At 72.4% G+C, this 56,156-nt stretch carries 51 protein-coding genes and 3 pseudogenes (2 of these 54 only partly in view); 31 read left to right on the top strand and 23 right to left on the bottom strand.

What is annotated here, in order from left to right; all coding sequences use genetic code 11:
• Positions 1-218 (bottom strand): annotated as a pseudogene (locus Ade02nite_RS36030) (Na+/H+ antiporter NhaA); its annotated part reaches 1,664 nt to the left of the window's first position; the annotation flags it as partial.
• Positions 219-412: 194 nt separating this feature from the next.
• Between Ade02nite_RS36030 and Ade02nite_RS36025 the strand changes: the two are divergent.
• From Ade02nite_RS36025 to Ade02nite_RS36010, 4 genes are all read left to right on the top strand, one after another.
• Positions 413-3,049, top strand: coding sequence for a tetratricopeptide repeat protein (locus Ade02nite_RS36025; protein WP_203773548.1), 2,637 nt, complete (start codon positions 413-415; stop codon positions 3,047-3,049).
• Positions 3,050-3,072: 23 nt separating this feature from the next.
• Complete coding sequence (locus Ade02nite_RS36020) at positions 3,073-4,377, top strand: MFS transporter (protein WP_239169303.1); 1,305 nt, start codon at positions 3,073-3,075, stop codon at positions 4,375-4,377.
• A 96-nt stretch (positions 4,378-4,473) separates the two neighbouring features.
• Positions 4,474-4,896, top strand: coding sequence for a VOC family protein (locus Ade02nite_RS36015; protein ID WP_203773546.1), 423 nt, complete (start codon positions 4,474-4,476; stop codon positions 4,894-4,896).
• A complete protein-coding gene (locus Ade02nite_RS36010) occupies positions 4,893-5,651 on the top strand; it encodes an SDR family NAD(P)-dependent oxidoreductase (RefSeq protein WP_239169302.1) in 759 nt (252 codons plus the stop codon). The genes Ade02nite_RS36015 and Ade02nite_RS36010 overlap by 4 nt, the downstream gene beginning before the upstream one ends.
• Positions 5,652-5,658: 7 nt before the next feature.
• On the opposite strand, the gene Ade02nite_RS36005 is transcribed toward Ade02nite_RS36010, so the two are convergent.
• A complete protein-coding gene (locus tag Ade02nite_RS36005) occupies positions 5,659-6,411 on the bottom strand; it encodes a DUF2927 domain-containing protein (RefSeq protein ID WP_203773544.1) in 753 nt (250 codons plus the stop codon).
• A 52-nt stretch (positions 6,412-6,463) separates the two neighbouring features.
• Entirely contained in the window at positions 6,464-6,865 is a 402-nt protein-coding gene (locus tag Ade02nite_RS36000) for an MmcQ/YjbR family DNA-binding protein (protein ID WP_203773543.1), read from the bottom strand.
• An 83-nt stretch (positions 6,866-6,948) separates the two neighbouring features.
• Here Ade02nite_RS36000 and Ade02nite_RS35995 point away from each other — a divergent pair, with 83 nt between their 5' ends.
• Entirely contained in the window at positions 6,949-8,031 is a 1,083-nt protein-coding gene (locus Ade02nite_RS35995) for a diguanylate cyclase domain-containing protein (RefSeq protein WP_203773540.1), read from the top strand.
• Here Ade02nite_RS35995 and Ade02nite_RS35990 read toward each other — a convergent pair.
• Positions 8,009-9,787 carry a carbohydrate-binding module family 20 domain-containing protein gene (locus Ade02nite_RS35990; RefSeq protein WP_203773538.1) on the bottom strand — a complete coding sequence of 593 codons (1,779 nt, stop codon included), beginning with the start codon at positions 9,785-9,787 and terminating at the stop codon, positions 8,009-8,011. The genes Ade02nite_RS35995 and Ade02nite_RS35990 overlap by 23 nt on opposite strands.
• 172 nt (positions 9,788-9,959) lie before the next feature.
• Here Ade02nite_RS35990 and Ade02nite_RS35985 point away from each other — a divergent pair, with 172 nt between their 5' ends.
• Entirely contained in the window at positions 9,960-10,373 is a 414-nt protein-coding gene (locus tag Ade02nite_RS35985) for a hypothetical protein (RefSeq protein ID WP_203773536.1), read from the top strand.
• Between the two features lie 2 nt (positions 10,374-10,375).
• A complete protein-coding gene (locus Ade02nite_RS35980; RefSeq protein ID WP_203773535.1) occupies positions 10,376-10,843 on the top strand; it encodes a DinB family protein in 468 nt (155 codons plus the stop codon).
• A 36-nt stretch (positions 10,844-10,879) separates the two neighbouring features.
• Here the strand turns inward: Ade02nite_RS35980 and Ade02nite_RS35975 are convergent, their stop codons facing one another.
• On the bottom strand, positions 10,880-11,479 hold the full coding sequence (locus Ade02nite_RS35975) for a TetR/AcrR family transcriptional regulator (RefSeq protein ID WP_203773533.1): 600 nt from the start codon (positions 11,477-11,479) through the stop codon (positions 10,880-10,882).
• Between the two features lie 95 nt (positions 11,480-11,574).
• On the opposite strand from Ade02nite_RS35975, the gene Ade02nite_RS35970 reads away from it, so the two are divergent.
• The gene (locus Ade02nite_RS35970) at positions 11,575-12,729 is read left to right on the top strand and encodes an epoxide hydrolase family protein (RefSeq protein WP_203773531.1); all 1,155 of its coding nucleotides are present in this window, start codon (positions 11,575-11,577) and stop codon (positions 12,727-12,729) included.
• Between the two features lie 38 nt (positions 12,730-12,767).
• On the opposite strand, the gene Ade02nite_RS35965 is transcribed toward Ade02nite_RS35970, so the two are convergent.
• A complete protein-coding gene (locus Ade02nite_RS35965; RefSeq protein ID WP_203773529.1) occupies positions 12,768-14,954 on the bottom strand; it encodes an ATP-binding cassette domain-containing protein in 2,187 nt (728 codons plus the stop codon).
• Positions 14,955-15,090: 136 nt separating this feature from the next.
• Between Ade02nite_RS35965 and Ade02nite_RS35960 the strand changes: the two genes are divergently transcribed.
• Positions 15,091-15,744 carry a TIR domain-containing protein gene (locus Ade02nite_RS35960; RefSeq protein WP_203773527.1) on the top strand — a complete coding sequence of 218 codons (654 nt, stop codon included), beginning with the start codon at positions 15,091-15,093 and terminating at the stop codon, positions 15,742-15,744.
• 18 nt (positions 15,745-15,762) lie between these two features.
• Here the strand turns inward: Ade02nite_RS35960 and Ade02nite_RS35955 are convergent, their stop codons facing one another.
• Both Ade02nite_RS35955 and Ade02nite_RS35950 read right to left on the bottom strand, forming a co-directional pair.
• Positions 15,763-16,563 (bottom strand): hypothetical protein, encoded by an 801-nt coding sequence (locus Ade02nite_RS35955; protein WP_203773525.1) that lies wholly within the window; start codon positions 16,561-16,563, stop codon positions 15,763-15,765.
• A gap of 64 nt (positions 16,564-16,627) precedes the next feature.
• The gene (locus tag Ade02nite_RS35950) at positions 16,628-17,839 is read right to left on the bottom strand and encodes an MFS transporter (protein WP_203773523.1); all 1,212 of its coding nucleotides are present in this window, start codon (positions 17,837-17,839) and stop codon (positions 16,628-16,630) included.
• 59 nt (positions 17,840-17,898) lie between these two features.
• Between Ade02nite_RS35950 and Ade02nite_RS35945 the strand changes: the two genes are divergently transcribed.
• Positions 17,899-18,582: a hypothetical protein gene (locus tag Ade02nite_RS35945; RefSeq protein WP_203773521.1), complete on the top strand. Its 684-nt coding sequence runs from the start codon at positions 17,899-17,901 to the stop codon at positions 18,580-18,582.
• A 13-nt stretch (positions 18,583-18,595) separates the two neighbouring features.
• Here Ade02nite_RS35945 and ligD read toward each other — a convergent pair whose 3' ends face one another.
• Complete coding sequence (gene ligD / locus Ade02nite_RS35940) at positions 18,596-19,579, bottom strand: non-homologous end-joining DNA ligase (RefSeq protein WP_203773519.1); 984 nt, start codon at positions 19,577-19,579, stop codon at positions 18,596-18,598.
• A gap of 67 nt (positions 19,580-19,646) precedes the next feature.
• Here ligD and Ade02nite_RS35935 point away from each other — a divergent pair, with 67 nt between their 5' ends.
• The 3 genes and pseudogenes from Ade02nite_RS35935 to Ade02nite_RS49795 all read left to right on the top strand — a co-directional run.
• Complete coding sequence (locus tag Ade02nite_RS35935; RefSeq protein WP_203773517.1) at positions 19,647-22,310, top strand: helix-turn-helix transcriptional regulator; 2,664 nt, start codon at positions 19,647-19,649, stop codon at positions 22,308-22,310.
• 75 nt (positions 22,311-22,385) lie between these two features.
• The gene (locus Ade02nite_RS35930; protein WP_203773515.1) at positions 22,386-23,225 is read left to right on the top strand and encodes an alpha/beta hydrolase; all 840 of its coding nucleotides are present in this window, start codon (positions 22,386-22,388) and stop codon (positions 23,223-23,225) included.
• 50 nt (positions 23,226-23,275) lie between these two features.
• Positions 23,276-23,338: pseudogene (locus tag Ade02nite_RS49795) on the top strand (hypothetical protein); the annotation flags it as partial.
• On the opposite strand, the gene Ade02nite_RS35925 reads toward Ade02nite_RS49795, so the two are convergent.
• Both Ade02nite_RS35925 and Ade02nite_RS35920 read right to left on the bottom strand, forming a co-directional pair.
• A complete protein-coding gene (locus Ade02nite_RS35925; RefSeq protein WP_239169301.1) occupies positions 23,312-24,724 on the bottom strand; it encodes a sensor histidine kinase in 1,413 nt (470 codons plus the stop codon). The pseudogene Ade02nite_RS49795 and the gene Ade02nite_RS35925 overlap by 27 nt on opposite strands.
• Positions 24,725-24,768: 44 nt before the next feature.
• Positions 24,769-25,077 (bottom strand): hypothetical protein, encoded by a 309-nt coding sequence (locus Ade02nite_RS35920; protein ID WP_203773513.1) that lies wholly within the window; start codon positions 25,075-25,077, stop codon positions 24,769-24,771.
• A gap of 151 nt (positions 25,078-25,228) precedes the next feature.
• On the opposite strand from Ade02nite_RS35920, the gene Ade02nite_RS35915 reads away from it, so the two are divergent.
• Complete coding sequence (locus tag Ade02nite_RS35915; protein ID WP_203773511.1) at positions 25,229-25,831, top strand: response regulator transcription factor; 603 nt, start codon at positions 25,229-25,231, stop codon at positions 25,829-25,831.
• Here Ade02nite_RS35915 and Ade02nite_RS35910 read toward each other — a convergent pair whose 3' ends face one another.
• On the bottom strand, positions 25,832-28,387 hold the full coding sequence (locus Ade02nite_RS35910; protein WP_203773509.1) for an AAA family ATPase: 2,556 nt from the start codon (positions 28,385-28,387) through the stop codon (positions 25,832-25,834). It abuts the gene before it with no gap.
• A gap of 200 nt (positions 28,388-28,587) precedes the next feature.
• Here Ade02nite_RS35910 and Ade02nite_RS35905 point away from each other — a divergent pair.
• Both Ade02nite_RS35905 and Ade02nite_RS35900 read left to right on the top strand, forming a co-directional pair.
• Positions 28,588-29,619 (top strand): annotated as a pseudogene (locus Ade02nite_RS35905) (alpha/beta fold hydrolase); the annotation flags it as partial.
• A gap of 46 nt (positions 29,620-29,665) precedes the next feature.
• Complete coding sequence (locus Ade02nite_RS35900; RefSeq protein WP_203773503.1) at positions 29,666-30,409, top strand: hypothetical protein; 744 nt, start codon at positions 29,666-29,668, stop codon at positions 30,407-30,409.
• A 9-nt stretch (positions 30,410-30,418) separates the two neighbouring features.
• Here the strand turns inward: Ade02nite_RS35900 and Ade02nite_RS35895 are convergent, their stop codons facing one another.
• On the bottom strand, positions 30,419-30,682 hold the full coding sequence (locus tag Ade02nite_RS35895) for a hypothetical protein (protein WP_239169300.1): 264 nt from the start codon (positions 30,680-30,682) through the stop codon (positions 30,419-30,421).
• Between the two features lie 82 nt (positions 30,683-30,764).
• Complete coding sequence (locus Ade02nite_RS35890; protein WP_239169299.1) at positions 30,765-31,070, bottom strand: helix-turn-helix transcriptional regulator; 306 nt, start codon at positions 31,068-31,070, stop codon at positions 30,765-30,767.
• A 206-nt stretch (positions 31,071-31,276) separates the two neighbouring features.
• Here Ade02nite_RS35890 and Ade02nite_RS35885 point away from each other — a divergent pair, with 206 nt between their 5' ends.
• From Ade02nite_RS35885 to Ade02nite_RS35870, 4 genes are all read left to right on the top strand, one after another.
• Positions 31,277-32,218, top strand: a complete 942-nt coding sequence (locus Ade02nite_RS35885; protein WP_203773498.1) for a TerC family protein — start codon at positions 31,277-31,279, stop codon at positions 32,216-32,218.
• A gap of 130 nt (positions 32,219-32,348) precedes the next feature.
• Entirely contained in the window at positions 32,349-33,182 is an 834-nt protein-coding gene (locus tag Ade02nite_RS35880; protein ID WP_203773496.1) for an alpha/beta fold hydrolase, read from the top strand.
• A 28-nt stretch (positions 33,183-33,210) separates the two neighbouring features.
• Positions 33,211-34,113, top strand: coding sequence for an ABC transporter ATP-binding protein (locus tag Ade02nite_RS35875; RefSeq protein ID WP_379038047.1), 903 nt, complete (start codon positions 33,211-33,213; stop codon positions 34,111-34,113).
• Complete coding sequence (locus tag Ade02nite_RS35870) at positions 34,110-35,735, top strand: ABC transporter permease (RefSeq protein WP_203773492.1); 1,626 nt, start codon at positions 34,110-34,112, stop codon at positions 35,733-35,735. Before Ade02nite_RS35875 ends, Ade02nite_RS35870 begins: the two co-directional genes overlap by 4 nt.
• Positions 35,736-35,772: 37 nt before the next feature.
• Here the strand turns inward: Ade02nite_RS35870 and Ade02nite_RS35865 are convergent, their stop codons facing one another.
• Entirely contained in the window at positions 35,773-36,393 is a 621-nt protein-coding gene (locus Ade02nite_RS35865; protein WP_203773490.1) for a hypothetical protein, read from the bottom strand.
• Between the two features lie 183 nt (positions 36,394-36,576).
• Here Ade02nite_RS35865 and Ade02nite_RS35860 point away from each other — a divergent pair, with 183 nt between their 5' ends.
• Together Ade02nite_RS35860 and Ade02nite_RS35855 are read left to right on the top strand one after the other, a co-directional pair.
• Positions 36,577-37,275 (top strand): response regulator transcription factor, encoded by a 699-nt coding sequence (locus Ade02nite_RS35860; RefSeq protein WP_239169297.1) that lies wholly within the window; start codon positions 36,577-36,579, stop codon positions 37,273-37,275.
• Entirely contained in the window at positions 37,265-38,638 is a 1,374-nt protein-coding gene (locus tag Ade02nite_RS35855) for a HAMP domain-containing sensor histidine kinase (protein WP_203773488.1), read from the top strand. The genes Ade02nite_RS35860 and Ade02nite_RS35855 overlap by 11 nt, the downstream gene beginning before the upstream one ends.
• Here the strand turns inward: Ade02nite_RS35855 and Ade02nite_RS35850 are convergent.
• From Ade02nite_RS35850 to Ade02nite_RS35840, 3 genes are all read right to left on the bottom strand, one after another.
• On the bottom strand, positions 38,616-39,344 hold the full coding sequence (locus tag Ade02nite_RS35850) for a ferritin-like domain-containing protein (RefSeq protein ID WP_203773484.1): 729 nt from the start codon (positions 39,342-39,344) through the stop codon (positions 38,616-38,618). The genes Ade02nite_RS35855 and Ade02nite_RS35850 overlap by 23 nt on opposite strands.
• 123 nt (positions 39,345-39,467) lie before the next feature.
• Positions 39,468-40,823 (bottom strand): serine/threonine-protein kinase, encoded by a 1,356-nt coding sequence (locus Ade02nite_RS35845; protein WP_203773482.1) that lies wholly within the window; start codon positions 40,821-40,823, stop codon positions 39,468-39,470.
• A 2-nt stretch (positions 40,824-40,825) separates the two neighbouring features.
• A complete protein-coding gene (locus Ade02nite_RS35840) occupies positions 40,826-43,192 on the bottom strand; it encodes a glycoside hydrolase family 65 protein (protein ID WP_203773480.1) in 2,367 nt (788 codons plus the stop codon).
• Between the two features lie 203 nt (positions 43,193-43,395).
• On the opposite strand from Ade02nite_RS35840, the gene Ade02nite_RS35835 reads away from it, so the two are divergent.
• Positions 43,396-44,088 carry a CBS domain-containing protein gene (locus tag Ade02nite_RS35835; protein WP_239169296.1) on the top strand — a complete coding sequence of 231 codons (693 nt, stop codon included), beginning with the start codon at positions 43,396-43,398 and terminating at the stop codon, positions 44,086-44,088.
• A 50-nt stretch (positions 44,089-44,138) separates the two neighbouring features.
• Here the strand turns inward: Ade02nite_RS35835 and Ade02nite_RS35830 are convergent, their stop codons facing one another.
• Entirely contained in the window at positions 44,139-45,557 is a 1,419-nt protein-coding gene (locus tag Ade02nite_RS35830) for a DUF4389 domain-containing protein (protein ID WP_203773478.1), read from the bottom strand.
• A gap of 126 nt (positions 45,558-45,683) precedes the next feature.
• On the opposite strand from Ade02nite_RS35830, the gene Ade02nite_RS35825 reads away from it, so the two are divergent.
• Positions 45,684-46,637 (top strand): Acg family FMN-binding oxidoreductase, encoded by a 954-nt coding sequence (locus Ade02nite_RS35825; protein WP_203773476.1) that lies wholly within the window; start codon positions 45,684-45,686, stop codon positions 46,635-46,637.
• Here Ade02nite_RS35825 and Ade02nite_RS35820 read toward each other — a convergent pair.
• From Ade02nite_RS35820 to Ade02nite_RS35810, 3 genes are all read right to left on the bottom strand, one after another.
• Positions 46,612-47,994, bottom strand: a complete 1,383-nt coding sequence (locus Ade02nite_RS35820) for an AMP-binding protein (protein WP_203773473.1) — start codon at positions 47,992-47,994, stop codon at positions 46,612-46,614. The two genes, Ade02nite_RS35825 and Ade02nite_RS35820, sit on opposite strands and share 26 nt — an antisense overlap.
• Before the next feature lie 179 nt (positions 47,995-48,173).
• Entirely contained in the window at positions 48,174-48,536 is a 363-nt protein-coding gene (locus tag Ade02nite_RS35815) for a VOC family protein (RefSeq protein WP_203773470.1), read from the bottom strand.
• Between the two features lie 91 nt (positions 48,537-48,627).
• Entirely contained in the window at positions 48,628-49,935 is a 1,308-nt protein-coding gene (locus tag Ade02nite_RS35810; protein ID WP_203773468.1) for a CoA-binding protein, read from the bottom strand.
• A 127-nt stretch (positions 49,936-50,062) separates the two neighbouring features.
• Here Ade02nite_RS35810 and Ade02nite_RS35805 point away from each other — a divergent pair, with 127 nt between their 5' ends.
• The 7 genes from Ade02nite_RS35805 to Ade02nite_RS35775 all read left to right on the top strand — a co-directional run bounded on the left by Ade02nite_RS35805 (position 50,063) and on the right by Ade02nite_RS35775 (position 55,567).
• Entirely contained in the window at positions 50,063-50,455 is a 393-nt protein-coding gene (locus tag Ade02nite_RS35805) for an HPF/RaiA family ribosome-associated protein (protein WP_203773466.1), read from the top strand.
• A 5-nt stretch (positions 50,456-50,460) separates the two neighbouring features.
• The gene (locus Ade02nite_RS35800; RefSeq protein WP_203773464.1) at positions 50,461-50,874 is read left to right on the top strand and encodes a spore germination protein GerW family protein; all 414 of its coding nucleotides are present in this window, start codon (positions 50,461-50,463) and stop codon (positions 50,872-50,874) included.
• A 132-nt stretch (positions 50,875-51,006) separates the two neighbouring features.
• On the top strand, positions 51,007-52,269 hold the full coding sequence (locus Ade02nite_RS35795) for a wax ester/triacylglycerol synthase domain-containing protein (protein WP_203773462.1): 1,263 nt from the start codon (positions 51,007-51,009) through the stop codon (positions 52,267-52,269).
• Positions 52,270-52,389: 120 nt separating this feature from the next.
• Positions 52,390-52,890, top strand: a complete 501-nt coding sequence (locus Ade02nite_RS35790) for a pyridoxamine 5'-phosphate oxidase family protein (protein WP_203773460.1) — start codon at positions 52,390-52,392, stop codon at positions 52,888-52,890.
• Positions 52,891-52,893: 3 nt separating this feature from the next.
• Entirely contained in the window at positions 52,894-54,093 is a 1,200-nt protein-coding gene (locus Ade02nite_RS35785) for an acyltransferase family protein (RefSeq protein WP_203773458.1), read from the top strand.
• Positions 54,047-54,637 (top strand): DoxX family membrane protein, encoded by a 591-nt coding sequence (locus tag Ade02nite_RS35780; protein ID WP_203773456.1) that lies wholly within the window; start codon positions 54,047-54,049, stop codon positions 54,635-54,637. Before Ade02nite_RS35785 ends, Ade02nite_RS35780 begins: the two co-directional genes overlap by 47 nt.
• Before the next feature lie 84 nt (positions 54,638-54,721).
• Positions 54,722-55,567 carry a universal stress protein gene (locus tag Ade02nite_RS35775; RefSeq protein ID WP_203773454.1) on the top strand — a complete coding sequence of 282 codons (846 nt, stop codon included), beginning with the start codon at positions 54,722-54,724 and terminating at the stop codon, positions 55,565-55,567.
• Positions 55,568-55,591: 24 nt separating this feature from the next.
• On the opposite strand, the gene Ade02nite_RS35770 is transcribed toward Ade02nite_RS35775, so the two are convergent.
• Positions 55,592-56,156, bottom strand: partial view of an ABC transporter permease gene (locus Ade02nite_RS35770; protein WP_203773452.1) — the 3' portion only. The gene runs 1,013 nt beyond the window's last position; the window shows 565 of its 1,578 coding nt (coding positions 1,014-1,578); its start codon lies beyond the right edge, outside the window; the stop codon is at positions 55,592-55,594.

Genomic DNA, 56,156 nt, shown 5'->3' with positions numbered 1-56,156 from the left:
TCACGCAGGGTCAGGTGGATCCCGTCCCCGCCGAGATCGATGCTCAGCTCGGTGTGCCAGAACCGCTCATAACTGCCGTCGGCGACATTGGCCCAGATCAGAGCGGCCGCGATGGCGGCGAGCAGCACCCCCGCGCTGCCCGCCTCGGTGCGCAGGAACTCCCGCAACGGGGTCGCGACCCGCCCTCTCCACGGCGTGCTGGCGGTTTCGTCACTCACCCGCCATACCCAACCACGGACGGCGCCCACGAGCCACGATGTGTGATCAGCGCCGTACACCAGCGCCGCGCGGCTTTGAGGGCCGGTCGGCGCCGCGTTCGCCCGACATCGATGGTCACCATCGGTGCGTGGGGGGTGACGCGAGTCACGAGGATGCGGTTGGATCGGTGGTCGGACACGGAGGAGACAAACTCTTGCGGTGGTGGCGGCTGTCGCTCCTGGTGGCCGCGGGTGTCGTCGGAGCGCTGGCAACGACGGTCGGCGCGGTCGCCGTCAATGTGGCCACCGGCGGCACCGCTCGGCCGCTCCCGTGGGTCGAGCGGCACCCCTGGCAGTGGTCGGTCGGCGCGGCCATAGCGGTTGCCGCGGCCGGGATGGTGGGCTACTTCGCCCAGCGCTGGTACGACCGCGGCTCGGCTCGGCACGCGCCGGTCAAGCAGCGGCCGCTGGCAGCGGCGACCGTGTCCGGGCCGCCGGCGCTGCCGTCCGTGACACCACCGTGGGGACTGCGGAGCATGCCACTGCGAGGGCGTGACGAAGCGTTGGCGGCGCTGGACTGCGATCCCTCCGGCGTGGGCGGGACTGTGACGGTGCTGCACGGCATAGGTGGGGTCGGCAAGACTCGGCTTGCCCTGGAGATCGGCCATCGGGCAGCGGAGAAGGGCGTGCTCGTTTGGTGGATCGATGTTCCCGACGCAGCCGCCCTCGAGGCGGGAATCCGTGCCGTCGGTTACGCCGCCGGAGCGACGCAGGACGATTTCGCCAAGTCGCATCCGGCCGACGCGAGCTGGCGTGCCCTCAACCGGCTCGGCGTGCGCTGGTTGCTGGTGATCGACAATGCTGACGATCCCGCGGTGATGGCCCGGGAACGTCCCCTCGCCGAGGGTCGCGGGTGGATCCGGGCTCCGCGGGCACCGGGCACAGTGATCATCACAAGCAGGGACGGACGGCCGGACGGATGGGCCGAGTGGATCGTCTCGTATTCCCTGCGGCCACTCAGCCCAGAGGCGTCCGCGGCGGTTCTCCTCGATCTCGCCGAGAGTGCCGGCAACACCGACCACGCGATGAGACTCGGCGAAAGACTCAGCGGCATCCCGCTCCTGCTGCACCTGGCCGGATCGGCCCTGCGGCGGGCCGGAGACCTCCCCGCTCGCTGGAGTTCCTCGGCGACAGTGCGCACCTTCGACGATTACGAGAGCGCACTGCAGACGAACGTGGGCAGCGCGCTGGGCCTGGACGAGCTCTACCAGCGAACGTGGGAGATCAGCGTGGATCAGCTGACGCGTACCGGTCTGCCGCACGCGCGAACGCTCCTGCTGTTGGCGTGCTGCTTCGCCGATGCTCCGCTGCCCTACGAGGACATGTTCGACCCGGACGTGCTGCGCGCGAGTGAGCTGCTCTCCACGATCACGCCGGGGGAACTGTTGCGAGCCGTCCGCGGGCTGGAGGAGCTCGGCCTGGTCATGACCGCGCCCACGGGGATCGAGGGCCGCGTGGCCGAGACGGCGCTGCTGTACCTTCACCCCGTCGTCCGCACCGCCGGCCGGGCACACCCGGAGCTGGCCAACGAATCCGGGCCCTACTGGCGGCTGGCTGTCGATCTCCTGATCGCCGTCGCGGATCGTGCCGACGCGAGCCGCTCTGGTACGCAGATCTGGGCGCAGATCAGTGATCATGCCGCCGCGACACTGGCCATCGACTCCCTGCAGCGCACGAAAGGGGCACGCCGCGTCGCGGACCGGGACCTTTCCCGCCGGGTTTCCGTTCTCCGGTCGGGCAGCCGACGGCTTGCGCAGAACGGGTGGGACGCCAAGTCCCTGATCGTCTATGACGCATTGCTGAGACTGCAGCGCGAACGATACGGCGACCGACACGCTGCGGTGCTGACCACCCGGAACGAGAGGGCCGGCGTGCTGCGCGCCATGGGCCGGCACGAGGAGGCACTCGACGAGCTCGACGTCGTGCTGGCGGTCCTCACGGACGCGCATGGGAGACACCACCGCGACGTACTGACCGCCCGTGACAACCGCGCGAGACTCCTGCGGGAGATCGGCCGGCACGGGGAGGCGATGGACGAGTTCCATCAGCTCGTGGCGGCCGTCACCAATGAGTATGGAGATCACCACGAATACACGTTGACGGTCCGCCACGAACGGGCGCGCACCTCGTTGGAACTGGAGCGGTACGACGACGCCATCGCCGAGTTCGACGACATCCTCGCCATCTCGCGGTCTTTGGGTGAATCGCACCATTTCTCGGTGCTCATCACCCGTCACGAACGCGCACGGGCTCTCTTGGAGTTGAAGCGGTACGACGACGCCCTCGCGGAGTTCGACGACATCCTCGCGGCTTCGCGCTCGCTGCAAGAGCCGCATCGTTCCTCGGTGCTCATCACCCGTCACGAACGCGCACGGGCTTTGGTGGAGATGAAGCGGTACGACGACGCCATCACCGAATTCGACGACATCCTCCGCATTGCCGGCGATGCCGGAACCAACGACCGTGATCTCCTTCTGACCGTGCGGTCCAGCCGGGCGAGGGCGAAGGCAGCCATGGGACGCCGTAGCGAGGCGCTGGCGGAGCTCGACGCCATTGTGGAGGCCCTCCGGCGGACCCCCGCCGCGTCCGGCGATCAGACACTGGCCATCCGCGTCGAGCGGGCCAAGGTCCTGCACGCGCTCGGCCAGGAAGACGCGGCCGCGAGCGAGATCGAGGCCGTCGCCCGGGAGCGCGCCAAGAGGCTTGGCGCGGACCATCCCCGAACGCGCTGGAGCATGACCCTTGCCGAGTCCTTCCGTAACGGAGGAGGGCCTGGCAGCTGTCCCGAATGACCTCGAGTCCACGACCGACCCGTATGAGCACCCCGTCCGGGAGAAGCCCGGCGCGAACCCGAAGGAGGCGAGTCTTGCCGTCGCTATGGCGTAATCGGGAGTTCAATCTCCTGTGGATCGGCCGGTCGCTGTCCGACCTCGGCGGCGCGATCACCGGCCTGGCGATGCCGCTGCTCGTGCTATGGCTGACCGGCTCGGCGGTGCAAGCAGGTCTGGTCGCCACAGTCGCCCAGGTCACCAAGGTGGTCAGCCGGCTGCCGGCCGGGTTTCTGGCCGACCGGATCCACCGCCGCTTCACCCTGCTCGCCTGCGACGCGGCCCGGCTGGTCGCCTTCGCGCTGCTCGCGGTGACGATCGCCACCGGGCAGGCCGGTCTGGCCACGATCATCGTGGTGGCGGTGGCCGATGCGGCCCTCACGGCACTGTTCAACGCCACGGAACACGCCGCGCTGCGCAGCATCGTGCCGCCCTCCCAGTTTCCGGCGGCGGTGGCTCGCAATGAGGCGCGCAGCTATGGCACCTCACTTGCCGGGCCGCCGCTCGGTGGCCTGCTCTTCGGCATCGCCGCGGCGATGCCGTTCGCGGGCAACGCGTTGTCCCACTTGGCGTCGCTGATCGGCGTCGCGTTGATGCGCGAACCCCTCGTGGCCGAGGCCGTCGAGCGGCCGGCGCGACATGTCCGAGCCGCCGAGGGGGTGCGCTTCGTCTCCCGGAACCCGTTCTTGCGCACCGTCCTGATCGTCGCGGTCCCGTTGAACTTCGCGCTGACCGGTACCATCTTCACGATCATCGTGACGCTCCAGCGACAGGGCGTGCAGCCCGGCGTGATCGGCCTGACGGAGACCATCGTCGGCGCCGGCGGCCTGCTCGGGGCGCTGGCCGCCCCGGCCCTTCATCGCCGACTGCCGTTCGCCTTACTGATCAGGTGGTTGTGCTGGGGCGCCGTCGCCTGCCTGCTGACGGCCGCGCTGATGACGGTCAGCGTAGCCTCGGCCCTGCCGGTCGCCTTCGCGATGTTCGTCGGACCGGCCTGCAACGCGGGGCTCTTCGGCTACCAGGCCGCGATCACGCCCGACTTTCTCCAAGGCCGAGTGCTCAACGTGATCTTCACGACCGCCATGTCGGCCACGGCCGTAGCACCCTTGGTGGCCGGCATGCTGGTCTCGGCCTGGGACCCGCGAGCGACCATTCTGGTCTTCACCGCGGCGGTCGTTGTGAGCGCCCTGGCGGCGTCGCTTTCTCCCAGCATTCGCCGGGTGCGGCCCTCCGAGGAGGCCTCGCATACCGTGCTGCCGACCGAAGGCCCGTCGATGGGAATGAGCCGGTGACGGTCTTGAGCGCCTCCGCCGGCGTTCGGCCGCCGCCTGCCCGATCTGTTCGCCGATGTCCTTCGCCCACGAGCACCTTCGACCCAGGAGCCGCCCATGACCGCCCGGCCCGCTGTTCACCTTGCCATTGCTGTTGATGACCTTGTGGCGGCTCGTGAGTTCTACGGGTCCGTGCTCGGGCTGGCCGAAGGGCGCTCATCCGATCATTGGGTCGACTGGGATCTGCACGGCCACCAGCTCGTCACCCACGTGGTCGGCGGGCCGGTTCGGCCGGCCGGGGACAGTGAGGTCGACTCGCATCAGGTGCCTGTTCCGCATTTCGGGCTGCTGGTCAGCGTCGACGAGTTCCATGCGCTTGCCGGGCGGCTGCGTGCTGCCGGTACGGCGTTTCTGATCGAGCCCTACCTGCGGTTTCCGGGGCAACCCGGCGAGCAGTGGACGATGTTCTTCCGCGATCCGGCGGGCAACGCGCTGGAGTTCAAGGCGTTCCGGGACGAGACGCAGGTGTTCGCCAAGTGAGGCGGGTGCTGGTGACGGGCGCCTCGCGGGGGATCGGGGCCGCTGTCGCGGCGGCGTTCGCCGGGCGGGGGGATCGGGTTGCCGTGCACTACGGCTTCGATCGGGGGCGGGCCGAGCAGACCCTCAAGGGCCTTGCCGGTACGGGGCACGCGCTCGTCGGCGGTGACCTGGCCGATCCGGGCGCCGCGCGGGAAGTGGTCGCGGTCGCCGTGCAGGAGCTCGGGGGTGTCGATGTGCTCGTCAACAACGCGGCCGTCGCGCCGGGGGCCGGTAATCGGCATCCGATCGAAGGGACCTCGTACGACCAGTGGCAGCGCGCGTGGCGCACGATGGTTGACGTGGATCTGCTCGGGGCGGTCAACGTGACGTACGGCGTGGCGAACCACCTCATCGAGCGCGGCGCGCCGGGCAGCATCGTCAACGTCGGCTCCCGTGGCGCCTACCGTGGCGAGCCGGACCATCCCGCGTACGGGGCCGCGAAGGCCGCCCTGCACGCGTTCGGCCAGTCGATGGCGGTCGCGCTCGCCCCGTACCGGATCGCCGTCACCTCGGTGGCGCCCGGGTTCATCGCCACCGAGCGTCAGCGCGCCAAGCTCGACGGGCCCGAGGGCGCCGCCGTCGCCGGGCAGAGCCCGTTCGGCCGGGTCGGGACGCCGGAGGAGGTCGCCGCCGCCGTGCTGCACCTCAGCTCGCCCGAGGCGGCCTGGTCCTCCGGGGCGGTGCTCGACCTCAACGGCGCCTCCTACCTGCGGTGATCGCCGGCTACTTGACGGTGACCTTGCCCGTGACGGTCTTCCGGTTGTCGCCGGGGGTGAGGGCGCCGCTGTAGAGCAGCCGGATGACCTCCTTGTCCAGGGCCGTGTACTGCGCGAGCGGCCGCTCGTAGTCGTCCTGGAGGACGCTGTCGCGAACGTTGCCGGAGTCGTTCAGGAAGCCCATGGCCTGCGTCAGCTCCGCGCGCATCGTGTGGCAGCGCTCGCGGTCGGTCATCCCGGTCGAGCGGATCAGCACCTTGCCCTTCTGGTACACGTGGTCGTAGGACCACTGCGCTTCGACGTATCCGTCGTCGCCGCGGCCGTAGTCGCTGTCGAGGGCCCGCAGCTTCGACGACGACGCGATGTGGACGTCGATGTCCGCCGTGCCGGTGGTGAGTTTCAGGTCGGTGCTCGCCGTGAGCGCGTTGAAGTCGGCGATCGTCTTCTTCGCGCACGCCGTGCTCGCGCTGTCGGCGCCGTGGAGGGCGACGGACACCTCGGCCCAGTTCCAGAACCCCACGACGTCGCTCTTGTCGCCGGTCTCCGCTCCCAGCGCGACGGTGAAGAAATAGTCGAGCCCCTTCTTGCTGATCGTGGGCTTGACCGGGGCGGGCGGCGGCGCGGGCTCGGTGGTCACCGACGGCGAGGGCGCGGGCGACGACGCTGCGGGGGAGTGGGACAGCGTGGCGCTGTGGGCCGGCGCGGTGCAGCCGGTCAGGACCACCGAGGCGGCGAGGAGCATCGGCAGGAGGGGACGCATGGGAGCCTTTCCGGAAAGATGCAAGATCATAAGGCTCCGCGTACGTCCCGGGTCAGGCGGGCCGGTCGGCGTCGAGGGCGGCCACCCGGCGCTTGCCGGCGGTGAGGCGATAGCTCGCGTCGAGCAGTTCGGCGATCTCCGCCCAGTCGGTGCCGGGGTGCAGATCGATGCCGAGCCAGCCGGACGGGCCCAGGTAGGCGGGCACGTAGGAGTCCGGGTGCTCGAGCAGGGCCTCGCGCTCGCCCGGGTCGGTCAGGATGATGAGGGAACGGGCGTGCTGCACGTACTCGCCATCGACCTTGACCGATCCGCCGAAGTAGGCGAAGACCTTGGTGGTGTAAAAGGCGGGATGGCCGTGAGAGATCTTCTCGGCGGCGTCGGGGAAGGCGAGCGCCACCGCTCGGATGCGGGCCAGATAGGGATCCGCGTCGTCGAACATGAGGGGATGCGCCATCCGTCCAGTGGAGCACAGGTCACACCTTCGGGCGATCCAGCCGTTAAGATCCCAGGTTCAGGCGGGCCGCTAGGAGGCGGGTGTTGACCAGCATCGAGGATCTCTCGTCGCAGTTGTCCGACGCTCTCGCCCAGCTCGACGGCCTGCGGACGTTGCACGAGGTCAGCAAGGCGGTGCACGCGAGCCTCGACCTGACCCGCACGATGGACGCGGTGGTGCACGGCGTCACCAGGGCGTCCGGCTTCGAGGTCGCGGTGGTCAACCTGCTCCAGGTCACTGGCGAGTTCGCGGTGGTGTCGGTGGAGGGCACCGAGGAGATCCGGCGCGAGCTGCTCGGCACCACGTCGACCCTCGAGCAGTGGCAGGAGCTGTTCGCCAAGGGCGAGGAGTGGGGCTCGCTCTACTTCGTCGACCACAAGCACGAGATGCCCGAGACGATGACGGTGTGGACGCCGGACATCCCGGTGCCGGCCGAGCCGGAGGGCTGGCATCCCGAGGACTGCCTGTTCGCGCCGCTCACCGCGCCGGACGGGGAGCTGGTGGGGGTGCTCAGCGTCGACCTGCCGCGCGACGGGAAGCGCCCTGGTCTCGTACAGCGGGAGATGTTGGAGCTCTTCGCCCAGCACGCGGCGATCGCGGTGCAGCACGCGCGCCTGCACCACGAGCTGGAGGAGAAACGCGCCCAGCTGCACCACGCGGCCACCCACGACCCGCTGACCGGGCTGGCCAACCGCACGCTGCTGCGGATCTTCACGGAGGAGATCCGCGGCGCCGAGCTGGGCGTGCTGGTGATCGACCTGGACGACTTCAAGGTGGTAAACGATCTCGGCGGGCACGACACGGGCGACGAGGTGCTGCGGGTGCTCGCCGAGCGGATGAAGAAGATCGTCCGCCCTGGTGACCTGCTCGCGCGCACCGGTGGCGACGAGTTCATCGTGGTGGTCACCGGGGAGGACGTGGCGTCGGCGCTGAACAACGTCGCCGACCGGCTGCACGTCGCGCTGGCCGCCCCGGTCGACACCGCCATCGGGGCGCGCCGGGTGGGCGCGAGCATCGGCCACGCGTACGGCGGCGGCGACTTCGCCCAGCTGGCGGCCGCCGCCGACGCGGACATGTACCGGATCAAGCAGCGGCACCGCAGCGCTACGGCCGCCAACTGTCGTTGACCGTCAGCGTGCAGGCCGAGCCGGTGCTCAGGGTGCGGTTGGCGCCGCTCTCCCAGGTCACCGACGAGCCGTTCTTCTTGACGTACTTGTACTCGACGGCCGTGTTCGGCGGCAGGTTCACCGTGCCCCGCCACACCGGGTAGGCGGCCGGGGAGAGCGCGACGCCGCCGCCGGTGTTCCAGTTGCTCAGCTCGGTGCGGTTGCCCAGCACGTACACGTTCTCTCCCCACACCGTCGTCGCGGTGGCGGCGAAGGTCACGGCGACACTCGAACAGGGGTTGGTGGTGCCACCGCCCGAGGTGCGGGCGTTGACGTGCAGCGCGATCATGCCGTTCGCCGGCACGGTCGCGGTGAACTGGCCGCCGGAGTCGACCGTGTACGCCGTACCGGAGCAGGTGGTGCCGGTGACGTCGCCGTTGGCCACGTCGCAGTAGGTGCCCGCCGGCAGCGAGGTTTGGAAGGTCCGGCTGAGCGTGCCGCCGCGGTTGAAGACGGCGTACGCGGCGGCGCCCCGGCCGAACGCGATCTGGTTGCCGCCGTTGGACCACCAGTGGGTGACGCCGGTGCCCGCGGCCGCGTTGTGGAAGCCGACCAGGTTGGCCGTCGTGCGCCAGCGGTGCTCGCACGCCCAGCCGCTCGAGCAGGTCACCGCCGTGGTGGTGCCGTTCGACGAGGTGGGCGGCCCCGCCTCCGGATTGCTGAACGTGAAGCTGCTCATGACCGAGGGCGTGCCGTACGGGTACGCGAGCATGAACGCCTCGGCCAGCGCGTAGTTGGTGCCGTCCTTGTACGTGAGCTTCGCCCGCCCGTTCCGCTGGGTGTCGTGGTTGTCGATGAACGCCACCGCGTCGCCGCTGCCCAGCAGCATCTGCCCCGGCAGGTTGCTCAGGTTCGCCAGGCTGCCGTCGCGGAACGCGTTGCCGACCACGTCGCCGTAGCGGAACTCGGTGACGTCGCCGATGCCCGTGTACTCCGACGGGCTCGGCTCGCCGGCGCCGCCCTCGATGGTCTCCTGGAAGATGTACGGGGTGCCGTTGAGCTGCGAATAGATGGCCTGAAGGTCGGCCACCGGCACGTGCTTGGCCGCGTCCACCCGGAAGCCGTCGACACCCAGCGAGATCAGATCGTTGAGGTACGCGACGAGCTTGCCCCGCACGTAACCCGACTCCGTCTTCAGGTCGGAGAGGTCGACCAGCTCGCAGTTCTGGATCTCCCAGCGGTCGCCCCAGTTGGCGATGTCGTCGTTGCCGTTGCGCCCGCAGTGGTGGAAGTCGTCGGTGCCGTACGGGACGGCCGGGTACGCGTAGTGGCTGTACGGGGAGCCGGCGGTGCCGTTGCCGGTGGACGCGCCGCCGGCCATGTGGTTGAGGATCGCGTCGACGTAGATCTTCACGCCAGCCGCGTGGCAGGTGCTGACCATGGTCGCGAAGGCGGCCCGGTCGCCGCGCCGCGAGACGAGCTGGTAGCTGACCGGCTGGTAGTCCTGCCACCACGGGTAGCCCTGGCCGGGCAGCACGACGTGCTCCTGGGGCGGCGACACCTGCACACCGCCGAAGCCCTTGGGCCCGAGCACGTTGGTGCACTCGGAGGCGATCGACGCCCACGGCCACTCGAAGAGGTGGACGATGACGTCGCGCGGCCCGGGATTCGCGTCCGCCTTGGCGTCGGCCTGCTGCGGCCTGCCGACGACGAGCACGGCGACGAACGCGGCGAGCAGCGCGAGGACGGAAGGGATCACCCAGATTCGCTTGACCATGGCTCTCCTTGCATCGAAGGAAGTTGCTGTCCACGGCCGTGCCACCTGCGGGGGAGCGGAAGCAGGGCCGTAATCCGGTGTTCACATTGGAACGGACCGTAGCAAGCGCTTGCAGTGTTTGGAAGAGTTTTCCGGCATGTTGCAGGTTGGTCGAGATCGTTACGATGCGCCGGTGACCACACTGGCGCGCACGCGCTCGCAGGACCGCAATCTCGGCTGGACGCTGGCCGTGGCCCAGCTGCTGTACGCCGCCTGGTTCGCGTGGTGCGCCTACGTCACGCTCGCGCACGCCGCCGACATCACCGGGCACTGGTACCTGCCGTCCCGCGACGACGCGTACACCGCGAACGCCGACATCTGGGCCGACTGGCCGTGGGCCACCTGGATCATGCTGACCGCCCCGATGGCGCCCGTGGTCATGGCGCTGAGCCTGATCGTGTCGGCGGTGATGTTCGTCGTCAGCTACCCGCGGGGGCACCGGGCGCTGACCATGACGCTGATCGCGGGCGCGGTCGCGGCGCTGCTGACGCTGGTGGTCTCGCTGACGCCGCCCGTCCAGCAGATCATCGGATGGGTGAGTGACTGACCATGGCGAAGCGTAAGAAGGACACGAAGCCCCCACGCCCCGGCGGCGGCGAGAAGGCCACGCTGACCGGGTTCCTCGACTACCTGCGCGAGGCGGTGGCCGCGAAGGTCGCCGGTGCGCCCGAGCCGCAGGTCCGCACCCCCGGCGTCCCGTCCGGCACCAGCCTGCTGGGCTTGGCGAAGCACCTGACCTGCGTCGAACGGTTCCACTTCCTCGGCGAGCAGATCGACGACTGGCCCGGGACCTGGCGGCCGTCCGCCGACGAGACGATCGACAGCGTGCTGGCCGGCTACCGCTCGGCCGTCGAACGAGCCAACAAGGTCATCGAAGAGTGCGCCGACCTGGAACAGCCGGGCCCGCGGGGCGCCTCGATGCGCTGGGTCCTGGTCCACATGATCGAGGAGACGGGCCGTCACGCCGGCCACGCCGACATCCTGCGAGAGCAGATCGACGGCTCGACCGGGCGCTGACCGGGTCCATGATCGCCCGGCGCGTGCCGCGGGGAGTCAGAGCCGGTTGTCCACGAGGGTGATCGCCCGTGCCTCGGGAACTCCCAGCATCAGCAGGCTCGTGATCGTCGCCGCCCGGGCGCCGCGGGCCCCGTCCGGCAGGTCGGTGTCCGCGAGGGCGAACACGGCGCCGTACGCGAGCTGGCTCAGAACCGCGGGCGGCAGGTGCCGGGCGAACACGCCGCTGTCCTGGCCCCGCGCGACGAGGTCGGCGAGCAGCTCATCGACCGGACCGAGCAGCCCGTGAATCGCCTCGCCGTACTCGCCACGGCGCAGCGCCAGCAGCACCCGGTACCGGTGCGCCACCGGCCAGACGCGGGCGACGAACTCGACCCACATCACGTCGGCCGCCGCGCCGCCGGCGTTGATGTCGGTCAGCACGGCCGTCATCTCGGCCACGGCCCGTTCCATGAGCGTCCGGATCAGGTCGAGGCGCGAGGGGAAATGGCCGTAGACCGTGCGGCGGACGACGCCGGCGGCCGCGGCGATCTCGCCCATTCCCGCGTCGGGGCTCTCTCCCAGCACTTCGAGGGCGACGTCGAGGATGCGGTCGCGGGTCTCCTTCATCGCGCGCGTACGAGACGACTCGGCAGGCACGGACACCATCGTTGCACACGGCTGTGCAGTGGATTAGATTGCACAGCAGTGTGCAACGAACCGTTGCATCGCACCTTGCAGGTCAGGAGAAGGCAATGACCGCACCGACCAAGGCCGACGTTCGCCCGTTCACCGTCTCGATCCCCGATGCGGAGATCGACGACCTGAAGCGGCGACTGGCCGCCACTCGCTGGCCTGATCCGGAAACAGTGGCCGACTGGTCACAAGGGGTGCGCGTGCAGAACGCCCGATCTCTGGTCGACCACTGGCAGCACCGCTACGACTGGCGGCGCTTCGAGGCCGAGCTCAATCGCCTTCCCCAGTTCCTGACCGAGATCGACGGGCTGGACATCCACTTCATCCACGTCAGGTCCCCGCATCCCGGCGCGATGCCGCTGATCCTGACGCACGGATGGCCGGGCTCGGCCGCCGACTTCCTCGAGCTCGTCGGCCCGCTGACCGATCCCGTCTCCTTCGGCGCAGACGCCGCCGACTCGTTCGACGTGGTCGTCCCGTCGCTGCCCGGCTTCGGGTTCTCCCAGAAGCCTTCGACCCCCGGCTGGACGGTGTCGCGCATCGCCGGCGCGTGGGCCGAGCTGATGAAGCGCCTGGGCTACACGCGATGGACCGCACACGGCGGCGACTGGGGTGCCGCCGTCACCACCGCCCTCGCAGAGAGGCAACCCGAGGGGCTTCTCGGCATCCACCTGAACACCCCGTTCGCCTTCCCCGCCCGGATACCCGACAGCCTGTCGCCCGACGAGCGCCACGCCGTGCAGACCCTCGCCGTCTACACCGGCGATCTCGGCGGGTCGAACCACCTTCAGGGCACGAGGCCGCAGACCGTCGGCTTCGCCCTGGCCGACTCGCCCGCCGGCCAGGCGGCCTGGATCTACGAGAAGTTCCAGTCCAAGACCGACAATCACGGCCTGGCCGAGGACGCCCTCGGCATCGACGACATGCTCGACGCGATATCGCTGTCCTGGTTCACCAACAGCGCGGCGTCGTCCGCCCGCATCTACTGGGAGAACCGGACCCGCACGTTCGCCGGCCCGAAGCTGACGCTCCCGGTCGCGGTGACCGTCTTTCCCAAGGACATCCCGCGCCTGCCCCGAAGCTGGATCGAAGACACCTACCGCAACCTGATCCACTACGGCGAGGCCGGCGAGGGCGGACACTTCGCGGCCCTCGAACAGCCCGAGATCCTGGCCGGCGAGATCCGCACCGGCCTGCGTGCCCTGCGGCCCTGACGTCACCACCCTCGCCGTGCCGGCGAGATTGCCGCGGGTCACTCGAAACGATCCATGAGGGCCTCGGCCGTCGCGGTGCCGGTGATGCCCTTGACCGGGCCCTCGTACAGGATCTGGCCGCCGTGGTGGCCCGGGCCCGGGCCCAGGTCGATGAGCCAGTCGGCGTGGCGGATGACGTCCAGGTTGTGCTCGATGACGACGATGGTGTGGCCCCGGTCGGTGAGGCCGTCGAGCAGCGCGAGCAGGGTGCCGATGTCGCGCAGGTGCAGGCCGGTGGTGGGCTCGTCGAGCACGTACAGCGTCTTGTCGGTGGTGTCGCGCAGCTCCCTGCCGATTTTGAGGCGCTGGCATTCGCCGCCGGAGAGGGTGGTCAGGGGCTGGCCCAGCCGCAGGTAGCCGAGGCCCACGTCGTCCAGGTGGCGCAGCGCTTCGGTGATCCTCGGGTCGCCGAGGCGGCGGATGGCGGCGCTGACGGTCAGCTGGTCGATGTCGGCGATCGACAGGCCGTCGACGGTGTGGCGCAGCACCTCGGGCCGGAAGCGGCGGCCCTCGCACTCGTCGCAGACGGTCTCCTGGCCCTCCATGAAGGCGAGGTCGGTGTAGATGACGCCCAGGCCGTCGCACGCGGGGCAGGCGCCCTCGGAGTTCGCGCTGAACAGGGCGGCCGGGACGCGGTTGTGGCGGGCGAACAGCTTGCGGACGGCGGGGGCGATCCCGGCGTACGTGATCGGGGTCGACCTTCTGTTGGGGGCTACCGGCCGCTGGTCGATGACGACGGCGCCGTGCTGGGCGACCAGCTCCGCCGCGAGGCTCGACTTGCCGGAGCCCGCGACGCCGGTCAGCACGGTCATGACCTGGGCGGGGAAGTCCACGGTGAGACCGCGCAGGTTATTGCGGCGCGCGTCGCGGACCGTGACGGCGCCGGCCGGCTCGCGGGGCTCGGCCTTCACCGGGCGCTGCCGTGCCAGCTCGGCGGCTGTCGGCGTACCCCTCAGCTCCTCGAACGGACCCTGGAAGACCAGCTCGCCACCCCGGTCGCCCGCGCCCGGGCCGATCTCGACGATCTGGTCGGCGGCCGCCATCACGGCCGGGTCGTGCTCCACCACGAGCACGCTGTTGCCCTTGTCGCGCAGCCGCCGCAGCAGCCGGGTCATCGACGCCACGTCGTGCGGGTGCAGGCCCACGGTGGGCTCGTCGAAGATGTAGAGCATCTCGATCAGACTGCTGCCGAGATGCTTGACCGTCTTGATGCGCTGCGACTCGCCGCCGGACAGGGTGGTCGTCGCGCGCCCCAGATGCAGGTAGCCGAGTCCGATCGCGATGATCGCGTCGAGCCTGGCGCGCAGCGCGTCCACCACCGGGTGGCCCGCCGGCAGGTCCGCCCGCGCGAGCTCGCTGATCTCCATGCGGGCGCAGTCGCCGATCGTCAGCCCGTTGACCGTCGCGGTGCGGGCCGCCTCGTTGAGCCGGTCGCCGTGGCACTCCGGGCAGGTCTGCGAGCGCGTGAACCGGGCGATCGTCTCCTGCTTGCGGTCCGACAGGTTGTCACCGGTACGCAGGTAGATGCGCTCGAATCGCTCCACCACCCCCTCGGTGCGCTCCCGCCCGTACAGAAGGGCCTGCCGTTGCTCCTCGGTCCAATCCCGCAACGGCGTATCGGCGTCGAAGGAGCCGATGTCCGCGTATTGCGAATACCAGTACCCGCCGTTGCCGAAGCCTGGCAGCAGAATCGCGCCGTCCTGAAGCGACCTGTCGAGGTCGAGAAAGCGGTCGACAGCGCTCACCACGACGTCGCCGAGGCCGCTGCACGCCGGGCACATACCGCTTTTGTCGTTGAACGAGAACCGCGTCGACTCACCCACGTGCGGCGTGCTCATCCGCGAGAACAAAAGCCGCAGGTACGTCCACGCGTCGGTGATGGTGCCGACCGTCGACCGCGCGTTGCCGCCGAGCCGTCTCTGATCGATGACCACCACCGGCGACAACCCGCCGATGTGCCCGACGTCGGGCTTGCGCCACCGCGGAAGCCGATTGCGCACGAACGGCGGATAGGTCTCGTTCATCTGGTGACCGGCCTCGGCCGCGATCGTGTCGAACACGAGCGACGACTTGCCCGACCCCGACACCCCGACGAAGACGACCATCCGGCCCCGGGGGATGTCGATGTCGAGGTTCTTGAGGTTGTTGGCGCGGGCACCCCTGATCTCGATGAGCCGTTGCGACATGCCGCGACCCTACGAACAAAAGCGGCCACACGATGACCGCAATCGCCACCGGCTCGCGTCTCGCTGCTTGCTCGTGGTCGGACTTTTAGGGTCCGCACGACGTCTCGTGCGGTTCCTAAAACCGGGGCCTCAGATCGTGGCCACCGGATCCATCTCGGCCCTGTCCGACTGGCTCATGAGGGAAGGGGCTCTTGCCGAGGGGTCTCGCACATTCGACTCCGAATCGCCCTTCGAGGGTTCGGCGGTCCGTCGCCACCCGGCCGGCGCACGTCATGAATACCGCCCGGATCAATCGCGGCTCCGGGATATGCAGAGCGCCGCACGCCCCAACGGCACCGTGTTCCTGGTGCACAGCCACGACGGCGAGGCACAGCATGGTGTGGCCCGTTTCGTGGCCCGTTTCGTGGCCCGGTTGACGGGACAGCAACCCGTCATCCTGGGCGAGCAGGCGAACCGGGGAAGGACCGTACTGGAGAAGTTCGAGCACTCAGCCGCCGAGGCCGGCTATGCGATCGTCCTCGCCACACCGGACGACATCGGCCGGGCGAAGTCGCACGGCCGCGAGGAGGAGAGACTCCGCGCACGGCAGAACGTCGTGTTCGAGCTCGGCTTCTTCTTCGGCCGGCTCGGCCGTGGTCATGTCGCGGTGCTCAACGCGGGCGTCGAGAAGCCCTCGGACATCGAGGGGATCGCGTACCTCAACTACCCCGACGGAAACTGGAAGGTCGAGCTCGCGAAGGAGATGCACGCGGCCGGCATCACCGTGGACATGAGCCGGCTTCTCGACTGAGCGGGCCCGGCGCGGTGGTCACGTGCGGGTGCGGTCCATCGTGGTTGCCGGGAGCTCGTCCAGCAGGGCGCGGACCGCGCGGAGCAGGTCGTGCAGCTTGCCGGTCTTGTGGTCGCGGATCAGGGCCCGCGCCACCACGACGGTGCCCTCGAACAGGGTGAAGTTGGTGACGTTGAGACGCCTCATCGCGCTCTGCAGCTGCTTGGTCAGCACCAGGGGAGTGGCCTGCGCGGGGTAGACCTGATCGGCGAAGACCGAGACGTCGTCCAGCAGGAGGCCGGGATGGTGGAACAGGACGACCGTGTTCCGCTCGTCGGTGACGCCCTTCTTGTCGTACCGCTGGTAGCTGTGGTCGAAAGCCTCGAAGCGGACACCGTCGAGCTCACCGCGCACGACCTCGGTGAATGTGCCCTGCGCCTTGTCCTTGCGCGCCTTGGCCGGGAACGTCCGCTCGATCGCCGGGTCCTCGGCCGTGAACTGCCAGCCGTTCTCCTCCGCGAGCTTCCTGCGCAGGCCCAGCTGCGGGCGGGCGTCCTCGCGGGTCTTCTCGCGCTTGACCCCGACGAGGAGCGCGAGGTAGCCGGCGGCGCAGACGAAGACGATCGACCCGGCGATGCCGGCGCCCAGGCCGTACCGGCCGCGCTTGGCGCGCTGCATCTCGGCCTGCTGCTCGACCGTGCGCACCTCCTGCCGCGTCGTGGTCGTCTCGACGCAGGTGTCGCCGGCGCGCATCACGCGGCCCTGGCAGGTGGCGGTGGGATTGCCCGGGTTGTTCGCGAAGACGAAGCCGCCGATGGCCACGATCCCGCTGACGATCAAGACTACGACGGTCTTCGCGATGCCGGACAAATCTCGCTCCCGATCTCGTGCTGGCCTGTGCGGGTCACAGCGTAAGCGATCGATGCGATCGCAGGCTCCGGCGGCCGAACGCGCGCATCGCCACCGCGCCCACGACGGGGCCGGGCACGAGCAGCCAGAACGCCCAGCGCCAGCCGGTCGCGCCGGCGAGGACGGGAACGAGCTGGATGGTGACGACGGTCAGCGCGAAACCGATGGCCGTCTGCGCGGTGAGGGCGGTGCCGACGTACCGCTTGTCGGCGACCTCGCTGAGCGACGTGGAGAAGACTCCGGAGTCGGCGATGACGGCGGCGCCCCACACCACGGCGAGCGCGGCGACCGCGGCGGGCGGGGCGGTGAAGAACAGCGGCGAGACCAGGCAGCAGGCGCCGCTGACGACCAGGGCGGCGACCGCGGCGGGCGACCTGCCGAACCGGTCCGCGGCCCACCCGCCGGCCACGCAACCGGCCACCCCGGCGAGGCCGATGGCGGCGAACGCGAGCAGGCTGACGTTGGCGTCGTCCCGGCCCGTCCGGGCGGCGGTGCCCGCGATCAGGAAGCTGGGCAGCCACGTCCACAGCGCGTACAGCTCCCACATGTGCCCGAAGTAGCCCAGGTTCACCAGCCGCGGCCCGCGCTCGCGGAACATCGTCAGGGCGTACCGCGGATGGGGCCGCGCCGATGCGCCGCGGGCGAACTGCGGCCCCTCCCGGACCAGGGCCGCGGCCAGCAGGGCGCCGAGAGCCGCGCACCCGGCCGCCGCGCCCATCACGCCGCGCCACGGCAGGTCGCCCAGGCCGCGGATCAGGTGCGGCAGGGCCGAGCCGAGGGTGAGCGCGCCGATCATGACGCCGAACGCGAGCCCTCGCCGCGCCGGCGGCGTCCACGAGCCGGTGAGCTTCATGCCGACCGGATAGACCCCGGCGAGGAACACGCCGGTGAGGAACCGCAGCGGTACGGCGCTGCCCAGCCCGCCGGCGGCGAGCGCGAAGGCGGCGGTGCACCCGGCGGCCGCGGCGGCGCACACGGCCATCAGCTGATGCGCCCGCACCCGGTCGGCCAGGTTGAGCGCCGTCGACGCGATCGCCCCGGTCACGAAACCCAGCTGCACGGAGGCGGTCAGCCACACGGACGCGGTCGCGCTGATCTGCCACGTCTCGCGCAGCGCCGGCACCACGGTCGAGGCCGAGAACCACACGGCCAGACCGAGCACCTGTACGGCGGCGATCAGCGCACGCTGCACACCGGGCCTGGACACCAGCGGCAGCCTACCGGCAGCTCAGGCGCGCCTGGCGCCCGGCACCTACCCTGGGGCGCGTGCAGCTGACCGAGATGAGCATGGTCGGCATCCGCACGTCCGTCACCGTGTTCCGGCGGCGGCCGGGCGGGCTCAAGTTCGTCGTGATCCCGACGATTCACATCGGGCGGCCGGACTACTACCGGGCGATCCGCGAGCGGCTGAAGCCCTGCGTGGCGGTGGTGGCCGAGCAGTACGACGGGCCCAGCTCGACCGGCTTCGCCTATGTGGCGGCGCTCAAGCTGACCAGGCAGCGGATCGGCCGCGACCTGGTGCACCAGGACATCGACTACGGCTCGCTCGGTGTGCCGATCATCTTTCCGGACGCGGTCGACGGCGTCGCGGCCGGCCCGGACCGGGCCCTGCCCCGCGAGGCCTGGGCCGACGTCGCGCTGCTGACCCCGGCGCTGGCGCTCGACATGGCGCTGCACGGCCGGGACTGGCTCACCCGGCACCGACTCGACATCGACGACGACAGCGAGATCGAGCTGCGCCCGGCGTTTCTGCACCGCAAGCTCCTGGCCGAGCGCGACGACCTGCTGATCCGGACCCTGCGCGAGATCGACGGCGAGTTCGCGGACGAGGACGCCGAGATCGCCGTCGTCTTCGGCGCCGCGCACATGCCGGCGGTGGTGCGCGAACTGACCGGGCGAGGGTATCGGGTGGCGCCGGGCGCGCGCTGGCTGACGGCGGTGGACTTCTGAACGGCCCAGGTTGCTACGCCGGGCCGTCGTCCCCCGGCAGTTGTGCCGCCGAGGCGTCGCGGTCGTCGACCACGCCGCGGTAGACCGGGTGCCGCAGCTGGTCGCCGCTCGTCCAGGAGCGGTAGGCGATGCGGGCGACCACCTGGGGGTCGACCCACGTCGCCTCGGCCATGGCGGCGAGCTCGGCGTGGCCGGCCGGTGGGCTGCCGCGGCGCAGGGGGGCGAGCTGCTGTTCGAGCTGGCGCCGGGCGGCGCCGGACAGGCCGCTTCCCACCCGGCCGACCAGGTGCAGCCGGCCCGCGCGGTCGTAGGCGCCGACCAGCAGGGCGCCGATGGTGCCGCGCAGCCGGCCCCGGCCGGGCAGCCAGCCGCAGACCACCACGTCGGCCTCGTGCGGGATCACCGTCTTCACCCAGGCCTTGGAGCGTTGACCCGGGGTGTACGGGGAAGCCAGCCGCTTGCAGACGATGCCCTCGAGGCCGAGCTCGCGCGCCGCCGCGTACAGCTCGGTGCCCGCGTCGGCGAACGACGGCGGCGTGTCCACACCGGATCCGCGCAGCGTCAGCTCGTCCAGGGTCGCCCGGCGCTCGGTGTAGGGCGCCGCCATCAGGTCCCGCTGGTCGAGGACCAGCAGGTCGAACACGTACAGGGTGGCCGGTGCCGCGCGCAGCAGCCGGGGGCTGGGGTCGCGTACGCCGATGCGCTGTTGCAGGCGCGAGAAGTCCGGGACTCCCGCGGCGTCCAGGACGACCAGCTCGCCGTCCAGCGCTGCCCGGCGGCCGCCGAGCAGCTCCGGCAGGACGGCCAGCTCGGGGAAGGCGCCGGTGATGTCGCGGCCGGTGCGGCTGCGCAGCCGCCAGCGGCCGCCGGCGGCGGTGACCGCGGCCCGCATTCCGTCATGCTTCGCCTCCGCCGCCCAGCCCGGATCCGTGGGCACCGGTCCGGGGGTCGCCAGCATCGGGGCGATCGCCGGCGGCATCGCCGTGGCCGCGCACATGGCGTGATCTTGGAGGGACGGTTGATGTGTGCGCAGGCGAACCGGGGAACTTCATTAGCATGAGCCGGTGTTGGTGGGGCGGGGGAGACAGGCGGCCGCGTTGACGGCTGTCCTCGACGAGGCGGCGCGCCGGTGCGGTGCCGTGACGGTGGTGCGCGGTGAGGCCGGCATCGGCAAGTCGGCGCTGCTGGCGCACGTGTCGCGGGCCGCGGGGCAACGGGGGTTCCGGGTCGTCACGACGTCCGGGATCCAGGCCGAGGTGCACATCCCGTACGCGGCGCTGCACCGGCTGACCCGGTCGCTCTCGGCCGGCGCTGCCTCGATGGAGATCGACTCGCCGTTCCGGGCCGCGGTGCGGCTGCTGGAGATGCTCGGTGCGGTGCCCGAACCGGTCCTCGTGGCGGTCGAGGACGCGCACTGGCTGGACCCCGGCTCGTGGGAGGCGCTGACCTTCGCGGCGCGGCGGATCGGGTCGGACGCGGTGGCGATGGTGCTGACCGTGCGCGACGGCGAGGACGTCGACCGGCTCCTGGCCCAGGCGGGCCTGCCGGAGATGCGGCTCGAACCGCTGGATCTGCCGCAAGCGGGGGAGCTGCTGGACCGGGTGGCCGCGGGCCTGGCTCCGGCGCTGCGGCAACGGGTGCTCGAGGAGGCGGCCGGCAACCCTCTGGGGCTGGTCGAGCTGGGCGCGGTGGCGGCCCGGTCGGGCGGGGCCGCGCTGCTGCCGTCCCGGCTGCCGCTGAGCACGCGGGTGGAGCGGACGTTCGCCATGCTGGTCGGCGAGCTGCCGCCGGTGACCCGGTCGCTGCTGCTGGTCGCCGCGGCCGACGACGGTGACGGACTGGACGAGATGCTGGCGGCCTGCGGCCGGGTGGAGGGCCGCCCGGTGACCGCCGAGGACATCGAGCCCGCGGTGGTCACCCGGCTCGTCGAGGTCGACGCGGCGTACCGGCTGCGGTTCCGGCATCCGCTGCTGCGCTCGGCGCTGTACCAGTCGGCCGGCGCGGCCCGGCGGCGGCGGGCGCACGCGGCGCTGGCCGAGGTGACGGCCGCCGACCCGGCCCGCCAGGTGTGGCACCGGGCCGCGGCGGCGTCCGGGCCGGACGAGGCGCTGGCCCGCGAGCTGACCGAGACGGCCATGGCGGCCGGGGACCGGCAGGCGGGCGGGGTCGCGCTCGCCGCGTTCGAACGGGCCGTGCAGCTGAGCGAGGACCCGGCCGAGCGCGGACGGCGGCAGCTGGCCGCCGTGAACGTCGCGGTCGAGCTCGGCGACGGCGCGACCGCGCGGCGGATCCTCGGCGAGGTGGCCGGACAGCAGCTGCGGCCGGCGGATCAGGCGTGGCTGTCGTACATGCGGGAGACGCACCTGCAGACCGGGCTGTCCGGCACCGTGCGGTTCGCCGTCTACGCCGAGCTGGTCGACTCGCTGCGCCGCGAGGGCGATCTGCGGCGGGCCGTCGACGCGATGCTCGCCATGACCGTCCTGTTCGTCTGGAGCAATCCGGACGCCGGGACGGCCCGGCTCTACCTGGAGGTCGCCGACCGTCTCGGCGGCGCCGAGGACGATCCGCGCCTCGTCGGCATGATCGCGATGATCGCGCCGATCGAGCGCGGCGCGGTCTGCCTGGAACGGATCGCGCGGCTGCGCACCCGGTTCGACCTCAGCCCGTTCGAGCATCAGACCCTCGGCCTGGCCAGCAGCGCCCTCGGCGCCCTGGACGTGGCGGCGCACTTCTACGCCGAGGCGGCCACCGGCGCACGCGCTCAGGGCCGGATCGGCGTCCTGGCGCAACTGTTGTCGACCCAGGCGTTCGTGGCCGCCTTCCAGTCCGACAGCACCACGGCGATGACGGCCGCGACCGAAGGGGTGTCCCTGGCCGCCGAGACCGGCCAGCGGGCGTGGGGCCTGACCGCACGGCTGGCGCTCGGCCACGCCCACGCGCTGCGCGGCGACGGGGACGCGGCCCGGCAGATCGCGGACCTCGGCGAGAGCGTCCTGCTGACCGGCGGGCGGCTGCCGATGATGGCGCTGGTGCAGACGATCCGGGGCGTGGCCGCGCTGGCCGAGGGCCGGCCCCAGGACGCGTACCGCCACTTCCGCCGCGTCTTCGATCCGGCCGACACCCCGTACCATGTCGGCACCCAGATGAAGATCGTCGGGCATGTCGCGGAGGCCGCCGCCTGGAGCGGGCAGGGGGAGTCGCTGCGCGAGCTGATCGCGCCGCTGCGGCCGATCGCCGAGCAGAGCCGCTGTCCCTCGCTGCTGGTGGGGCTTCGGTACGCCGACGCGGTCCTCGCCGGTGACGCCGAGGCGTACGAGGCCGCGCTCGCCGCCGACCTGTCCGCCTGGCCGTTCGAACGGGCCCGGTTGCAGCACTCGTACGGCACCTGGCTGCGCCGCCGGCGACGGGGCGCCGAATCCCGCCCCCTGCTGCGCGCCGCGGCCACGACCTTCGACGCGCTCGGCGCCCGGCCGTGGGCCGACCGCTGCCGCGCCGAACTGCGCGCCTCCGGCGAGACGCTGCGCCGCCCGGCCGACGCGGCGGGCACCCTGACGCCGCAGGAGCTGCAGATCGCCGCGCTCGCCGCCGAGGGCCTGAGCAACCCGGAGATCGCCGAGCGGCTCTTCCTGTCGCCCCGCACGATCTCCACCCACCTCTACCGCATCTACCCGAAACTCGGCATCAAGTCGCGCGGGGAGCTGTCCCGGGCCCTGTCCACGATTACGTAAACCGACGTACGCGAGCGGGGCGGCGCCACCCCTACGGTGATCCCGTTCCCGCGTACGCGTTCGAGGAGAGCTGACATGTCGCCGCAAACGGATCTGGCCCAGGTCGAGGCCGCCAACGCCAGTGGGCGCACGCCGGTCGTGTTCATCCACGGGCTGTGGCTGCTGCCGTCCAGCTGGCAGCGGTGGGCCGAGGTGTTCGCCGAGGCCGGGTACGCGCCCGTCGTGCCCGGCTGGCCGGACGACCCGGACACCGTCGAGGAGGCCAACGCCCACCCCGGCGTGTTCGCGAAGAAGAGCGTCGGCCAGGTCGCCGACCACTTCTGCGGGCTCATCGGCAAGCTCGACCGCAAGCCGGCGGTGATCGGGCACTCGTTCGGCGGCCTGCTCGCGCAGATCAGCGCCGGCCGCGGCCTGTCCGCCGCGACGGTGGCGATCGACCCGGCCCCGTTCCGCGGTGTCCTGCCGCTGCCGATCAGCGCGCTGCGGGTGGCGAGCGCCGTCATCGGCAACCCCGCCAACTATCACCGGGCCGTCCCGCTCACCTACGACCAGTTCCGGTACGGCTTCGCCAACGCGGTCACCGAGGAGGAGGCGCGGGAGCTGTACGCCACGTACGCGGTGCCGGCGTCCGGCGAGCCGCTGTTCCAGGCCGCCACCGCCAACCTCAACCCGTGGACCGAGGTCAAGGTCGACACCGGCAACCCGCAACGCGGCCCGCTGCTGATCATCTCGGGGGAGAAGGACCACACCGTGCCGTGGGCCATCGCCAACGCGTCCTACAAGCAGCAGAAGGACAACTCCAACCCAACCGAGATCGTCGAGATGCCGAACCGGGGGCACTCGCTGACCATCGACAGCGGCTGGCGTGAGGTCGCGGACACCGCGCTCGCCTTCGTCCGCCGCCACCAGCCGTGAGCGGGCACGCGCATCACGACAACGCGATCCTGCTGGCCATCCCCGGCGCCATGGACGCCGGACTGGCGACCTTCGCGTTCTGGTTGTCACTGGCGGTTGCCCTGGCGGCTGCCCTGGCGGTCGCCTTCGTGGTCACCGTCCCGGTCAACCGCTGGCTGATCGCCCGCGGCCGGGGCCACGCCGTCGTCCCGCACTGAGCGGTCGCCGCCGCCCGGCGGGATGGCCGGCACGGTCGCCGAGATCGCCGTGCCGTTGCCCGGCTCCGACTCGATGTCCAGGCGGCCCGCCAGGCGCCGCACCCGCTGCCGCATGCCGGCGAGGCCGAACCCGCCCTCCGCGGAGCCGGCGCCACGGAGGGCGGCGGGTTCGAAGCCGGCGCCGTCGTCCCGGACGTCGAGCGTCACCACGTCGTCCATGTAGGACAAGGTGAGCCCGGCCCGGCGGGCTTGCGCGTGCTTGGCGACGTTGGCGAGGGCTTCCTGCGCGGTACGCAGGAGCGCCACCTCGATGCCGGGATCCAGCGGGCGGGCGTCGCCGGTCGTGGTCACCACCACGTCGACGTGGTTCACCCGCGCCCAGCGCCGCGCCAGGTCGTCGATCGCGTCCGGGAGCCGGGCCTCGGCGAGCAGGGACGGCTGTACGGCATGGACGGTGCGGCGTGCCTCGGTGAGGCTCTCGCGGGCCAGGTCGATCGCGTTCGTCACCCGCCGGTGCGGGCTCGACGCCGCGTCCAGGCTCCGCTCGGCGGCCTGGAGCTGGGTGACGATGCCGGCCAGCCCCTGAGCGACGGTGTCGTGGATCTCCCGCGCCATCCGCTGCCGCTCGTCGAGCACGCCCGCCCGGCGGGCCTGCACGAGCAGCTGGGCGTGCAGGCCGGCGTTCTCCTCCAGCGCCGCCTCCAGCTCCCGGTTGGCCTCGTGCAACGCGGCGAGCGCCCGCCTCTGCTCGGCGTTGCGCAGGTGCGTCAGATCGGCGAAGTGGAAGAACACGGCGGCCAGCACGACGTTGACCGCCCACACGGCGAGCCATTCCCACCACGCGCCGCCGGCGGCGCTCTCCAGCCCGCCCAGGTACGCCACCGCGGAGATCGTCGCGGTGGCGGCGACACCCGCGTAGCGCCACCGCCCACTCAGGTAGACGAACGCCTGCGGGTAGCCGCCGAAGGCGAACAGCCCGAAGAACGGCGCGATCGCGACGAGAGCGCCGGCGAGCACCGTGAGACCCGCGTAGTAGAGGGCCATCACCGGGCGGTTCCGGTGCCATTCCGGGTGCAGGGTGTGGAAGAAAAGCACCCAGAGCGCGGCGGCGGCCGCGAGCCCGAGCACGGCGGCGACGGGCACGGGCCCGTCCCAGAGGGGCTGGAGCAGCGTGAGCAGGGTGCTGACCGCCAGCAGGACGTACGGCAGGGCGTTGAAGACCGCCATCTCCCTGCGCTCCGAGCGATCGAACTCGGCGCGCAGCTCGGCCTCGATGCCCACGGCCTGCTCCCCTTCGTCCACCCCAGCATGCCAGCTGGGTGCCGAAGCGGGTGCCCGCGGTCAGCTCATCGGCCGCTGAGGAAGGTCGTGCTGTTGGCCTGGGCGTCCTGGAGCAACTCGCATGCCCGTTCCACCGCGGTGGCGGCCTCGCGCAGTTGCTGCCGCGCGTCGATCAGCGCTTGGTTGTCGGTCCGCTCCACTTCCAGCCGGGTGGCCGCTCTGCAGAGCGCGACGGAATGCTTCGACAGCTCTTCTTCGGATTGCTCCGCGGTCGCGGCACATTTCTCGACGGCCGCCGTGATGTCCGGGGGATCGCTGTCGTTGTCGAAGTAGCTTTCGGATCTCCATGTTGGAGCAACGCCGGACGGTGACATATCGATGACGCTAAGTGCGGTTTGGCCTGCCGGTCCATGACGCCATCATGATGGCACAGCCCCGCCATGGAGTGTCCGGCTGGCGCACGGGACGGGGCGTCGACAAGGATCAACGGGCGTCTGTCCCGGATGAGGAGGAGGCCACGATCTCATGCTTGTGCGGATCGCCGTGGCCGATCCTCTGCCCGTCTTCCGGCACGGTGTCGTCGAGATCTTGCGCGATGCCGGATTCGAGCCGGAGACGCCGGACGATCTCTTCGGGTGGGTTCGAGACGAGCAGACCACCGTCGTGGTCCTCACCCTGAAGAGTGAGGCGGACTGGCGGACCCTCGAAGGTTTGCGCCGGACGGCCTCCGATCTGGTGCTCATCGCCCTGCTCGAGGAGATGTCCGTGCGTGACTCCGTGCGTGCCCTTCGGGCTGGCGCGGCATGCGTCATGGCTCGCGACGCCACCCCAGCGGCATTTCGTGAGCGGTTCCGAGCTGTGGTCCGCGGCGAAAGCGTGGTCCCCGTCGACGTGCTGCGCGAGCTGACCGCGCCCGCAACGGACCCTGCCGTGCCGGACGAGCCGTCGCCGGCCGAACGCCATTGGCTGCGTGGCCTGGCCCAGGGTGCCACCGTCGGGCGGTTGGCGGCCGAAGCCGGCTACTCCGAGCGCATGATGTTCCGGCTGCTGCGCGATCTCTACACGCGGATGGGCGCTCGGGACAGGACGGACGCGCTCATCATGGCGCAGCATCGTGGCTGGCTCTGATCAGCCGAGCAGTGCCTTGATCCGGGGCAACGGGTTGCCCGGCGAGCCGGCGATCAGGGTGGCGAAGAACTCACGCCGCCGGAATCGCGCACCGCCCAAGTCCACGATGTCCCGGGCCGCCAGATAGGCGTCGAGCGCCGGCTGCTCACCTCGCTCCGGTTGCAGCAACGCGAGTCCGGAGAGCGCGAGACCCTCGATCTCGTAGGCGCGATAGCTTCCGGGCGACGTCTCGCGTAAGGCACGAGCCAGCTCCACCGCCTCGGCGAAGGCCCGCCGGGTGGGCTCCCCTCTGTTGCCGTCGCGCAGGAAGGCGACGCCCTGCATGGCGAAGGCCTCGGCGCCGAGCACGCCCTGGGCATACCGGGTGGCCGGCTTCGCGGCGGTGAGTGCCGGGCCTGGGCAGCCCTTGGTCAGCTCGACGAAGGCGAGAGTCGTGTGCGCGGTGCTCCAGAGGTCCGGATCGCCGACCCGGACCGCCACATCCTGCGCACGCCTCGCCGCGTCCTCGGCGAGCTTGGGGTCCCGCCGGAGCAGGTGGACCCAGGCCTGCAGGTCGTCGCAGCGCGCGATCATGACACGGTCGTTCCCGGCCCGTTTCCGCAAGTCCTCGAGCCGAGCGAGGCTCTCATCGTCCCGGCCACGCTCAAAGCTGATCAAAGCTCGGAGGTAGAGGAGGGGAAGGACCACGTCCGGGTCGGCGGAGTGCCGGTCCGACTCGGCGCGGTCGAGGTGGTCGTCGGCCTCCGCGAAGGCGCCGGCCTCGACGAGGCAGACCGCGAGACCCAGATGCGCCGTGGACACGCCCTTGTGTCCGGCGGGCGATTGGTCCAGCAGGGTCTGATAGTGCTCGGCCGCCTTCGCCACCTGGCCGGCTCGGAAATGGTACGCGGCGAGTTGCACCAGGAACGCCAGGTACGTCGTGGACGGCTTCGGCCCGGCGCTCATGCGCACGCCACCCTCGACCGTCTCGATGGCTTTCTCGAGGTTGCCCTGCTGAGCCAGCGCGTGCCCGGTCAGCATCACGTAGAGCACCTGCTCGCGAAAGCTGAGACGCTCGCCCGAGACCCGGGTCAGCCACGGCGTCAACGCGGCGGTCTGTCCCCAGCCCAAGAGGTAGCGGTCGTTCAGGGAGGCCATCAACCGGACCGCCCGCCCCGGGTCGCCGGCGCTGACGAAGAGGTCGACGGCGTGCAGATCGTCCTCCAGATCGTCGAGGCGAACGGGGTCTCGGCCGGGGACGGTTGCCGCCAAGTACTCCGCGGCCTTCCGGCGCTGCGAGGCGATCTCCGCCTCGGGAATTCTGGTGGTTATCCGGCCGGACTCGCCGCCGGGCACGTAGTAGTGATCGTCGTATCGCCGGATGAGCCGGCAGCGCACCAGTTGGTCGAGCGCGTCGCGCACGTCGCCCACCTCGTCGGAGGGCCGTCCGTCGAGGTGAGCGATCACCGGCGGGCGGACCGGCCGGTCGAGGATCGCCAGGAGGCGGAGGGCGCGCCTCCGCGGCTCGTCCAGGCTCGACAGCAGCGTCCTCGTCAAAGCCTTGGAGTCCGACGCGACATCGATCGGATCGGGGCCGGTCTCTGCCTTGATCGCCTGAATGCCCAGGACCAGTTCGGCGGTTCGGGGGTGGCGGCCGGTCGCCTTGGCCAGCGCGCCCACGCGTGGAGCGGGAGCGCCCGGGATCGCCACGTCGCCCACGAATGCCCGGAAGTACTCCTGCGGCAGTCCGGCCGTCACCGATACTGTCTCTATGTCGCGGGGGCGAGGCAGCGGCTTCTCCGAGGCGAAGAGCACCTTGACGCGATGCTCCTCCCGTTGGTCCCTCAGGGTGTCGAAGACCAGGCCGAGTGCCTCGTCCAGCCACTCGCTCGCACCGGTCGCGAAGAGATCCTGTGCGTCGTCGACCACCAGCCAGACACGGCTCTTTCCGAGCTCCCTGAGCACGTCCTTCGACCGCATAACCAGGTCGGAGCCGCCGTCGCTCAGACGTTCCAGCAACCGCTGTCGATCGCCAGGGTCGGAGACGGCCGAGGCGAGCCTCTCCAGCACCGAGAAGGCGTTGACCCCGGGAAACCCCCGAACCGCCAGGTAACCCGCCCCGACGTTGTCCGGCCGATTGCGCAGCAGCTCGGCGACGATCGCGGTCTTGCCGATGCCGGGCGCGCCCACCAACTGGACGAACACTCCCTCGTCCCGCGTCATCTTCGTCGTGAGGGCGTCGAGCGGGGTTCGGCGGTCGCGCAGGGTGCCGGGCACGAACTCGGGCAGTCCGGCCACCTCACGGTCGTCCTCGGTCGTGTCGGAGCTGGGCGTCGTCGTCTCGCTGGAGCCGCTGCTGAGGCGCCACAACGGGATCGCCACCAGGACGCCTACGGCGGTGAGGACAATGACGGACGGCCACGGATTCGTCTGGATCAGCCGGAGCGGGCCTGGCCATGCCGCTTTCTCGTCGCCTGTCGCACCGTTGATCGCGATACCGACGAGCGTGGTCAGGATGCCGGTGACAGCAACAAGCAGAGCGGCCGCGAGCGGCCGGAAATGGCCTTTGAATCGCACCGGCACCTCCCACGCACCCGCCACGCCCGCTCACCATGACATGGTTCTGCCATTGATCGCCATCACTCTGTGCGGCAACCCGCGTGACGAAGGGTGAGCGAACTGGTGCCCAGCGGCCCTGGCCCCGGGGACGTCCTTCCCTAGGGCGCGAGATCACCCCGTTCATACCGTTGGGGGTATCAAGCGAGGGGGTGCATGTCGTGCGACGGCTTCTCGTTCTGGGCGCCGGCACCGCGGGCACGATGGCGGTCAACAAGCTGCGCCGGAGACTGCGCCGGGACGCATGGCGGACCGACCGGACGCTCCGGAGACACGCCGTCCTGCCGGAACACCGTAAGGAGACGATGATGAACCGCAACCCGTTTGGCTTCCCGGCCTATATGCGCGCCGCCCGGCAACGGCTCGCGGACATTCCCACCTCGACCGCGCAGACCCCGGCCGGTCCCGTTCAATACCTCGACCGGGGTGCCGGCTTCCCGATCCTGCTGGTGCACGGCGTCTTCGGCGGGCACGACGCGGCGGTGCGCCTGGCCGAGCCCGAGATCCTGGCCGGCCACCGGCTGATCGCCCCGTCGCGCTTCGGTTACCTCGGCACCCCGATGCCCCGGCGGGCCACCGTGGCGCTCCAGGCCGACACCCACGCCGCGCTGCTGGACGTGCTCGGTGTCGACCGTGCCGTGGTCTACGCCGGATCGGCCGGTGGCACCTCGGCCCTGCAACTGGCGATCCGCCACCCGGACCGGGTGGCGGCCCTGGTGCTGCAATCGACGAACGTGACCGGGCCGCACCACGACCGCGACATCATGCCGCGCGCGGTGGCGTACCGGCTCTGGCGGTCGGAGCTGCTGATGTGGCTCGTGCGCACCTACCTGCCCGGCGTCATCACGTCTTTGATGGGCGTCCCGCGGGACCTGCCGTTGACCGACGCCGACCGCCGGCGCCTCGCCCTGGAACTGGACTCGATCTTCCCGGTGCGGCCGCGGGTCGAGGGCATCATGTTCGACGCCTTCACCGGCAACCGCGACATCAACGGGTGCCGGCTGGAGCGGATCACCTGCCCGACCCTGTTCGTCCACTTCCGCGACGACGGTGGGCCACCCTACGACGAGGCCGTGGCCATGTGCCGGCGCATTCCGGGCGCCCGCCTGGTGACCGGGGAGCACGGCGGGCACCTGGGGCTCGGCGACCACCCCGAGATCACCGCGGCCATCCGGCGGTTCTTGGCGACGGTGACCACGAGCGCCAGGCCGGCGGCCGCGGACGCGTAGGGAGGAAGCGATGGCCGGACACGAAGCGAGACTCGCGGCCCGAGAGGCACCCGCCGACCTCGCGCCGACGCCGGACGGCGACGCGCCCTGGATCTCGCTCTTCCGCGCCGGAGCCGTCGCGGCGGCTCTGGCGGTCGTCTCGTACGTCGCGGCCCTGATCATCGTCGGTGTCACGAGCCCGCCACCGACGTCGGGCGGCGCCGCCATGCTGGAGTTCGTCGGCGCGCACCGCACCGTCTACATCGTGCGGCAGCTGCTCTGGATGACGCCGAGCCTGTTCCTGATGGTGGTCTTCCTCGCCCTGGCGGTGGCGCTGCGCGCCCGGAGCAGGAGCCTGGCCGCCGTCGCCGGCCTCATCGCCGTCAGCTCCTGGGTGCTGACGTTCGCGTGGCCGGCCACGGGTGACGGATCGCTGGCCATGGTCGTGCTCAGCGACAAGTACGCGGAGGCGGGCACGCTGGGGCAGCGGGCGCCGTTCGCGGCCGGTGCCGAGGTGCTGATCGCGCTCAACGACGTACCGGCCGTGATCGGCGTGCTCCAGACGCTCGGCATCCTGCTGATCGCGCTGCTGATGCTGCGCGGGCCGTTCGGCGCCGGAGCCGCCTGGCTCGGCATCGCGACGGGCGCCGTCGGGATGCTCTCGGAGGCGCTCCGGCCGTTGCTCGGCTGGGCCTACGCCGGCTACGGCCTGCTGCTGTTCGTCTGGCTGGGCTGGATCGCGGTCGCGCTCTGGCGGCACGGCCGACGCGGGTAGCCCCTGCGCCTATCGTGTCGCCCCGGCGGGAGTGCGTTCGTCCCGTACGGGGCTGAGCGCCTCCGGATCGATGTGCAACGTCGACAGGAGGCTGCGATTCCTGGCGACGTCGACGACCTCGGGCAGCGTGCGCTCGACCCAGTCGGCGCGGGCGGTGAGCCCTCGGGAACGCAGCACGGCGACGATGTCGGCTCGGCTGAGGGTCATGGCGAAACCGTCCTTTCCTGAGCTCTTGTCGATCGCGGTCGGCCGCAGCAGCGGAATCGTGTCCATACACTCTGGATAGTCCGGTGCGGTCACCGGGGCCAGGGAACAAGGTCCCGGGTCCGGGGGGCCGTGCCGACGTCGCCGGCGATCAATCGCGGTCCTGTTCCTCGTCGGGTGGCGGCGCATCGGTGAACAGGGCGAGCAGATCGCCGATGCGGCGGTCGGCCTCCGCCGGGTGCCGGAAGTGTCCCCGCGGGTTGACGGTGTATCGATTGCGGCGCCCCACGCGCGTGTGCTCGAGGTAGCCCGCGTCCTCGAGATCGGCCACGATGGCCTGCGCCGCGCGCTCGGTGATGCCCACGGTCTCCGCGATCTCCCGTAGCCGGGCGCCCGGGTCGCGCGCGATGGCCAGCAGCACATGCGCGTGGTTCGTCAGGAAAGTCCAAGTCGGCATGAGCGCCTCCGTCGTTGTCATACGAATCATAATTCAGGAATACTGGTTCGTAGTTCGAGGGGGAGTACCCGGCGTTCGACGCGTTGCCGTCAGTACGGACCTGGCCATCCAGGTCTCGGTGACGCGGCCACCGGCAAGGTGGTGCGGGGAGACCGTCGACCGGTGACGCCGGCCCACGCGGCCGGCCGGTCGAAGGGAGTTCCGTCGTGCTGGTGCCCTGGTGGGCATGGGTTCTCGTGATGGGTGCCGTTGCGCTGATGCTGGCGGTCGACCTGTTCCTGCACCGCGACAACCACGTCATCGGCTTCCGGGAGGCGGCGACCTGGTCCGCGGTCTGGATCGGTGCCGGTCTGCTGTTCGGAGCGCTGCTGTGGTGGTGGCAGGGCCCGGACGTGGCCGGCACCTACTACGCCGGCTATCTGATCGAGAAGGCGCTGTCGGTCGACAACGTCTTCGTCTTCGCAATGGTGTTCTCGGCCTTCGCCGTGCCGGAGGCGCTGCGGCACAAAGTGCTCTTCTGGGGCGTCGTCGGCGCGCTCGTCATGCGGCTGGTGTTCATCTTCGTCGGCGTCGAGCTGCTCGAGACGTTCTTCTGGACGGCGTACGTCTTCGGCGCCTTCCTGATCTGGACCGGCTACCGTATGGCGTTCCGGCACGGCGAGCAGACGCCACCGGACCGTAACCCCGTCGTCCGCCTCGTGCGCCGCCTCGTGCCGACCGATCCGGCTTACCACGGCGACCGGTTCTTCACGCGGGTCCGCGGCCGTCGCGTGGCCACGCTGCTGTTCGTCGTCCTGATCGCGGTCGAGGCCACCGATCTGATCTTCGCCATCGACTCGGTGGCCGCGGTCCTCGCGATCACCACCAGCCCGTTCCTCGTCTGGACGGCGAACGCCTTCGCGATCCTGGGCCTGCGCAGCCTCTACTTCTGCCTGGCCGGTCTGCTGCGCCGCTTCGTGCACCTGCACTACGGTCTCGCGGTGCTGCTCGCCTTCGCGGGTGTCAAGCTCATCCTCGCCGAGACGCCGGTCGGCAAGCTGCCGATACCGCTGACTCTCGGCGTCATCGTGGCGACCATCGCGGTGTCCATCGTCTGGAGCTTGCGCAGCGGCGTGGTCATGACGTGGCCGCCTCGGGAACGAGGCTGAAGGCGCTCTCCTCCTCCTGCCCGGCCGAGGGCTTTCGGCCCTGTCCATGCCCGGGGCGGCGGCGCGATGATGCGGCTGTCGGCGTGCGGACACGCCGGCGCTCCGGCTCAGGATCGAAGAACTGATCGTGATGGAACCTGCCTGTGGTGTCCTCACCGGCGGCCTGCCCTGCCTGGCCGTCGGCACCGGACCGCCGGTGGTCCTCCTTCCCGGGATCAGCGGCGACAACGCCGATCCGCGATGCCGGGAGCGGCGGGCCCAGGTGCGCGCCTTCCGCAAGCTGACGGGCCGCTTCACGTTGTACGTGATCAACCGGCGGCCCGGGCTCGCGCGGGGCGTGACGATGCGCGACCTCGCCGACGACTACGCGGCCGCCGTCCGCCACGAGTTCGGCGGCCGCCCGGTGCCGGTGATCGGCGTGTCCACCGGCGGCTCGATCGCCCAGCTCCTGGCGGCCGGCCACCCGGACCTGGTGAGCCGGCTGGTCCTCGTCGCCAGCGCGCACCGGCTCTCCGCCGGCGGCCGTCGCGCTCAGCGTGCTCTGGCCCGGCACGCCGCGGCGGGGCGGCCGAGGCGCGCGTGGGCGTCGACGGGCCCGGCCCTGGCGGGCAGCCGCGCCGGAGGGTGGTCGTTCACCCTCCTGCTGTGGCTGCTCGGCCGCCGCATGGCCCCGCCCGACGTCACCGATCTCGTGGTCACGGTCGAGGCGGAGGACACCTTCGACGCCGCTCCCCGGCTCGGCGAGATCGCCGCACCCACGCTCGTCATCGGTGGCGAACGCGACGGCTTCTACAGTGCGCGGCTGTTCCGGGAGACCGCGTACCGCATCCCGGACGCGCGTCTGCTGCTGTACCGGCGCAAGGGCCATGCCGCGACCGTGGCCGCCGGCGCCACCAGCCGGGAGATCCTGCGCTTCCTCGGCGCCCGCCCGGGCGGGGGATCAGCCGGATCCGCAAACTCGTGAACGACCTCACCTCGGGGAAGTGGTACCGGTGACTACTGCCATATCGATCGCGGGACTGGTGAAGGACTTCGGCCGCGGCGCGAGGGCCCTGGACCACCTCGACCTGGAGGTGCGGACCGGCGAGGTGCACGGCTTCCTCGGGCCGAACGGCGCGGGGAAGACCACCACGATCCGCGTGCTGCTGGGGCTGCTGCGCGCCGACGCGGGCCGTGCCGAGATCCTCGGCGGTGAGCCGTGGCGCGACGCCGTGGCGCTGCACCGGCGCCTCGCCTATGTGCCCGGTGAGGTGAACCTGTGGCCCAATCTCACCGGCGGGGAGGTGATCGACCTGCTCGGCGACCTGCGTGGCGGGATCGACGCGCGCCGCCGGGACCGGCTGCTCGACCGGTTCCAGCTCGACCCGGCCAAGCGGATCCGGGCCTACTCGAAGGGCAACCGGCAGAAGGTCGCCCTGGTGGCGGCGTTCTCGTCGGACGTCGAGCTCTATCTGCTCGACGAGCCCACCTCGGGGCTGGACCCGCTGATGGAGGGCGTGTTCCAGGACGTGGTCCGGGAACTGCGGGCCGCGGGCCGGAGCATCCTGCTCTCCAGCCACATCCTGTCCGAGGTCGAGGCGCTGTGCGACCGCGTCACGATCATCCGGGACGGGCGGGCGGCGGAGAGCGGCACGTTCGACGAGCTGCGCCACCTGACGCGTACGTCGGTCGTGGTCGACACGGCCGAGCCGCCGGCCTCGGTCATCGGGTGGCCGGGCGTGCACGACGCCCACGTGCGCGGTGGCCACGCCGAGTTCAGCGTCGATCCGGACGAGCTGAACCACGTCCTGGCGCACCTGGTCGGCCTGCAAGTGCGGTCGATGGTCACGTCGCCGCCGACCCTGGAGGAGCTCTTCAAGCGGCACTACGGCGCGGAGACGGCGGTGCGGTCATGAACGGCTTCGCCGGTACGGCGCGCCTGGTCCGGCTGGCCCTGCGGCGCGATCGCATCGTCCTGCCCGCCTGGATCCTGGGCATGGCCGGATTCCTCGCGGCGACCACCGCCATGTTCGCGGAGCAGTACGCCCGGCATCCGGCCCTGCTCGTGCCGGACACCCGGATCGTCGTGGAGAACCCGGGCATGCGGGTGCTGGGCCTGGTCACCGGGGCGCACGTCGGCGGGTACGCGCTGCATCGGGACGCGCTGACCCTGGCCGTGCTCGCCGCCGTGATGAGCATGCTCGCGGTCGTCCGGCACACCCGCCAGGCGGAGGAGCTCGGCCGTGAGGAGATGCTGCGGGCCGGTGTGACCGGCCGCTACGCGTCGCCGGCCGCGGCGGTGACCGTCGCGTTCGGGGCGAACCTGGTGCTGGCCCTTCTGCTCGGGGCCGCGATGGTGGCCGCGGGTCAGCCGGTCGGCGGCTCGATGGCCGGCGGCGCCTCGATCGCCCTGGTGGGGGTGGCCTTCACCGGCGTGGCCGCGGTGGCGTCCCAGTTGTCGTCGACCACGCGGGGCGCGATCGGCCTCTCCGGAGCGGTTCTCGGCCTCGCGTTCCTGCTCGCGGCGCTGGGCAACATGCTCGGCACCGTGGCCCCGGACGCGCTGCGCGTCACCAGTGCCTGGCCGGCCTGGCTCTCCCCGATCGGGTGGGGCCAGCAGATGCGCCCGTTCGCGGACAACCTGTGGTGGCCGGCGGCGCTCGCGGTGCCGGCGATGCTGCTCCTGTTCGGCGTGGCCGTCCTGCTGCTCGGCCGGCGCGACGTGGGCCGGGGGGTGTGGCCCGAACGCCGTGGCGCCGCCCACGCGAGCGCGGCCCTGCGCAGTCCCACCGGTCTGGTGTGGCGGCAGCAGCGGGGGACGCTGCTCGGCTGGTCGGTCGGCCTGCTCGGCTTCGGCGCGGTCTTCGGGGCGCTGAGCGAGGAGATCAAAGGACTCGAGGGCGAGGCCGCGGAGTGGTACGCCACGTTCGGCTCCGGTGGCGGCCTGCTCGGCGCCTACTGGACGTCGATGATGCAGATCGCCGGGACGGCCGTCGCGGTGTATGTGGTGACGCTCCTGCTGCGGCTGCACCAGGACGAGTCGCGGGGCACGATCGAGCCGCTGCTCGGCGCCGCCGTGTCGCGGCTTCACTGGCTGCGCGCGTACGCGATCAACGCGCTGGCCGGGGCGGCCGGTCTGCTGCTGCTCTTCGCGGTGGCGATGGGTGTCGCGGGTGGTCAGGTGTCCGGCGGCCGGATGTCGCTCGTGGGCGATCTGGCCGGCGCGGCGCTCGTCCAGCTTCCCGCCGTCTGCCTGCTGGGCGCCGCGGTGGTGGTCCTGATCATGGCGATGCCGCGCCGGCCGGCCGGCGCGAGCTGGGCGATCGTCGTGTTCACCGTCGTCACCGGCCCGATGTTCGGCCCCTCGCTGAACCTGCCCACGTGGCTGCTGAACCTCTCGCCGTTCAACCACGTGCCGAACGTGCCGGCCGAAGAGGCCGCCGCCGGGCCGTTGCTGGGGCTGGCTCTGGGCGCCTTGGTGCTGTCCGTCGCCGGGGCGGCGCTGCTGCGCCGGCGGGACCTCGTCCTGCCGGCTTGACGGGTGCGGTCGGCGTTCGTCGCGGTGCCCGGCGTGCTCATCGGCGGTACTCGGTGCGGGCGTGCTCGTTGTACGGGGCCGGCTGCACCGTGGCGCGAATGCGGGGAAGATCCGACCCCGCTTGATCGCCCCACACGACGCTGACCCGGGTGCCGGGGGTGGCGTGCTCCGGCGCGACCAGTGACAGGGCGGGGACCGCGTACGGGTGCTGCGAAGCCGTGTGGTACGTCGTGCCGATCGAGCCTTCCCCGGTCTCGATGCGCTGGCGGGCGGAGCTGAGGACGAAGTCGTCGCCCAGCACCCGGCGGACGTCGTCGTTGGCGAAGACCAGGGTGACCTTCGCGTACCGGACGTTGTCCTTCGCCTTGACCAGGGCGTCGCGGCCGATGAAGTCGTGGTCGAGGTGGACGAGGCGGCCGTGGTGGGGTCGGTGTGGATGGCGAGGGTGGGTGAGGGGATCCAGCCGCTCTCGACCGAGGCGGTGGTGTAGGCGAGCGCTCCGCCGCGCGGCGAACAGGCCCTTCTGCCCTGTGGCTCCTCGTTTTCCGGCGATACGTTGCAGGGACCACAGGAGGTGATCCCATGAGCATTTGTCCTTGGTGTCACGGCACCGGACGCGGTCACCGGCCTCGTAGGGAGGATTGGTGGTGCCGCACATGCCTCAGCAAGCGAATCTGCGCGCATTACTACCGGCAGCCATGCATGAGGTGCTATGGGTCGGGAACGATCGCTGAGGTGAGAAGGGTGCGGTCGAGGCGCGGGAGCACCCGCTGAGAATTCGCCGCCGGAAGCGGGCCGGTCGGCCCTGTCCGCGGTGTCGCCTCGCGGGCAGGGTGGCAGTGTGTCGGGTGCCGTGCTCGTCGTCGAGGACGATCGGGAGCTGCGGGAGCTGGTCCGCCGTTATCTGGAGCGGGCCGGTCACGCGGTGCGCAGCACCGGATCCGGGGCCGAGGCGATCGAGCTGGTGACCGGCGGCGGGGTGGAGCTGGTCGTGCTGGACCTCGGCCTGCCCGACGTGGACGGCCGGGAGGTGCTGGCCGTCGCGCGCGAGGGTGGCCGGGAGGTGCCGGTGGTGGTGCTGACCGCGCGGAGCAGTGTCGACGACCGGATCGAAGGGCTGCGCGGCGGCGCCGACGACTACGTGACCAAGCCGTTCTCGCCGACCGAGTTGGTGCTGCGTGTCGAGGCGGTGCTGCACCGCACCCGTGCCGCGACCGGCGGTGGCGCCGGCGCGGTGACGTTCGGCGGTGGGCGGCTGCGCCTCGACGAGGCCCGGCACGAGGCGCACCTCGACGGGGCTCTGCTGGAGCTCACGCCGACCGAGTGGGGCGTGCTGACCGCGCTGGCCGCCACGCCCGGGCGGGTCTACTCGCGCTACGAGCTGATCAATCAGGTCCGGGGGTACGAGTTCCCCGGTTACGAGCGCACGATCGACTCGCACGTGAAGAACCTGCGCCGCAAGCTCGGGCCGGACGCCGCGCACCTCGTGGCGACCGTGCTCGGCGTCGGCTACCGGCTGGGGTGGTCGCGTGACCGGTGACCGCTCGGCGCTGACCGGCCCGCTGGGCCGTCGCCTCCTGGCGGCGTTCGTGCTGGTGGCGTTCTCCTCGGTGGTGGTGCTGACGGTTGCCGCGCTGGTCGCCACCGACCGCGGGCTCGCCAGCGCGGCCCGGCAGGACCGGCAGCGGGTCGCGGCCCAGGTGGCGAGCGCCGCCGCCGACGGGTACGCACGCTCGGGTGACTGGAGCGGCGCGGACCTGTCGGCCGCGTCGGCGCTCGCCGCCGCGGCCGACGCCCGGCTGGTGGTGCGGGACACGGGTGGGGTCATGGTGTGGCCGGGCCGTGGCATGGGACCCGGCGCGGGCGGCATGCACGGTGCGGACGCATCCGCGCCGGTCGTGGAGCAGCCGGTCGACGTCGGCGGGCAGCGGGTCGGCAGCGTCCGGCTGGCGTTTCCGGCGAGTGTGCCCGCCGGCCGCACGGTCGCCTGGTCGTGGGTGGCCGGGGCGGCGGCTGCGGCGTTGCTGGCGTCGCTGCTGGTGAGCGCCTTCGTCTCCGGCCGGCTGGCCCGGCCGCTGGTGGCCCTGGCCGGGACGGCACACCGGTTCGCCGCCGGTGACCGCACGGCCCGTGCCCGGCTGCGGGCGCCGGGCGAGCTGGGCGAGGTGGCGCAGGCGTTCGACACCATGGCCGACGAGATCGTGCGGGCGGATACCGTCCGCCGCCGGGTGGCCGCCGACATCGCGCACGAGTTGCGTACGCCGCTGGCCGGATTGCAGGCGGGCCTGGAGGAGCTTCGCGACGGGCTCCGGGCGGCCGACGCGCCGCGGCTGGCGGCCCTGCACGACCAGTCCCTGCGGCTGGGCCGGATCGTGCAGGACCTCGCCGATCTGTCGGCTGCCGAGTCCGCCGCCCTGTCCCTGCGCCTGACCGAGACCGATCTGGCGCGGATCGCCGCCGCGGCGCTGGCGGCGCAGCGCCCCCGGCTGGACGCCGCCGGGCTGGCCGTGAGCACCGACCTCGACCGGCGTGTGCCGGTGCGGGCCGATCCGGACCGGCTGCATCAGGCCGTGGGCAACCTGCTCGCCAACGCCGCCCGTTACTGCCGGCCCGGTGACCGGCTGCACGTGCAAGCGCGGGCCGAGGAGGGCCACGCCGTGATCCGCGTCGCGGACACCGGCCCGGGCATGGCGCCCGACGAGCTTCCGCACGCGTTCGACCGCCTGTGGCGCGGCCGGGACACTGCCGGCACCACCGGCTCCGGCATCGGCCTCGCCGTCGTCCGGGAGCTGGTCACCGCGCACGGCGGCACGGTCGCCCTCGACTCGCCGGACGGTGGCGGCGTGACCGTGACCATGCGGCTGCCCCTGGCCGGCGGTGTCACCGGGTCGCCCAGCGGGTGAAGGCGGCCAGGTGACGCTGCGAGGCGGCGAGCAGGTTGGTGTAGACCTGTTTGACGTCCGGCGCGGTCAGCCCGGCGAGGGCGGCCTTCAGGGCGTCGATGTCGGCGCGTTCCACCTGCTGCCCGGCGGCCAGCGCGGCGGACCGGCTCTGCTCGCCCTGCGCGAGCAGCTTGTCGTAGGTGGCCTGCACGGCCTTGTCGGTGAACCGGCCGGCCGGTTGCCCGGTGGTGGGGTCGCTGAGGCCGTAACGCTGAAGCAGCGTGCGGACCAGGCTCAGGTGCCGGGTCTCCGCGGCGGCGATGTGGTCGAACACGACAGCGTCGTAGCGGGCCGCGAACGCCTGGTACAGGTCGTGCGCGAGCTTCTCCTCCTGCGCCATGGACGCCAGCGTCGTCTTCTGCGCGGCGGTCAGCGTGCCCTGCTGGTCGGTGACCGGCACCCGGTAGCAGGTGCCGTCCTCGTAGCCGGAACCCATCCCGTAGCCGGAACCCATGCCATAACCGGAACCCATGCCATAACCGGAACCCATGCCGGAGCCGGGGCCCATGCCGTTGCCTCGCGCGCCGGGGCCGGGGGTCGCCGTGCCGGACGGGCCGGGGCCGAACGGGCCGTCGCCGGCCAGTGCCGGAGCCGCGATCGCGAGCCCACCCAGCCCGAGCGTGCCGGCCGCGACCAGGGCGGCCGTGCGGCGGGTCATCGTCTTCATGACTCCTCCCTTCCTTTCGTCACCTCCACAGTGGCCCGCCGGGATGGTGGCGGTGTGCAACCGGCATGGAGAGCGTGTGGAGAACCCGGCCGGGGGACTCGCGCTGCGACGCTCGTGCTCGCCTCAGCGCCCGCTGGGGTTCACCGTGGGCGGCGGGGACGGCGGCACGGTGGTCTGCTGGACGGTGGGCGACGGCGTGGTGCCCGTCTGCCCGCCCGTGGGTGTTCCCGTGGGCGTTCCCGTCGGAGTCTTCGTCGGAGTCTTGGTGGGTGTGGCGGTGGGCGTGCCGGTCGGTGTCCCCGTGGGGGTCTTCGGCGGGGTCCTGGTCGGCGTGGCTGTCGGGTTCCGATGCGTCGTCGTGGGTGTCGAGGGCTCGGTGGAGTGGTCCTCCTCGCCGGACGGCGAGCCGTCGGGGACGGGCGCCGGCCGGCTGGTGGCGGGGGAGGACGGTGTGGCCGGTGCCGACGTCGAGGGACTCGGCGCCGGTGGGTGCGATCCGAACGGATCGGTGAGCGCCAGGGCGGCGGACGCGCCGAGGAGGGTCACCAGCGCCAGCAGGACCACCAGCAGAGCGCGTGGACGGCGCCGCGGCCTCGCGACAGGTTGCGTCGGCGGGGCGTACCCGGCGCTCAGGTAGTCGGTCGCCACGGCCACAGTGGTGCCCTCGGCGGCGGCCCGCTCGGCGGCCTCCGCCATCGCGGCGGCCGACGGGAAGCGGGCACCCGGCTCCTTCTCGAGCGCGGTCATCACGATGTCGCGCGCCGTCGGCGGGATGTCGGCGGGCAGCGGCGGCGGCTGGTCGTGAAGGTGCTGCACGGCGACCGCGAGCGACCCCTCGCCGAGGAACGGCGGGCGCCCGGCGAGGCAGTGGTAGGCCACCGCGCCCAGCGCGTACACGTCGGCGGCCGGCCCGGCCGTGTGGTGCGACATCCGCTCGGGCGCGAGGTAGTGGGCGGTGCCGATGACCTCGCGCACGCCGGTGAGGGCGGGTGAGCCGCCCGAGCGGGCGATGCCGAAGTCGACCAGCACCGCGGTGCCGTCCGGCTGGACGATGATGTTGCCCGGCTTGACGTCCCGGTGCACGATCCCGGCGTCGTGCGCCGCCTGGAGGGCACGGCCCACCTGGGCGACCGTCGTCATGGTCTCGCGGACCGGCAACCGTCCCGCCTTCGCGATCCGCTCGTCCAGCGGCTGCCCGCCGACCAGGGCCATCACCAGGTACGGATCACCGGGTTCCTTGCCGAAGTCGTACACGTCGGCGATGCCCGGGTGGTGCAGCGCCGCCATGGCACGGGCCTCCTGCCGGAACCGGCTTCGGAACTGCGGGTCGGCGGCCCGGTCGTCGCGGAGCGTCTTCACCGCGACGGCGCGGTTCAGCACGATGTCGGTGCCGTGCCACACGTCGCCCATGCCGCCGGAGGCGATGCGGTCGTCGAGCCGGTAGCGCCGGTCGAGAAGATCCCCGCTGTGGTGAGACATGGTCACTCCTTGATGAGGTCGCGGCGGCGGGCCGGCCTGCGCCCGGGCGGCTGGACCGGCTCGGCGGTCAGCGGCACGGCGGCCGGAATCGGCAGGCGCACCGGGGCGCCGGCGGTGAGGACGACCGGTTCGCCGTGATGCCACAGTTCGATCTCGCCACCACCGTTCCGCAGGGAGTACACGGCCTCGGCCGGCCGGACCTCCACGTGCAGGCGGCGCCCGTGCCAGAGCAGGGAGAACGCCAGCCGGCCGATGCGGCTGGGCAGCCGTGGCGCGAAGGACAGCACACCGCCGTGGTCGCGCATGCCGCCCAGCCCGGCGACCAGCGACAGCCAGCCGCCGGCGAGCGCCGCGATGTGCAGCCCCTCGCTGGTGTTGCGATGCAGGTCGTCGAGGTCGGTCAGGACCGCCTCGCCGATGTAGTCGTGCGCCAGCTCCAGATGGCCGACCTCGGCCGCCAGGACCGCCTGGGCGCAGGCGGAGAGCGAGGAGTCCCGCACGGTGCGCCGCTCGTAGTAGGCGAAGTTGCGAGCCTTGTCCTCGGCGGTGAAGGCGTCGCCGCACCAATGCATGGCGAGCACCAGGTCGGCCTGCTTGACGACCTGGCTGCGATAGAGGTCCAGGTACGGGAAGTGCAGCATGAGCGGGTACTCGCCGGGGCGGGTGGCGGTGAAGTCCCACTCCCGCAGCAGCGTGAACCGCCGCGCCTGCGGATGCACGCCGAGCTTGTCGTCGTACGGGATGCTCATGGCCCCGGCGGCGGTGCGCCAAGCAGTGATCTCCTCGGCGCCGGCGCCGAGCGCCCGGGCCCGCTCCGGCAGGCGCGCCGCGGCGTCGGCGGCCGCGATCAGGTTCCGCCGTGCCATCAGATTGGTGTAGACGTTGTCGTCGGCGAGCGCGGTGTACTCGTCCGGGCCGGTCACGCCGTCGAGGTGAAATTCGCCGTTGCGGTCGTGATGGCCGAAGGACGCCCACAACCGCGCGGTCTCCACCAGCAGGGCGAGGCCCGCGTCCCGTTCGAACATCTCGTCGCCGGTGGCGCCGGCGTACCGCACGACCGCGTCGGCGATGTCGGCCGCGATGTGCATCGCCGCCGTGCCCGCCGGCCAGTACCCGGAGCATTCCTGCCCGCGGATCGTCCGCCACGGGAAGGCCGCGCCGGACCAGCCGAGCATCTGGGCGCGTTCCCTGGCCAGATCGAGCGTGGCGCGCCGCCAGCGCAGGACCTCGGCGGCCGCCGCGGGGTGCACGTACGTCAGGGCGGGGACCACGAAGCGCTCGGTGTCCCAGAAGACGTGCCCGTCGTACCCGGGACCGGTCAGGCCCTTGGCCGCGATCGGCTCACCGCGCAGGCACGCGCCGGCCTGGAAGAGGTGGAAGAGCGCGAAGCGGACCGCCTGCTGCACCTCGGCGTCGCCCTCCACCTCGACGTCAGCGCCGTCCCAGAACGTGTCCAGGAGCGAGCGTTGCGCGGCGAGCAGTCCCTCCCAGCCCTCGAACCGCGCGCCCTCGATCGCGGCCTCGACCTGGTCGCGCAGGGCCGGCAGGGAGCGGCGGCCCGACCAGCCGTACGCCAGGAACTTGACCAGCCGCAACCGCTGCCCGGGCGCCAGCCGGCAGACCACGGTGGTGCGCGCGAGGTCCGGCTCGGCCTCGGTGGCACAGCGCAGGCCGGGAGGGCCCTCGACGAGATGCTCCATCGCGACGGCCAGGCGCAGGCGACTCTCGCGGGTCTTGTGGGCGAGCAGCGCGCCGGTGTCACCCGCGCGGTTCAGCTTGGCGACCAGCGGCGCCCGCAGCACGGCCGAGACCCGCGGGTCCTTCAGCGGGCCGCGCTGTGCCTCGTTCGCGACCAGCTCCGACTGGACGATCACCCGCACCGGCGCGTCGAGCGGCTCCACCTCGTACTCGATCGCGGCCACGGACCGCTGCGCGAGCGAGACCAGCCGCGTGGAGCGGACGCGGACCGCGCGCCCGGCGGCCGTCTCCCACTCCACCTCGCGGCGCAGCACCCCGGCGCGCAGGTCCAGCACCCGCTCGTGCCGGCGCAGCAGACCCTCGCGTACGTCGAAGGGCTCGTCGTCGACCAGCAGCCGGATCACCTTGCCGTTGGTGACGTTCACGATGGTCTGGCCGGACTCCGGATAGCCGTAGCCGCCCTCGGCGTACGGCAGGGGACGCAGCTCGTAGAACGAGTTGAGGTAGGTGCCGGGCAGCGCGTGCGGATCACCCTCGTCGAGGTTGCCCCGCAGGCCGAGATGCCCGTTCGACAGCGCGAAGAGCGACTCCGAGCGCGCCAGCACGGCCCGGTCGAGATACGTCTCGCGCACCTGCCACGGCTCCACGGCGTACGCCGGGTGGCGGATCATCTGCGCCTCCGCTCGCTCGTCCGGGCGGAACGGGCCGCCCCTTCCAGACTGTGCGAGGCCGTCCCGGCTCACGAGGGTCGAACGCCCCGTGTGCTCCCGCCGGCCCGATCCGCAGGTCCCGGATCGTGGGGCCGATCGGCCCTGATGCGGCGGGTGCGCGCCGCCGTACGGTCCGGATTGAAGCTTGTCGAAGGAGGGTGGGCGTGGTGAAGAGCTGGAATGTCGACGATGTGATGACCGGGGCGGTCCTGTCGGTGGACGCTGCCGCCTCCTACCGGGACGTGGTCGACCTGCTGATCGAGCACAGGCTGAGCGCCGTGCCGGTGATCGACGCGTTCCGGCACGTGGTCGGCGTGGTGTCGGAGGCGGACCTGCTGCGCAAGGTGGAGTACGCGGGCGACGAGGAGCCGCGGCTCTTCGACGGCCGCCGCCGTCGCGGCGAGCGGCGCAAGGCGATGGCCAGCACCGTCGCCGACCTGATGAGCACCCCGCCCGTGGTGGCGCTCAGCGGCACGTCGATCGCGGCGGCGGCGCGGCTGATGGACAGGGAGAACGTCAAGCGGCTGCCCGTCGTGGACGACCTCGGGCGGCTCATCGGCATCGTCTCGCGGGCCGACCTGCTCAAGGCCCACCTGCGGCCGGACGAGGACATCCTGGCCGACATCGAGTCGGACGTCCTGCGCCGCTACGTGGACGACGAGGGCACCAGGGTCAGCGCGGCCGTCGTCGACGGCGTGGTCACGTTGTCGGGGCGCGTCCGGCGCTACACGTCGGCCGAGCTGGCCGAGCGGATGAGCCGGCAGGTGGCGGGCGTGGTCGACGTGCGGTCCGCGATCGAGTACGACTACGACGACAGCCAGTCGCTCGGCATCCGCATGGGCACCGTCGCCGGCTGACCACTGTCACCGGATCGCCCGGCCCGGAAGCGGGCCGGGCGATCCGATCGTCACGATCCGACGGTTGCCGGCGGTACCTTCTGCGGCGCCGGTCCGGCCGGTCCGGCCGCCGGCGGGGGTGGTTCGGTGTGGCGGCGGCCGAGACCGACGCCGCCCAGGACGATCAGCCCGATCGCGACGGCGCCGAGCACGATGCCCGTGGTGAGCAGGCCCGCGCCCAGGCCGGTCAGGTCGGGCACCTGGATCCCGCCGCGGACGTCGGCGGCCACGCCCGGCGTGCCGTCGAGGTTGGCGACGACCACGGCGTAGTTGCCGTCGGTCACGTTCCACTCCAGGGTGGTCGTGCCGGGGCCGGTCGCGGAGGAGATCCAGAACGGCTGGGCCGCCGGGTCGGCCAGCGACCGGGTCACGCCGTCGGCGCGGTGGTAGCGCGCCTCGCCCGACCTCAGCGCGGCCAGCTCGTCGTGGGCGGTGCCGGCCAGCCAGGTGTCGACCGCGCTCTCCGGTGCGATGCCGACGAAGAGCGGACGGCCGGACGGCGAGGTGGCGGTCACCCGCAGGCCGCCCACGTCGGCGACGTTGCGCGTCCACAGGCCGGCGTCGGTGATCGTCAGGTTCTCCGCCGTGACGGCCGCCGTGGCGGTGCTCAGCTGCACCGCCGGGCTGGTCACGTAGCCCGCGCCGTCGCGGGACGCGTCCAGGCCGAGCAGCACGGCGCCGCCGATGCCCGTCCCGGCTGCCGGGGCGAGCAGCAGCACGCCGGCCACCAGCGCGACGACGGGACCCGCCGCCGAACCGGCCCGTGGCGGTGCCGCTCGCACCGGCTCGTCCGGTGGCGGCTCGTCCGGCTCGGCGCCGCCCTGGTCCAGCCGGAACGGCGGGTAGCGCGGAGTGAGCAGGGTCAGATACGCGGCGACCCGCAGGTTCCAGCGGGCGATGCCGACCAGCAGGTCGTGCAGGCCGCCCGGGTACCTGGCCGTGAAGAGGAGCGCGAAGCCGGCGATCAGCACGGCGGCGCCGACGACGCTCACCGGGACGCCGTTCTGCCGGGTGGCCGCCCCGGTCAGCGCGCCGAGGAGCACCAGGTGCGGGATCGCGAACAACCAGGCCACCAGCGGCAGCCAGCGCGGCGGCGGGCCGTCCGGCTCCAGGTGCAGGCGTGCCGGATAGGCGGGGTCGTCGGCAAGGGTGAACGGCGGGTACCGGTCCGTGCCGAGGGCCTGGTAGCCGTAGTAGCCGACGCGCCAGCCCCAGCGCAGGACGCCGAGGTTGTAGGCGCGGATCGCGGCCGGGTACCGGCCGGTGAACAGCACCGCCAGGTAGGCCACCAGGGTGAGCACCACCAGGCCGGTCCACAGCACCAGCAGGACGATGTAGTGCGGGATCAGCAACAGCCATTTCACCAGCCAGAGCCATCGGCTCGGCGCGGCGTCACGGCGTGCCTCGACCCGCAGCGGAAAGCGGTTCATGGCACCTCCCGAAGGCGTTTCCTCCAGCACATCGCCGAGGTCCGGGCGGGCGGCAGGGCCGGAAGTCCGCGGCGGCGGGCCGTGCAGCCCTGCCGGATCCGGTGGCTCTCGGCCTACCTTGGCGGCATGGACGCACGCGTGCTCGTCCGCTGCGTCGCCGCGGCGACGCTGGCGCCGTCGCTGCACAACAGCCAGCCGTGGCACTTCCGGATCGAGGGCGACGCGGTCGAGGTGTACGCCGATTCGCTGCGCCGGCTGGAGGTGCTCGACCCCACCGGGCGCGAGCTGATGATCAGCGTCGGCGCCGCGGTCTTCACCCTGCGCGCGGCGCTGCGCGGCGAGGGATACCTTCCCGGCGTCGAGACTTTTCCCGATGCCGGTACGCCGGACCTGGTCGCCCGGGTGTTCCCGCGGGACTCGGCGAAGCCGGGCGCGGCCGCCCGCGAGCTCGCCGCCGCGATTCCCCGCCGGCACACCAACCGCCGTCCCTTCTCGGCCGCTGTGGTGCCGGCCGCCGCCCTCGACCGGCTGCGGGAAGCGGCCGCGCACGAGGGGGCGACGCTCACGGTGGCGGGCCCGGCCAGCCGTACCGTGATCGTCAGCCTCGGGCGCACCGCCGCGGAGCGCCTTCGCCGCCGCGGCGGCTACTACGCGGAGCTGAACCGCTGGACGCGGGCGGTCCCGGGCCGCCGCGACGGTATCCCGGCCGCGGCGATCGGGCCCTGGGACTCCCTGGAGCGCATCCCGATGCGCGACTTCGGCGTGATCGACGCCCAGCCGTCGCGTCGCGGCGAGCGCTTCGAGGCGTACCCCACGATCGCCGTCCTCTCCACCGAGGGCGACGGCCCGCCGGAGTGGCTGCGCGCCGGTCAGGCGATGCAGCGGGTCCTGCTCGTCGCCACCGGTCTGCACCTGGCCACCACGCCGGTGAGCCAGCCGGTGGAGATCGCGTCGATCCGCGAGGTCCTCTCCGACCCGCGCGCCGGCCGGTGGGCGCAGATGCTGATCAGGCTCGGGTACGGCGCACCGGCGCCGGCCACCCCACGGCGGCCGCTCAGCGAGGTCCTGGCGGACGGGTGACGGGCCGCCGGCCGGCGGACCAGTAGTACCCGTCGGCATCGCGGGACACCAGGTCGTCGGTGAGGTACCAGCCGTCGGCGAAGCACTCGGCCGTACGGGCGGGGTCGTCGAGGTAGCCCTGGAACATCGACGGCCAGCCGGCGCGGATGGCGAGCTCGCCCACGACGTCCGGCGTGGCGATCGTCTCGATCCGGCCCGGTCCCCGGCGCCGGACGACGGCGGCCCGGACGCCGGGCAACGGCAGGCCCATGGCGCCCGGCCGCACGTCGAGGCCCGCGTAGTTGCTGATCAGAATGGCTCCGGTCTCGGTCTGCCACCACGTGTCGTGCACGGTGTGCCCGAGACTCGAGCGGCTGCCGGCGACGGTGCCGGGCAGCAGCCCGCCGCCCTCGGCGACGATCAGGCGCAGCGACGGGGGCAGCAGATGCGTCAGCCCGTCGCCGGCGAGCCGGTTGAGCGGGCCGGCGGGCGCGTACCAGACGGACACGCGCTTGTCGCGGGGGAACGCCGCCGGCCCGGCCTCGACGGCGACGGTGATCCCCCGGGCGAGGGGAGCGATCATGCCGTACGCGGTGTGTGTCAGCCTCCCCGCCGGCACCGACACCGCGAGCGTGTCGTCGTCGTGCAGATCCAGGGCGTACGTGGCGGAGGCCACCTGGGCGACGATCGCCTCGTGCGGATGGACGACGCCGGAGACCCGGCCCCTGGTCCCCGCGGTGAAATGCACCATGGCCGGCCACTGCGGCGCGGTCGGCGGCACGGTGAAGTCCGCGGGCATCTTGTGCAGCGCGGCGCCGAGGTCGTCCACGTCACCGGCCAGCAGGACATGGCGCACGGCCGGAAGGTGCGACCGGACCGGCGCGAGGTACCGGTCGTACAGCTCGGGGCTGGTGACCACCAGCGCGGGCTCGCTCGCCGCCACGCATCGCGGCGCCTCCGCGGCGCGCCCGGCCGGCAGGGTGGCCAGCACCGCGCCGAACCTCGTCGTGGCCAGGGCGGCGACGTACGACTCCGGGGTCGCGTCGAGGAGCACGAAGACCCGCTCGTCGAGCCGGACGCCGAGGTCGCCCAGCAGGTTCGCGAACCGGTTCGTGGCGCGGTGCAGGTCCGTGTAGGTGAGCTCGGCCGGCGCCCGGCCGGATGCGGGGAATCGCAGCGCCACACGGTCCCGGCGAGCCGAGAGGGCGTGCCGGTCCACCGCCTCGTACCCGATGTTGAGCCCGTGCCCGTGCGGCAGGCCGCCGAGCCAGGACCGGGCGCGCGCCCAGCTGAAGTCGTGGCGGGTCCAGGCGTAGTTGTCGAGATTGGCCCGGGCTCGCTCGGCCGCGTCCTTGCGGATGATCGCGCCGCTGCTCATCTCCGGCCTCCCACGACGCCGAGGAGCCCACCGGCCGGGCCCTCCTCGGGTCCATGGCGGAGACGTTCCGCCACCCCAGATCGTCACCTACGAGCCGGCAGGCTCCCTTTCATCGTGGGCTTCTCGCCGATGCCCGCCCAGGGCCGGACGGCCCTACCCGGTGTGCCGGGCGGCCGGGCTCAATCGGCGATCGGCCCGTCGGCGCGCAGCAGCCCCACGATGTTGCCCGCGGGATCGCGGAACAGGGCGAACGACGCCTTGTCGTTGATGGGCGTGGGTGGCACGACGGTGGACCCGCCGAGGGACCCGACGGTGCTCAGCGCGACATCGAGATCGTCCACCTGAACGTAGACGGTCACATAGGGCGGCATCTGATCGCGTGCCTGCATCAACCCTCCGCCCAGTCCACCGTCGGCGGGCAGCACCATGGCGTAGCCGGGCTGGTCCTCGCGGATCGTCCAGCCGAACGCCTTGCCGTAGAACTCGCCGAGAGCCTGGAGATCCGGTCCGCCGATCTCCCAGTGCACAACCGGGTTCGCCATGTCGATCACCTCGTCGTGATGGCCGGTTCCCTCCAGCGTCGGCCCGCGCCGCTTCGTCTCGCCAGGGCCGGTCGGCCCCGGCTCGGGGCGGTCAGTCCCGGGGCAGGGCGCGCCGCCACGTCGTGTACCGGTGTGCGTGCGCGAGCGCGCGGATGGCCCGGTCGTGCTCGCGGTAGACCGGAACGGCGCGGGCGCCGGCCCGGTGGACGTCGTCGGGGCCGCCGGTGAGCACGACGGCGGCGGTCAGCCGGGGATGGTCGTCGAGGACGTCGGCGAGGGCGGTCATCATCGCGGCGGGGACGTTGGTGCGCGTCCCCACGATCATCGCGAGGACGATGTCGGCCCCGCCGCCGCACGCGACCGCCTCGACCGCCTCGGCGATCTCCGGCGGGGTGGCGTCGGGGCCCAGGCTCATCGGGTGCGCGCCGGCCGGGTCCGGCAGGGCGAAGCCGTACGCCTCGGCGGCGCCCGCGGCGATCTCGGCGAGCCCGCCCGCGTTGCCCACCACGGCGATCCGGTTGCCGGACGGCAGCGGCTGGTCCACGAGCATCCGGGCGGCGTCCGCCAGCTCGTCCAGGCCGGTGGCGCGGACGATGCCGGCCGGCGTGCAGAGCGGCACGGTGCGGGGATGACCGCCGGCGATGGTAAGGACGGGCTTGCGGGCGGAGAGCCGGAAGGCGGCACGGGCGAACGCCGCGTGATCGGCCGGGGAGTTGAGATAGAGCGCGACGGCGCGGGTGTGCGGGTCGTCGCACCAGAAGTCGATCAGGCCGCAGTCGGGGGCGTCGCCGAGCGGCACGAAGCTCGCCACACCGCAGCCGTCGCGGGCGACGTGCTCCAGCAGCGCGACGCCGGCCGCGCTGGACTGGGCGGCCAGCGCCAGTCCGCCCGGTGTGGGGTGGGTGCGGGAAAGGGTCGCGTTGAGCCGGACCCGCGGATCGGTGTTGAGCAGGCCGAAACACCCGGGACCGAGCAGGTGTACGCCGTGCTCCCGCGCGACGCGCGCCAGCTCCCGGCCGCGCCGGGCGCCCGCGGCGCCGAGGACCATGGCGTACGGTATGCCGCTCTTGCCGGCGTCGCGTAGCACCTCCGCCGCCTGACCGGACGGGCCCGCGATCACCAGGAGGTCGACCGGGCCCGGCAGATCGCAGAGGGCACGGTGGCCGGGAACGCCGGAGACCGGCACGCCCGATTCGAGGACGGGATGGACCCGGCCGCGATACCCGTATTCGCACAAGGCGCGCACCATCTCGTATCCGGCGTCGCCGTGGTGCTGCATGGCACCCACGATCGCGATCGCGCGCGGCGCGAGCAACGGCACCGGTGACCGTCGCGTGGTAGCGCGGGCGCGCAGGTCAAGGGCCTTGTCGTCGGTGCCTTGGGGCATGGGCTCAGCCACGGTCATCACCGCCTCGCGCCTCCAGCCTCGCACAACGGGAGCGCATGCCTTGGGGCCGAAGGACCCTACTCATTCGCACCGGCTGAAATTGATCATTGGGTACAACCGAGTCCTCGCGGGAGGCGTCATGACTCGTATCGAGCAAGTCATCAGCCCTCAGGTGCACACCCATGGCGAGGTCAGCCCGGAGGCCGCCGCGTACGCGGTCGGCAAGCTGGCCGCCGCGCTGCACCACGCACCCGGCCCGGTGCTGCGCACGTCGCTGACGCTCGACGCCGCGGCGCCCGGCGACCGGGTGGACGCGCACGTCGACGTGAACGGCGCCGGCCTGCACGTCCACGCCGTGGGCCAGACGCTCCAGGAGGCCACCGACCTCATGCAGGACCGGCTCCGCTCCCGGCTGCGCCGGCTGCGCCGCAGGCCGCAGCAGGGCCCGCCCGCGCAGCCGCAAGGGCCGTTGGACCCTGCCGCCGGCCAGGTGCCCGGCGCAGCGTGGAAGGCACCACGCGAAGGAGAGTGATCACAGTGGTCGCTACGAGTGAGGGAACGGACGTCCTGCGCACGGTGCGGGAGGCCGTGACGGCGAGCAGCGCCGGCAGGGTGTTCGGCGAGCCGGTGGCCGAGAACGGCACGATCATGCTGCCGGTCGCCAAGATCGCCGGTGGCGGCGGCGGGGGTGGCGGTTCCGGCCCCGCGTCCGAGGGCCAGCCCGAGGGCTCCGGCGGCGGCTTCGGCACGGCGGCGCGCGGGCTCGGCGTGTTCGTGCTCAGGGACGGCAAGGTCAGGTGGCATCCCGCCGTCGACGTGAACCGGATCGTGCTGGGCGGCCAGGTCGTCGCGGTCACCGCGGTGCTGGTCGCGGGCGTCCTGCTGCGCGGCCGGCAGCGCCAGGCGCTGCGGCGTCCAGGGCTGCGGCGCCCAGGGCTGCGGCGCAAGTGAGGAAAGGCGAGGGGTCACCGCCCCTCGCCTTTGCCTTTGCCGCAGAGCGGGAGTCCTTCCGAGCCGGGCCGAACGCCTCTGGCGCGCCGTGCGGACCGTCGCCGACAGTGAGGGCGACGATCGGAGCCCGCGATGAGAAGGCCCCCGAACCGGTCCGGCACGAGCCGGGTCGGCGACGCCGACCTGGCGTACCTCGCGATGGACCGCGGCCCGGTGCCGGAGCAGTTCGCCGTCGTCCTCGTGCTGGGTGACGGCTTCGACATCGACGCGGGAACGCGGCTCCTGGGCGAGCGCGCCGCTCGCGTCCCGCGGCTGCGGCAGCGGGTGGTCACCGCCCGCGGAGGGCCGGTCTGGGCCGAGGATCCCTCGTTCGACCCGGCGCGGCACATCTCCACCCGCCGGTGCCGGCGTCCGGGAAACGAGCCGGCGGTGCTCGAGGCCGTCCTCCCCGAGGTGGTCCGCTGGTTGCGGCGCGACCGGCCACTGTGGCGGGCCGTGTTCGTGACCGGCCTGGAGGGCGGCCGCACCGCCCTGGCGCTGATCGTGCACCACGCCCTCGCGGACGGGCTGGGCGGCCTGGCCGTCCTGAGCGCGCTGCTGGACGGCGGCGCACCGCCGGCCGCGGCCGGAACGCACCCGCCGCACGAGAGCCGGCGCTGGTGGCGCGACCTGCGGTCCGGGATGTCCGCGACCGGTGGCCTGTTCCCCGGCCGGGTCGCCCGCAGCTCGCTGCTGCGCCCGACCGGGTCGCGGCGGCGGGCGCTGAGCGTCCACGCCGACCTGCGTGAGCTGCACGACGCCGCCCACCGGGCGGGCGCGACGGTCAACGCGGCCGTGCTCGTCGCCGTGGGGGAGGCGCTGCGCCGCCTGCTCGCCTACCGGGGCGAGCCGATCGAGGCGGTGCGCGTGGGCGTGCCCGTGGGAGGCGACCCCGGGGCGCGGGACGGCGCCGGCAACGCGGTCGGCCTGATGCTGCTGACGGTGCCGGTCACCGGCCCGCGCGAGCGCCGGATGGCCCGCGTGGCGGCGCAGACCCGGGCGCGGCGCCCGCGAGCCGCCGGCCCCGCGCCGATCACCGTGCTGGGCCGCCTGTTCCGGCTCGCCGCGGCCACCGGCGGCTACCGCTGGTACATGACGCACCAGCGGCGGCTGCACATCGTGATCAGCTGCCTGCGCGGCCCGGCGGACCGGGTCAGCCTCGCCGGGGTGCCGGTGGAGCGGATGATCCCGGTCGCGCCCGCCGGCGCCGCCAACCTCACGATGGCCTGCCAGGCCCTCTCCTACGCCGGGGAGCTGACCGTGACCACGGTGGCCGACCCGAGTCGCTGCCCGGACCTCGGCCGGTTCGGCCGGTGCCTCGCCGCGGAGCTCGGCGCCGTCGCCGCCCAGCGGTGAGACCCGGTCATGCCACCCATCGCGGCGGCGACCAGGGCCACCAGGGTCGAACGGCCGTACCGATCGGCCCTGCCGCCCGGGCGGGTGGGGGAGTACGTGTGGGAGAGGAGGGGAGTTGCCATGTCGACCTCGACCAGAGGCGGCCGGCGGACGAGCCCGCTGACCGCCCAGGATGTCTGGCGGGCGATCGGCCACGCGTCGTTCGCCGTGCTCAGCCACGTCACACCGGCCGGCGCGCCGCGGTCGAGCGGAGTCGTCTACGCCGTCGAGGACGATCGCCTGTATGTGGCGGTCGCCAAGGACAGCTGGAAGGCGCGGCACGTGGCCGCGGACGGGATCGTCGCGGTGACCGTGCCGATCCGCCGGGGCGGCCTCCTGTCGCTGATAATGCCGATCCCGCCGGCCACGGTGAGCTTCCCGGCGGTCGCGGTGGTGCATCCGGGCGACCATCTCACCCGCATGCCGCGCCTGGCCCGGCTGGTGCCGCCCGAACGGTGGCCGGCCTGCGTGATCCTCGAGATCCGGCCGACCGGCCACTTCGTCACGTACGGCCTCGGGGTGCCGTTGACCGCGATGCGCGACCCGGCCCGCTCCCGTGCGCGGATACCGACCGGGCGATAGGCCATGTCGCCGGGCGCGGGACGCGACCGCTACCTGGACCTGCTACGCGCGGCCGCGATCATCCGAGTCATCGTCTACCACCTCTACGGGTGGCCCTGGCTGCCGATGCTGCTGCCCGCGATGGGCATCATGTTCGCCCTCGCCGGCTCGCTGACCGCGGCGTCGCTGGAACGGCGCGGTGTGGTCAAGGTGGTCAGATCGCGGCTGCGCCGGTTGCTGCCGCCGCTGTGGCTGATGGGGCTCGTCGCCGTACCGCTGATGATCGTCGGTGGATGGCCGGCCGAGACGGGCGGGGAGCACCCGTTCAGCCTGCCCTCCCTGCTGTTCTGGATCGTGCCGCTCGGCGATCCGCCCGGCAGCGAGGCGGCGGCCGACGTCTGGGTGCCGCTCTGGTACATCCGTGCGTACCTCTGGTTCGTGCTGCTCTCCCCGCTCTTGCTCATGCTGTGGCGGCGGGTCGGCTGGGCCACGCTGGGGCTGCCCTTCCTCGTGCTGGCGGGGCTCGGCCTGTCCGAGGTGACGCTGCCGGCGGTCGTCGACGCCACGGTGTGGGACTTCGCCACGTTCGGGGCGTGCTGGATCGCCGGGTTCGCGCACCACGACGGCCGGCTCGCCCGGGTGGAGCCGTGGATCGCGTACACGGTGGCGCCGATCCTCGCCGCGGCGGCGCTGTGGCGGGGCCACGACGCCGGCAGCTGGGACCTCAACGAGGTGCCGGAGATGCAGGCGCTCTGGTCGTTCGCCTTCGTGCTGATCGTGCTGCGGTGGCGGCCCCGGATGGACTGGCTGGCCAGGACGGTCCCGCTCGACCGGGCCGTCACGGTGGTCAACGCGCGCGCCGTCACCATCTACCTGTGGCACAACGCGGCCATCGCGGCGATCTGGCCGGTGCTGGCCTTCCTGGGCATCGAGTGGGGCGGCCTGCCCGGCGCGCTGGTGGAGTTGCTCCTGACGTTCGTGCTGGTCCTGATGACGATGCTCGCCTTCGGCTGGGCCGAGGACCTGGCCGCCCGGCGCCCGGTGCGGCTCTGGCCGGACACGGCGGTCCCGGCGGCCCGGGACTTCAGTCCCGCCCAGGTCGGGCACTTGTCCTCGGGTGGCGCGACGGGACGTCGGGCAGTGTCAGAGGTACGGACATCGATGAAGGAGGAAGACCATGACGACCATCGGCCGGGGCTCCGCGGCCCACCTGGAACACGTTGAGGCGCCCGGCTCCATGCTCACCAAGACCGCCGCCCGCGCGCTCGCCGTGCTCCGCATCTCCACAGGCTTCATCTTCCTGTGGGCGTTCTTCGACAAGACCTTCGGATGGGGCTACGCGACCCCCACCGAGCGTGCCTGGATCAACGGTGGCTCGCCCACCAAGGGCTTCCTGTCCGGAGTGGAGGTCGGGCCGAGCTGGCTGCAGACCTTCTTCCACGACATCGCGGGCGACCCGTGGGCCGACTGGCTGTTCATGATCGGCCTGTTCGCCATCGGCGCGGCCTTCGTGCTCGGCATCGGCATGCGCCTCGCCGCCGGCGCCGGAGCGGTCATGATGCTGCTCATGTGGGCCGCCGAGTGGCCGCTGGACAAGACCACCGCCGCCGGTGAGCCGAGCATGTCGACCAACCCGATCGTCGACTACCACATCATCTACGGCCTCGCGGGCATCGTCCTGGCGCTCACCTACGCCGGGCACACCTGGGGCCTGGGCAAATGGTGGGCCTCCCTGCCGATCGTGCAGAAGAACCGCTGGCTCATCTGACCACTGATCCGACTGTCATCACCGGCCCGGCCGCTGTCAAGCGGCCGGGCCGAGCCTCAAGGAGAGACCGGAACGGGAGGAGCCATGAAACGTCATCCGATCGTCGTGGGCGCGGACGGCACCGCGCACAGCAAGGCCGCGGTGCGCTGGGCGGCACGCGAGGCGTACCGCCGGGGATTGCCGCTCCGCGTCACGCACGTGTTCGACTGGGAGTGGGGCGAGGCTCGGTACGACATGAGCAACGGGTACTTCGACGAGGCCCGCAAACACGCCGAGGGCATCACCGGCAACGCGGTCCACGAGGCGCGCGTGGCGGCGCGCGACGTCGACGTGGAGGGTGACGCCCTGGTCGGCCACGCCGTCGCACGGCTGCTCGCCGAGGCGGAGGACGCCGAGCTCATGGTGCTCGGCAACCGGGGCCGGGGCGGCTTCGGCAGCCTGCTGCTCGGCTCGGTCAGCCGGCGCGTGGCCACGCACGCCACCTGCTCGGTGGTGGTCGTCCGCGGCCGTGGCGGCGACCTCACCGAAGGCCCGGTCGTGGTGGGCCTCGACGCCTCCGCGATGGCGGACCGGGTGCTGGAGGTCGCGTTCGAGGAGGCGGCCGGCCGGGGAGCCCGGCTGTCGGTGATCCGTGCCCAGGCCCCCGTCGGCTACGTGGCGGGCGACGTCGAGCTGCCCGAGCCGTCGGCCGAGGAACGGGCCCGCGTGGAGGAGCAGGTGGCACCCTGGCGGGCCAAGCACCCCGGCGTCCCGGTCGACGTCACCCTGGTGCACGACGGCGCGGCCGCCGCCCTGGCCGAGGCCTCGGCCCACGCCCAGCTGGTCGTCGTGGGCAGCCGCGGCCGCGGCGTCGTCACCGGCACGCTGCTCGGCTCGGTGGGTCTGCAGCTCCTGCACCACGCGGACTGCCCGGTCTACATCGTCCGGTAGCCCGGCCCGGCCTGCGCCGCCGCGTCAGACTCCGATGTCGCGGCGGCGCAGGCCGGCGTAGCCCACGGCGGCGAAGGCCGCCGCGAGCAGGGCCAGAACCACGAGGGGTACGAGGGTGAGCGTCTCCAGGGGCACCTCGGGAGTGTGCTCGAACGGCGACGCGCGCTGCGCCCACTCCGGCAGGTCGAACGAGTCGGCGAACAGGGCCACCACCGCGCAGTAGCCGACGGCGATCCAGGACAGGGCGGCGGCCGCACGGGGCAGCCAGCCGACGGTCAGCACGGCGACGGCGGCGATCAGCAGGACGGCCGGCAGGTAGGCGAGGGCGGCGCCGATGAGCCGCGGCACCTCGCCCATGTCGGAGACCGTCAGGGCGTAGGCCAGGCCCGTGCCGGCACCGATGGCGACCAGGGCCAGGGTGGTGCCGGCCAGCGTGACGCTCAGGTGGCCGGCCAGCCAGGCGAGGCGGCTGGTGCGGGTGGCCAGGACCGGCTCGGCGCGGCCGGCGTTCTCCTCGGCGCGGGCACGCAGGACGGTGGTCACGCCGTACGCGGCGGCGATGAGCGCGGAGAGCGCGACGGTCAAGGCC

Origin of the sequence: Paractinoplanes deccanensis (assembly GCF_016862115.1) — a bacterium.
GTDB lineage: Bacteria > Actinomycetota > Actinomycetes > Mycobacteriales > Micromonosporaceae > Actinoplanes > Actinoplanes deccanensis.
Note: the sequence above shows the minus strand (reverse complement) of the source record. Positions and strands in the feature narration are given on the sequence as shown.

Bases quoted from the DNA above. Each gene is read 5' to 3' on its own strand.
- Ade02nite_RS36020 (WP_239169303.1), top strand. From the start codon at position 3,073: ATGAGCACCCCGTCCGGGAGAAGCCCGGCGCGAACCCGAAGGAGGCGA.
- Ade02nite_RS36015 (WP_203773546.1), top strand. From the start codon at position 4,474: ATGACCGCCCGGCCCGCTGTTCACCTTGCCATTGCTGTTGATGACCTT.
- Ade02nite_RS36005 (WP_203773544.1), bottom strand. From the start codon at position 6,411: ATGCGTCCCCTCCTGCCGATGCTCCTCGCCGCCTCGGTGGTCCTGACC.
- Ade02nite_RS36000 (WP_203773543.1), bottom strand. From the start codon at position 6,865: ATGGCGCATCCCCTCATGTTCGACGACGCGGATCCCTATCTGGCCCGC.
- Ade02nite_RS35990 (WP_203773538.1), bottom strand. From the start codon at position 9,787: ATGGTCAAGCGAATCTGGGTGATCCCTTCCGTCCTCGCGCTGCTCGCC.
- Ade02nite_RS35980 (WP_203773535.1), top strand. From the start codon at position 10,376: ATGGCGAAGCGTAAGAAGGACACGAAGCCCCCACGCCCCGGCGGCGGC.
- Ade02nite_RS35970 (WP_203773531.1), top strand. From the start codon at position 11,575: ATGACCGCACCGACCAAGGCCGACGTTCGCCCGTTCACCGTCTCGATC.
- Ade02nite_RS35965 (WP_203773529.1), bottom strand. From the start codon at position 14,954: ATGTCGCAACGGCTCATCGAGATCAGGGGTGCCCGCGCCAACAACCTC.
- ligD (WP_203773519.1), bottom strand. From the start codon at position 19,579: ATGTGCGCGGCCACGGCGATGCCGCCGGCGATCGCCCCGATGCTGGCG.
- Ade02nite_RS35930 (WP_203773515.1), top strand. From the start codon at position 22,386: ATGTCGCCGCAAACGGATCTGGCCCAGGTCGAGGCCGCCAACGCCAGT.
- Ade02nite_RS35920 (WP_203773513.1), bottom strand. From the start codon at position 25,077: ATGTCACCGTCCGGCGTTGCTCCAACATGGAGATCCGAAAGCTACTTC.
- Ade02nite_RS35915 (WP_203773511.1), top strand. From the start codon at position 25,229: ATGCTTGTGCGGATCGCCGTGGCCGATCCTCTGCCCGTCTTCCGGCAC.
- Ade02nite_RS35900 (WP_203773503.1), top strand. From the start codon at position 29,666: ATGGCCGGACACGAAGCGAGACTCGCGGCCCGAGAGGCACCCGCCGAC.
- Ade02nite_RS35895 (WP_239169300.1), bottom strand. From the start codon at position 30,682: ATGGACACGATTCCGCTGCTGCGGCCGACCGCGATCGACAAGAGCTCA.
- Ade02nite_RS35890 (WP_239169299.1), bottom strand. From the start codon at position 31,070: ATGCCGACTTGGACTTTCCTGACGAACCACGCGCATGTGCTGCTGGCC.
- Ade02nite_RS35880 (WP_203773496.1), top strand. From the start codon at position 32,349: ATGGAACCTGCCTGTGGTGTCCTCACCGGCGGCCTGCCCTGCCTGGCC.
- Ade02nite_RS35870 (WP_203773492.1), top strand. From the start codon at position 34,110: ATGAACGGCTTCGCCGGTACGGCGCGCCTGGTCCGGCTGGCCCTGCGG.
- Ade02nite_RS35865 (WP_203773490.1), bottom strand. From the start codon at position 36,393: ATGTGCGGCACCACCAATCCTCCCTACGAGGCCGGTGACCGCGTCCGG.
- Ade02nite_RS35850 (WP_203773484.1), bottom strand. From the start codon at position 39,344: ATGAAGACGATGACCCGCCGCACGGCCGCCCTGGTCGCGGCCGGCACG.
- Ade02nite_RS35845 (WP_203773482.1), bottom strand. From the start codon at position 40,823: ATGTCTCACCACAGCGGGGATCTTCTCGACCGGCGCTACCGGCTCGAC.
- Ade02nite_RS35840 (WP_203773480.1), bottom strand. From the start codon at position 43,192: ATGATCCGCCACCCGGCGTACGCCGTGGAGCCGTGGCAGGTGCGCGAG.
- Ade02nite_RS35830 (WP_203773478.1), bottom strand. From the start codon at position 45,557: ATGAACCGCTTTCCGCTGCGGGTCGAGGCACGCCGTGACGCCGCGCCG.
- Ade02nite_RS35825 (WP_203773476.1), top strand. From the start codon at position 45,684: ATGGACGCACGCGTGCTCGTCCGCTGCGTCGCCGCGGCGACGCTGGCG.
- Ade02nite_RS35820 (WP_203773473.1), bottom strand. From the start codon at position 47,994: ATGAGCAGCGGCGCGATCATCCGCAAGGACGCGGCCGAGCGAGCCCGG.
- Ade02nite_RS35815 (WP_203773470.1), bottom strand. From the start codon at position 48,536: ATGGCGAACCCGGTTGTGCACTGGGAGATCGGCGGACCGGATCTCCAG.
- Ade02nite_RS35805 (WP_203773466.1), top strand. From the start codon at position 50,063: ATGACTCGTATCGAGCAAGTCATCAGCCCTCAGGTGCACACCCATGGC.
- Ade02nite_RS35795 (WP_203773462.1), top strand. From the start codon at position 51,007: ATGAGAAGGCCCCCGAACCGGTCCGGCACGAGCCGGGTCGGCGACGCC.
- Ade02nite_RS35790 (WP_203773460.1), top strand. From the start codon at position 52,390: ATGTCGACCTCGACCAGAGGCGGCCGGCGGACGAGCCCGCTGACCGCC.
- Ade02nite_RS35785 (WP_203773458.1), top strand. From the start codon at position 52,894: ATGTCGCCGGGCGCGGGACGCGACCGCTACCTGGACCTGCTACGCGCG.
- Ade02nite_RS35780 (WP_203773456.1), top strand. From the start codon at position 54,047: ATGACGACCATCGGCCGGGGCTCCGCGGCCCACCTGGAACACGTTGAG.
- Ade02nite_RS35775 (WP_203773454.1), top strand. From the start codon at position 54,722: ATGAAACGTCATCCGATCGTCGTGGGCGCGGACGGCACCGCGCACAGC.